We start from the raw sequence: 57671 nt of genomic DNA on the forward strand, positions 1-57671 counted from the left end.
CTTTAAAAAAAATCATCTAGGGGCAAGAAGAATTTTAAAGAAAACCACATTTTTAATTAAATTCTAAATTTTAACACAAAAAATGAAATTTCTCCTTATTAACACTTAAAAAAGAGGATTCCATTTGTTGTATTTGTGTTTTTTTAATAAAATCGACATTATAAAATATTTCTTAAAAAGTCGATTAAGATTACAAAACATCGATTAACGCGCTAAAAATAAACATTCTATAAGAATAATAAGCATTTTTTAGAAAAATTTTTAAATCTATAATTCCATCAAAATTATATTATTTCTGAATTTTTACAATAACCATTTTTCCATTATAAGGCTTCTTCCCTTTCTCGCCTAAAGCCTGTGTAGCTTCATCCAAATTATCGAACATCGCTTCATAAATAAAATACTTACTAGAACTTGCATCATAGAAGAAATTCACTTCTTTTTGACCGGCAGCCACTGTTTTAGTAACGAATGCATCTCGTTTTTGAGCATCAGTATGTACCGCCAAAATTACGTAATACCCACTTTCAACATTTTTATTGTTTTTAATAATCTGCATGTTGGACTGACTTTCACCAAAATCAAAATCTTCTGGTTTCAATGGGGTAGTGCTAACTTTTGTTGTTTCTTTTATACGTTTCAGAGTTGCCAAATCTTGCGTATAACGATCTTGGTCATTCAAGGAAGCTGCACGCTTGATTCTACGTTTCTTCTCAATCTCGGTTTCCACTTTAATTTGTTCAAGTTTGGCAGCCATCATAGCATTAGATTGCTCCGCTTTTGCCTGTTCTGCTTTTAAATTCTCAATAGTTTTTAAATAATTCTGATTGATTAAGTCATTTTTCGGAGTCTTTTTAAGTCTTTCAGCATAAAGTCTATTAAACTCATCCAAAGATTCAGCCTGAGCTCTATTTACCTCGGCAATTTGTGCCTTAATAGATTCCAACTCGGCATTTTCACCAGATGTACTTTTGAATTCTACTGTAGTTTTTACAATACCTTTATCACTTAAATCATTTTCTTCCCTCATTTCTCTCAATGCTTTTTGCTTATTGGCAACAGAAGCATCCAGACGACTTAACAATTGTTGTTGTTTACGCTTAGAATCTTCAAGTGTTTTGGTCAAATTATCCATTGATTTACCATACTCGTCTTTAGGCATAGCATCGGCCTTGGCTTTGGCAAGTGCCTCAACAGCCAATTTAGCGGCGGCGGCGGCTTCAATTTTATCTTGCTCAGCCTGAGCTGCGGCAGCGGCTTCAGCATCAGCTTTCGCTTTAGCATCTGCGGCAAGTTTCGCAGCGGCAGCATCCGCTTTGGCTTTATTCTCAGCAGCTAATTTAGCAGCAGCCTCGGCATCTGCTTTTGCTTTAGCATCAGCTGCAAGTTTTGCAGCGGCTGCATCAGCTTTAGCTTTGTTATCAGCAGCCAATTTAGCGGCGGCAGCATCGGCATCAGCTTTAGCTTTGGCATCAGCAGCCAATTTAGCTGTGGCTGCATCGGCAGCAGCTTTTGCTTTAGCATCAGCAATTAACTTAGCAGCAGCTTCAGCATCAGCCTTGGCTTTATTCTCTGCGGCCAACTTAGCAGCTTCAGCATCGGCTTTGGCTTTATTCTCAGCAGCCAACTTAAGAGCAGCAGCTTCGGCATCAGCCTTGGCTTTATTCTCAGCAGCCAACTTAGCAGTAGCAGCTTCAGCATCGGCTTTAGCTTTATTCTCAGCGGCCAACTTAGCAGCAGCAGCTTCAGCATCGGATTTAGCTTTATTCTCAGCAGCCAACTTAAGAGCAGAAGCTTCAGCATCGGCTTTGGATTTATTCTCAGCAGCTAATTTAAGAGCAGCAGCTTCGGCATCAGCCTTAGCTTTATTCTCTGCGGCCAACTTAGCAGCTTCAGCATCGGCTTTAGCTTTATTCTCAGCAGCTAATTTAGCAGTGGTAGATTCGGCATCGGCTTTGGCTTTATTCTCAGCAGCCAACTTAAGTGCAGCAGCTTCAGCATCGGCTTTAGCTTTATTTTCAGCAGCTAATTTAGCAGCGGTAGATTCGGCATCGGCTTTGGCTTTATTCTCAGCAGCCAACTTAAGAGCAGAAGCTTCAGCATCAGCCTTAGCTTTATTATCAGCGGCCAACTTAGCAGCAGCAGCTTCAGCATCGGCTTTAGCTTTATTATCAGCAGCCAACTTAAGAGCGTCGGCTTTGGCTTTGTTTTCGGCAGCAAGTTTTGCAGCAGCAGCATCAGCTTTGGCTTTATTGTCAGCAGCTAATTTAGCTTGAGCAGCTTCTTTTGCTTTCATTTCAGCAAGTACTTTTGCTGAAGCATCAGCATCAGCTTTCGCTTTAGCATCGGCAGCTAATTTAGCTTTGGAAACTGGCTCTGGCTTTTTATTTGCTAAAGCTAATGCAGCTGCATCAGCTTTAGCTTTCGCATCAGCAGCAATTTTCACCTTTTTAGCCTCTTCAACAGCATCTGCTTTCGCTTTAGCATCTGCAGCTAATTTCGCTCTGTTTTCGGCTATTTTTTGTTGTTGAGCTGCCTTAGCATCAGCAGTAACTTTGGCATCTGCCTTTGGTTTAGTCGTCGAAGTTTTTTGTATTGGTGCTGGCTCAATAAGAGCTCCTTCTTCTTCATCATCCCCATAATCAAAATTACTATTTTTGAACTTATAGGCTAACACAATTATATGTGAGCCACCTAGATCTGAGATATCACCCAATCCCATTCCATAAGAATATTCAAGAGCAATCTTTGGAGTAATATTAAGTCCTAAACCGGCGGTCATTCCTAAAACAGAATGATACCCCCCTTGCACCCAAATTCCTTTTGGAATGGTAAACATGGCCGAACCCGAGAAAATAGTTTCTTCTTTATTTATTTCAGTTTTGATTAAACCGGAGAATTTACTTTTGTCGAAAAACCCATAGGAATCAACGAAGCCAGTATACATGACATGCCCAACTATCCCTTTATTAGGATCATCTTTTAAAATCCCAGAACTAAAATTATAGGTAACCAGGTTATTGAAAGCTAAACCGAAATCAAAAAAAGCGGTTCCGTAGTTAATACCAGGATTAATAGTCATTACAGTATTTGAAGGTATATTATCCAAGGATGGATCAGGAAAATTTGAAACCACTTTTCCACTATTCACCCCACTTTTATAAGCACTCAAATTGATTCCAAAGGTTAAATTGCTATCTTCCTGCAATAAAATATTATGAGCAAAATTGGCAACCAATCCAGTCGTTTGAAGTACCCCTTGCGTTTGTTGAAAAACACCTAACGCTAAACCTTCATTCTCTTTGAAACGTCCGGAATAGCTTAACAAATAAGTTGTAGGAGCATTTTCAAAACCAGCCCATTGTGTCTTGTTAAACAAAGTGACATAGGCACTTTGCTGCCTTACAAAACTAAATGTTGGGTTAATTACAAACGAATTAAATTTCAAAGAATTTCCAGGTGGGATAACATAAGATACGACACCGTCTTCTTGTTGAGCATAGAAAACATGCAGAGAGCAGCAAAAAAAGAAAACGCTTAATAAAAATTTTTTCATACTATTTCACAAGAGTTATCGAACCCTTTTTGGCAGATCCGCCAGTTGGAGTAATTATATAATAATAAACGGGATTGAAATTATTAAACTCTATAGCTGTTTGTGGCCAGCCATTATAATTATCATAACTATCAGTTTCAAAAACAATTTCCCCCAATGAACTCAAAATCACAATATGGGTATTTGTTCCCGCTAAATAATTGTCAGGTATAACCCATGTATCATTTGCACCATCACCATTTGGCGTAACAATATTTGGAATTTTCGGAACATTAAAATTCACTTTAAAAGAAACTTCGAAAGGAAACTCATCGGAAATATTACATCCCGTATTTTGTGTGACAACCCCCTTATACTTTCCTTGAGCAGTAATATCTATAAAATTTTTATCCGCACCAGGTATAGCTACACCCTCCAGAAACCATTGATAAGAAGGAGCTGTTGCATTAGAAGTAATGGTTGCATTTATTGTTTCTCCCTCGACAATATTATTAACTTTATCAAGATCTACACCAGATATTGTACTGTTTGTTGTTAACACCTTTAAGTCTATTGTACCTGTTGACTTACATCCACCAAAATCAACATCACAAGTATACACCCCTGGCAAACTCGTTTGATAATTTTGAGTGATTGCACCCGCAATTACTGTATTATCTTTTTTCCAAACATAGGAATTACCGGCAGTTACTGATAAAGTTGTGTTCCCTAAACTGGAACAAAAAGGATTTCCTGCACTGGAAACAATTGCTGCAGAAGCCCCACTTGAACTAGTGACAGTTACACCTTGTGAACGAAAATTATCATCAGAACAAAGACCATAATCTAATTTGGCATAATAAACCCCTGGTGTACTTACAACCAAAGAACTTGAAGTTTGCCCAGAAATTAAAGCATCATCTTTGTACCAATTATATTGCAATTGAGGATAATTCGCAGGAGAAGAATTTGGTATGGAAGGTGTTGGATTATATATAGTAAGAGTAACACTCCCTCCAATACAAAAACTAACAGAAGGCAGGTTGTTATTGATTGCAAAAGAATCATTATAGGCTTTATAATAAGCCGAGAATGATTTGGTACTGACAGTACCCTTAATAGTAAAAGGTGTACTGGAGACACCAGTAGAACTTGTCACTCTCAATCTGTAGGCGTTAGATCCAACCAAATTTGTTGGGATGCCAAAAACCAATGTTTTATCTGTTGCACTATCAGGAGGCGTTGTCGTAAGAGGAGGTAAATTCGTCGTAGAAATTGGTGTTGTAAACGAACCCGTTGCATCCGAAAGTTCAACTTTGAATGTGACATCTGAAGCAAAACCCGAAATGGAAAATGAAGCTTGATATTCATTAAAAACTTCACCTGGTTTAGTAGGATGCGGCCCGCCAGCACAAATCTGATTGAATTCTAATATTTTAGGATTTATTTGCTGAGAAAATAAGCTCTGGGTAGAAGATACTACAACAAACAACATCCAAAAAAACATAAATGCGCTAGAAGAAAAAAAGGGAGTAGGTTTGCTTTTCATATGTTGATATTTATTGCTATTCATAGGGGCATATGCAATTCGCAAATAATCATTTTACTCTCAACCAATCCAAGGTTAAGGACATTCTTATTAAACTGAATGTAAAACTACTTTAATTAATAAAATGAAAGCTAAACCTTCTTATTATTAGGTCCAACTTTCATTTTATAAATTTAAAATATAGTTATAAATTTTATTTAGTAGCTGCTGTAAATTTTGAAAGTGCCAACCTAAAATCTGGTCGTCTTGGATTTGCAAAATCATTAAAGGTTTCTAAATTTGTTGTTTTAGAATACAAATTAAAGAATACACTATTACCGTAATAACTCTCTAAATCTTCATTTTCAGTAGAACCTTCGGTAAAAATATTTCCATTACAGAAATTCAAATACATTTCTTCGATTCTAATTTTCTTAAGATTCTTGTCGTTGATTTCAATTTTATTATCAAATACAACTGCTGGACTAAATCCAGAAATCACACTTTTTCTTAAAACCAAAGAGCAATTCTCAGCCACATAGACACCTTCTTTAACTAAACCTGCTTTAATATCCTGATCTATATTATCACTATCATTTGCAAGAGTTAAATTAGTGGCAGTAACAAGAGTTTGTTTTTTGGTAAAATCTACGTCATCTTTCTTAATATAAGAAGAAACGTCCAAACAGCGTGATCCACTTACACTTGATAAATAAGATGATCTAACTGCTAATGAATTATCAATTTTAGCTTGTGCACCTAAAGTAAATTTAAAATCAATTCCGCTAGATTTATAAGAAACCATTTTAGTCATTACTGGCTCACCTCCTAGAACTTCAAAAGAGTCTCCTAAGGCATAACTTACCATAATATTTTCTAAGATAGTTTTGTTTCCAATTCCTCCAAGTAAAAGAGCATTAAAACTTTCCGAAGAACCTCTCTCTTTTTTACCCGCATATTCAATTCGAACAAACTTCAAAACACCAGAAGAGCTTGCTGGATTTAAACCTCCATATGTTGTCAAGCTTGGGTCTAAATCAAAATTCACTGAAGAATAATTTCCAAACTTATTAATTGGGGCATCACCAAGAATAACAATACCTCCCCAATCACCAGCTTTTTTAGTAGATTTATTAGATGTGAAAACGATTGGATCAGTTTCTAAACCTTCTGCAATTATTTGTGCACCTTTAGTAATAATCAAAGTCCCTTTTGATTCACCATCTCCAATAATCACTGTACCTGGTTCAATGGTAAGAACTGCATTATTAGTTACATATACATTACCTTGGATAATATACACATCCTTTTTTACAAGTTTAGTATTCTCTGTAATATTACCAGCCAGAATTTGTGTTGGTTCACCGTATTCAGCTTTACCAGGTTTAAATTCAGTCCAGTTATTCAACCAATTGCTTGATCCAATTATTCCTTTCTCTTGTTGTGCATTTACATTGCAAACAGTCAAAAGGAAAACCCATATAATAAATATATTTTTCATAGGTTTGGGGTATTAAATTATTATTCGTAATCTCTGTAGGTCAAGAGTTTATTATCTCATAAAGAGTAAAAGATCAAACTTAGCTTAAGATTGTAACATCTTTTCTAAAAAACATTTTTTATTGATGCTCAACTTCATGAAGTGATTTCAAAGTTTGCTCATAGAACAAAACCATAGTCACAAGTTGATTTTTATCTGCATAAGGAAGCATTTTTCTTAAGAAATTTACAGTAATTTCTAAATAGGTTGTTGTTGCTTCAGTTTCTAAATCCAATGCTTTTCTGTTATCAGCATCGTCTGGAATACCTAAATCTGTCATAGTTACTCCTGGTTTAGTAGCCAACGCAATATTTGGTAATATTTTGACAATTACTTTCATACGCTCAATGTACAATTCTACCAACTCCCCTTTAGACATTGCTCTAAGTTGCTTGTCATCATAGTAAGTACGGATTGCAGCACTAGTGCTAATAATACTTTTTGGCATATTTGGTTTTGCTTGCGCGAAGCCTTTCGATGTTAAAGCTAACATAACAATACTGAAAAAAATAATTTTCCCTTTCATATCTTGGATTTATTAATTAATAAAACAAAAATATACAATTAAATTGAATTTGCAAGTCCTGCACAAAAAATTAAAGACATTTTAAATTACACTTAACTTAAAAAAACTGTCTTACACCGAGTAAACACATCATTTTATCGAGATAAATTGGATTTAAAAAAAATAAATGTTAATTAATATTTGGTAATATAAATGCGTTTTTTCTTGTAAATTTTTGTAATAATAAACTTCATAAAACAAAAAGCAGAAAAATAATACAGAAGTTATTAACAGTCGTTGGTTAAAAAGAATTCTAATAGTACATCAATTCGTGTTTCATATTACAACTCAAAAAAATTGCAAGAAACAAACTTTCTAAAGGAAAATTTTTGAAACTATCATTTTCTCCTATCTTTGCTTCATGGAATTTTCAAAAATTTTAGGGCAAGAATATATTAAAAATCACTTAATCCAAAGCGCTAATTTAGGCAGAATACCCCATGCTCAATTGTTCGTCGGACCTGAAGGCAGTGGAACTCTAGCCATGGCAATTGCTTATACTCATCATATTCTATGCAACAGTAATGGAATTTTAAACGAATCCTGCAGTCTTAAATTCCAAAAATTATCCCATCCCGATTTACATTTTATCTACCCAACAGTAACTACCGAGGAAGTCAAAGCAAAACCAAAAAGTATCGATTTTATTGCAGATTGGAGACAGTTTGTTTTAGAAAATCCTTATGGCGGATTATTTGATTGGTATGCCAAATTGGGTGTGCAAAATAAACAAGGTGAGATTCGTGTAGATGATGCTCAAGAAATTTTAAAATCACTTTCCTTAAAATCATATGAAGGCGGATACAAAATAATGATTATTTGGATGGCCGACAAAATGAACATTGCCGCTTCCAATAAACTACTCAAATTACTTGAAGAACCACCCGAAAAAACAGTTTTCATTCTCATCTCCGAAAATGAAGAAGATATCATCCAAACCATTCGCTCACGTTGTCAAATCACCCATTTCAGTAGTTTGAGCGAACAAGTTATTGCTGACGGACTCATTGAAAGGGAAAAGATTGAACTTAAAGAGGCTTTAAAAATTGCTCATCAATCGCAAGGGAATTATAACAAAGCCTTACATCTATTATATGACGACCACGAATCCTTGCCATTTGAACAATGGTTTGTCACATGGGTACGTGCAGCATTTAAAGCTAAAGGAAACGCAGCGGCCATACAAGATTTAATTGAATGGAGTGAACAAATTGCAACATTAGGAAGAGAAACTCAAAAAAAATTCCTTCAGTTTTGTATCGAAATGTTCCGTCAGGCCATGTTGCTTAATTATGAAACCAAAACTCTTGTTTACATAGAACCCAAAGTTGAGAAATTCAAACTGGAAAATTTTGCCCCTTTTGTAAACGGAAACAACATTACTGAAATATTTAAAGAATTATCAGATGCGATGTATCATATCGAACGCAATGGTAACGCAAAAATTATCTTAACCGATTTATCCATAAAATTGACCCGTTTAATTCATAAAAAATAAAACCCCATGAATAATATTGCCTCCATCTTAATCTTAGTTTTTTTAGCAATTACCTTTTTACAATCATCTCAGGATAAATTATTTCACTGGAAAGACAATATCGATTGGCTTAAAGAACACTTTGCCGAAACCCCTTTGCGTAATCAAGTGCCATTGGCTCTGGTAAATGTATTAATCCTAGAATTAATTTCAGGGATCTTGTGCGTGGTTGGTGCCATTGAAATAGCGGTAAACAGTGGCAGAATCTACGGTTTATATGGCGCTATTTTTTCTTGCATAACGCTTATCATGCTATTATTTGGACAACGTTTGGCCAAAGACTATGACGGAGCCAGAACCATTGTATTGTATTTCATTCCTTCGGTGATGGCTGTATATTGGCTTAACTAAAGAGTCAAATTCAACTTAAATTAAAATTAATAATTCTCATATAAAAAGTATGACACCTAAACATCCTTCTGAATCCTTAACTATATTGACCGATTTGGTTTTACCGAGCGAAACCAACCCTTTGAATAACTTATTTGGAGGTGAATTGTTGGCCAGAATGGATCGTGCGGCAAGTATTGCCGCTGGAAGACATTCACGCCGAATTGGTGTTACAGCATCAGTAAATCATGTGGCTTTCAACAAATCAATTCCACTAGGTAGTGTTGTAATTATAGAAGCCAAAGTATCCAGGGCATTTAAAAGTTCTATGGAAATTTATCTGGACGTTTGGGTAGAAGACCGTCAGTCCGGAAACAGAACCAAGGCCAACGAAGCAATTTACACTTTTGTGGCTGTTGATGATACTGGAAGACCAGTAGATGTTCCACCACTCGAACCCGAAACTGAATTGGAAAAACAACGCTACGACGCCGCTCTAAGAAGAAAACAATTAAGCTTGGTTCTAGCTGGTAAAATGAATCCACATGAAGCTACCGAATTGAAAGCTTTGTTTGCCTAAAAGACAAAAATACCTTAATACCCCTTTAAGATGTGGTGTTCCGCGTAAAGGATGGAAGCAAGTTACCGAAGTAACGCGGACAGCCTGACAGCATAAAGGAAAGGGATCGAATCACCGTAATAGTGAGTTGATCCCTTTTCTTTATGGTGGCACGCCCAAGAGATTTTTATCCCTTAATTTGTTTCAGAGAGGTTTTAATTCCTTTGATTAAAGAAGAACTGAAACCGTGTAATTCCATTTCGTTTAATCCTGCAATCGTGCAGCCTTGCGGCGTAGTTACACGATCGATCAATTGTTCTGGATGTGCTTTTTCCTCAAGAAGCATTTCGGCGGCGCCTTTGACGGTTTGTGCTGATATCGCCAAGGCAGTCTGCCAGTCAAATCCAATTTCGATTCCAGCCTGCATCGATGCACGGATGTAGCGCAAAGCAAAGGCAGTTCCGCTTGCAGCAAGAACTGTCGCTGCATCCATCAGTTTTTCATCAATAATAGGAGCGGTTCCCAATCCTTGAAAAAGAGTTACGGTTGGCTGGGCTTTTTCTTTGTTTTTTTCGTGATAGGCAATACAAGTAGCCGATGCGCCAAATTGTGCAGCAATATTTGGCATAATACGCACAGCGCTGTGGGTGTCGCCTATCTTATTCTGTAGATTCTCGATAGAAAGTCCACTTACCGCCGAAGCGATTACTTTGTTTGAAATAGTAGGCAGTATCTCAGCCAAAACGGTATCTACCTGATACGGTTTTATGGTCAGAATAATAACATCTGCTTCTTGAATGTTGCTCGTATTGTCTGTATCAACAGTAATTCCCAATTCTTTTAAATGTGAAATAGGCGCTAGATTGCGTCTGGTTACGGTGACTTGATTATTTTTAGTAAACTTTGCTATTCCTATTGCGACAGAAGCGCCAAGGTTTCCTCCACCTATGATGTGTACTTTCATTCTGGTATATTTTATCTTTGGTTAATATGTTGAATCCTGAAAAAATTGAACCACAAAGTACACGAATTATCCCGAATTTATTATTTTTAAATTTAAATAAATTCGGGTAATTTGTTATTTTATAATTATGGGTTTAAGTTAAAATCCTAAGATTAATTTGGCAATAGAAAAATAAATAAGAATGCCGCAAATATCATTACTTGTTGTAATAAACGGGCCTGTTGCCAATGCAGGATCTATACCAAATTTATGGAGCAATAAAGGCACAAAAGTACCAATAAGCGAAGCTATAATAATTACCGAAACCAAAGCAATGGTTACAATAACCCCTATAATTATCTCAACATTGAGCAGAAAATGACTGCCCAGAAATAAAATCAAGGCTAATATGAGTCCGTTTAATAAGCTTAGTGAAACTTCTTTTATCAATCGGTTAAAAAGAGACCCGCTCAAGGTATCGTTAGCCAAACCCTGAACAATAATTGCCGATGACTGTACCCCAACATTACCTGCCATTGCAGCAATAAGCGGGGTAAAGAAAAACAATTTCCCGTGTTCAAGCATTGCACCTTCAAATAAACCAAGAACTTTTACGGTGATGAACCCACCCAAAAGTGCCAAAACCAACCAAGGCAAACGCGCTTTTGTTAAATCTAAAATACTATCATCCGCTTCTACGTCTTGGGAAATACCAGCTGCTAATTGGTAATCTTGATCCGCTTCATCTTTAATTACATCAATAATATCATCAATGGTGATTCTGCCGACCAAACGTCCCAATTCATCTACAACAGGGATCGCTTCCAAATCGTACTTTTGCATAATTCTGGCCACCTCAACATCCTCAGTATCGACATTTACAGAATTAAGTTTCCGTATGTAGACATCATTAATATTAGTTCGGGTCGAAGTTGTCAATAAGTCTTTGAGAGACAGTCTCCCCTTTAATCTGTCTTCATCATCAACCACATATATAGAATGTACTCTGGAGATATTTTCGGCCTGAATACGCATTTCTTTTACACAAGTAAGAACATTCCAATTTTCGTTGACTTTAACCAACTCCTTGTGCATGATTCCACCTGCTGTATCCTCGGCATATCGAAGCAGCTCAACAATGTCTTTGGCGTGCTCTACGTCCTGAAGCTCGGAGATAACCTCAGCTTTCTTCTCTTTGGAAAGTTCCCCGATAATATCGGCAGCATCATTGGTTTCTAATTCATCAAGCTCTTCGGCAATCTCTTTTGGCGAAAGCCTGCTTAAAATATTTTCTCTTAAATCGTCTTCAAGTTCTAATAATATTTCGGCCGTTTTTTCACTGTCTAAAACCTTGAAAATATAGGTAGCCTCATCAAAGTCCAGTTCATCCAAGACTTCGGCAATATCAGCATGGTGCATATCATTCAATAAAACTTCCAGTTGCTGGTCGTCCTTATTTAGAATGAGCTGCTCTAATTCTTTTATTAATTCTTTGCTGATTTTAAACTCCATCGGCTTCTATTTTTTGGGTCAATGCAATAAATTCTTTGTAATCCAATTGTTCAGGACGAAGATTAAAAACGGTATCTTCTCTCAAACTATCGGACAAATTTAAGGTTTTTAAACTGTTACGCAACGTCTTTCTGCGTTGCTGAAAAGCCGTTTTCACTACAGTAAAAAACAATTTTTCACCACAAGGCAGACTGAAGTCTTCTTTCCTGCGCAAACGCAAAACGCCCGACTTCACTTTGGGCGGCGGATTGAACACATTTTCATCTACGGTAAACAGATACTCTGCATCATAAAAAGCCTGGGCCAAAACCGAAAGGATTCCATAAGCCTTGGTTCCCTTTTTTTCACAAATGCGTTCTGCCACTTCTTTCTGAAACATTCCTGCAAATTCAGGAATCTGATTACGGTATTCCAATGTTTTGAAAACAATCTGCGTCGAAATATTATACGGGAAATTACCAATTATCGCGAATTGCTTTCCTGCAAAAACTTCGTTGATATCGTATTTCAGGAAATCCTTTGAAATGATTCGATCTTTCAATTTATCATAATGAACACCCAAATATGCAACCGATTCGGTATCAATTTCGATAACGTAGGTATTGATTGGTTTGTCCAATAAGTATTTGGTCAGCACTCCCATTCCTGGACCTATTTCCAATACATCTTCATACCCTTCTAAATTCAAAGTATCTGCGATGTCTTTCGCTACGCTTTCGTCTTTTAAGAAATGCTGTCCGAGGTGTTTTTTTGCTGTTACTTTTTCCATATTGTCATTGCGAGGCACGAAGCACTCTCGCCGTATTTTGGGTTTATTTTCTCGCAGTGACGCAAAGGCGCAAAGCAATCTTTTTAATCATTAATGCTCTGAAATGACTTGTAATTCGGTTCTAAAAGTCAGCATTTTATCGCCAAACAATTTCAAGCCTTCTTCTCTTAATCCAGGAGCATCTTCTTGGTAATATCTTTCTAATGTTTCCTTGCTGTCTGTCGTATATTGAACCGAATAGGTAACTCCTCCCATTTCTTCTTCTACCAAAACACGAACTAAACGCGCTGAAATAAATTTCCCGCAAGCCAACATTTCAGGAATGTGTTTGTGTTGCATCCAGATCATCCATTTGTCGTGAACACTTTCGTGTATGTTTGTAGTAACGTTGTATATTATCATTGTTTTAAGTATTAAGATTGGAGAATTAAGTATTAAGACTTTAAAAGAATTTATCAACTCTCATTATTCTCTTTATTCTCTATGCTTCTGCAATCTGTTTTCTATATTCTATTCTCTATATTCTGCCTTCTGAAATCTAAAATCACAAATTCGTGTCTCCTCGCAATTCTCTGAATTTCCTTCTTGCATCTACAAAATAAATACTATCCTGATGGCTGAAGATGATTTTCTCGTACAATGCCTTGGCCTTATCGGGTTGTTGCAATTGCTTATTGTAAATATCTGCCGAAAAATACAGAGCCTCATCTATGTAAATCCCATCATTATGATGGTCAATTATGTCTTGATATTGTGCCAAAGCTAAAGTAGTATCTCCTAACTTTTCATATATTCTTCCCAATCGCAATAAAGTTACTGACTCAATTTCCTGTCCTTTGAAACTTTTTAGAATAGACTGAAACTGAACAATAGCTTCTTGATTTCTATTTTGGTACAAAAGATAATCTCCTTTGGCAAATTGCTTCAACGCCGTTTGGGTCGAATCGGCAACGGTATTGTCATTAATCAGCAAAAAATACTCCAAAGCATCATTAGCAATCAACTGCGTACTGGCCGTTTTTAACTCCTTAAATTGTTTCAAAGCCCATTCAAAATCAGCTTTAAAATAACTTGTTTTAGCCGATTTCAAACTTGCTTCATGCGACAGCACATTGTTTTGCAGATTTTCTTGAATCTGCGAATAATAGAGCAATGCCTGATTGAATTTTTCTTCGGAAAGTAAAATGTCAGCCAATTCCATTTTACATTGTGCCTGATCAAACTGATTCAATTGCATTTCCATGGCACGCTTTATAATGGCTTTACCTCCAACAGGATTCTTCATTATAAAACTAACAAAATGCGCTTGTTTCAGCTGCAAAGATAAAGTAACCGGACTTATGCCGTACTGTTTTAACAAAAGATCAAATTGGGTCTTGATAGCAACAAAGTCCTTTTCTTGTGCTTTTTCCATTTTCATTTTCAACAAATAAGAATGAGCTTGCACAATCAAATCTACATCGGTAGTATTCTCTAACACATAATTCATAACCTCTATAGCGACTTCATTATCTCCCTCTTCGATAGACATTTGTCCTAAATTAAGGATGCCAAATAGTGATTCCGGATTGCGTTTATAGATAGCTTTTTCCTGAATAAAGGCTTTTCCAAACTCTTTTTGTTGCATATAAAACCAACTCAAAAACTGATTCCAGAAAATATCTTGGGTTTTTTGAACTCTAATAATCAAGGCTTTCCGGAGACTGTCATTAAATTTAGATTCTCCATCGGTGGACATATAACGAGTCAACTGGTTTTGAATCACCATAGCCGACTGTGGATTTTCGAACGCTTCATCCAAAAAATTGGCAATCATCTGGTCTGTATTTCCCAATTGCCCATACAACAGAGCGGTTTGATATTTAAAATCAAAAGTTGGCACCAATTCACTGGCAACCAAATAGGATTTTAAAGCATATTCCAGCAGTACTTTCTTCTCAAAAGTATTGGCAACACCATAAACATCATTTGGATTTTTTCGGATATTGTCTATCGCATCATCGTAATACTTTTTGGCTTTAGTTTCATTTTTCTGTAATTGAAAATTATAACCTAATTCGACCAAAAGTGTAGCTTGCTTGTATCTGTCCAATCGTTCCTGAATTGCTTTTTCAGCTGGTGCAAATTGGAGTAATTGTTGCATACAGTCAATTTTCCGTTGAAAATAAAAAGGATTGGTAGGCAATCCATCTGATAATTCCTGATAACTGACCAATGCTTTATCAAAATCACCTTTGTCATAATAATACTGCGCCAATTGCTCGTTTTGCGAAAAACAAACCAATGAAAAAAACAGGACAATATATAGAAAGAGTTTTTTCATTTTTAAGTGCAATTCGTTTCGTAAAACATCAATTTTTATGAACCATATAAGTCATCTAAGATTTGTAACAAACTTAAATAACTTATATGGTAACTTTTTAGTCTATAATATCAAACCCACAGTAAGAACGCAATACTTCTGGAATTACGATTCCTTCGGGAGTTTGGTAATTTTCTAAAATTCCGGCCAGCACTCTTGGCAAAGCCAATGAACTTCCGTTAAGTGTATGTGCCAATTGGTTTTTACCGTCTTTATCTTTGAAACGCAATTTCAAACGATTCGCTTGAAAAGTCTCAAAATTAGAAACAGATGAAATTTCCAACCAACGCTCCTGAGCAGTAGAATATACTTCAAAATCATAAGTCAAAGCCGATGTGAAACCCATATCTCCTCCGCAAAGGCGTAAAATTCGGTATGGCAATTTCAATTCTTGAAGAATTCCTTTTACGTGTTCAACCATATTATCAAGTGCTGCATACGAATTATCCGGATGCTCCACACGAACAATCTCCACTTTATCAAATTGGTGCAAACGGTTCAAACCACGTACATGCGCTCCATAAGAACCCGCTTCACGACGAAAACAAGGCGTATAACCCGTATATTTAACTGGTAATTCACTTTCATTTAAAATGACGTCTCTAAATATATTGGTTACCGGAACCTCAGCAGTTGGAATCAAATACAAGTCATCTGTAGCATCATGGTACATTTGACCTTCTTTGTCTGGCAATTGTCCCGTTCCATAAGCAGATGCTTCGTTTACCAAATGTGGCACTTGCATTTCTTTATACCCAGCTTCTGTGTTTTTATCCAAGAAATAATTGATCAAAGCGCGTTGCAAACGAGCTCCTTTTCCTTTATAAACAGGGAATCCTGCGCCGGTTATCTTTACTCCCAATTCAAAATCGATTATATCATATTTCTTAACCAATTCCCAGTGTGGTTGCGCACCTTCGTGTAATACGGGGATTTCACCTTCCTCAAACACGTTTAGATTATCTTCTGGTGTTTTTCCAACAGGAACAATATCGGCAGGAAGATTGGGTAAAGTATATAATTTCTCTGTTAATTCATTTGCCAAAACATCAGCGGTTTCGGCCAATGCTTTGCTTTTTTCTTTTAACAGAACCGTTTTTTCTTTAAGAATTGCCGCTTTAGATTTTTCGCCGGCTTTCATCAATTCGCCTATGTCTTTGGATAATTTATTAGATTCGGATAAAGTATTGTCCAACTCCACTTGTGTCGCGCGACGTTTTTCATCCAGTTGTACCACTTCTTCAACAATCCCTTTGGCATCCATATTTCTTTTGGCCAAAGCATTGATTACTTTCTCTTGATTCTCTCTAATAAATGCGATTTGTAACATATTTTGATTTTTATAACTAAATAATGACAGCAAATTTAAGGAAATGTTTGCTAACAATCAGACAAAGTTTCGGGCGGTTTTATTTTAGTTTTTGGGCTACTATTTGGAGTCAATCATCTGTTTGAATGACTTTTTACTATTATGTACTAACATTTTAAAGATTCTAAATTAAACCCAACTGTTTCTTTTTAGGAACAAAACGAACAACATTCAACAATTTTTTTTCTAATTTTACTAAAAACTAAAAATCATGTTACTAAAAAATATTGAATCAGCGCTGAACAAACAAATTCGTATAGAAGCAGAATCTTCTCAAACCTATCTATCCATGGCTTGTTGGGCAGAAGTAAATGGTCTTGAGGGAATCGCAAAATTTATGTACGCACAATCGGATGAGGAGCGTTTACACATGCTCAAATTAATCAAGTATGTGAACGAACGAGGCGGTCATGCTAAAGTTACCGACTTGAAAGCCCCAAAAACCACTTATGAAACTTTCAAAGGGATGTTTGAAGAGCTTTACAAACACGAAGTTTTTGTTTCGGAATCTATCAATGAGTTGGTGCATATTACATTTGAAGAAAAAGATTATGCTACCCATAATTTCTTGCAATGGTATGTAGCTGAACAAATTGAAGAAGAAGCAACAGCCAAATCAATTCTCGACAAAATCAACTTGATTGGTGATGACAAAGGCGGACTGTATCTTTTTGATCGTGACATTCAGCAAGTGGCCGCTGCCAATGCTGCCGCTCCAGTCAAATAATTAAGATACCTCTTACTAAATACTATTCCCAAAATGTTTGAATTGCATTTTGGGATTTTTTTTGCTTGAAAAAATGTTAAAATTTATTTAGAACAGATAAAAATAATATACTTTTGCTTCAGTTTTAATTCTTTACACATTGAGCAAGAAAGAAAAAGAGAAGAAAAAGAAAAAGGATAAAAAAACGGATATCCTTAAAAAGATAAAAGTGGCCGAAAACTGCAAGTCTAGTTGTTGCGAAAAATACATGAAAAGTGAGAAAAAACGTTGCAGCCGTTGCCCTATGTTTGACTTGCTAAAAAAAACAGCTTAGTTCTATATAGCAGATAGAATTGCATAAATAAACATTTTTTAATTGCCTGTTGGTTTAAAATGAACCCTCGTAATAGTTAATTTATATGTATTGAAAAAGAGTTCCGTTTTCACGGAGCTCTTTTTTTTTTGTGGTAACCGATAGCTCAAAGACAGCATTTGGTATTTAAGAAATTATCTGCTATCTCAATTCTGAAACCTACTTCCCAAGTAACATAATTTCGCTTACGACCACTTCGGTGATATATCGTTTTTCTCCGTTCTTGTCGTCGTAACTTCTGTGTGTTAATTTGCCGTCTATGGCAATTTGTTTGCCTTTGGTTACGAATTTTTCTATGATTTCTGCTGTTTTACCCCAGGCTACTACGGTATGCCATTCGGTTTGGTCTACTCGTTCTCCTTTGTCGTTTTTGTAGCTGTCATTGGTAGCGATGGTCAAATTGGCTAATTTTTTTCCTCCTTCAAAAGATTTGATGATTGGGTCATTTCCTGCGTTTCCGATTAATTGAACTCTGTTTTTCATGGCGTGTAAAATTTAAATGTTAGTGTGTATATGATTTTTTATTGAAATTGACATTTGCTATTGTTATTGATATTGCATTTGTTTCATTTCGACATGGCAAAGATGCGATGACTTCCAAAAGTTATTCGGTTGCTAACTACTTACTTTCGGTTGTAATTATTTGTAACCGTTTGTAAATGGGATTTTTTGATTATATTTGAGAATCGGCAAATAATAAAGATTGTATTGCTCCTGATTCAGCAACTGATATTAGGCCACGGATGACACAGATTAAACGGATTCTACACGGATAAAAATTAGTGCACATATTAAGATTTATCTTTTGATAGTTTGAAATTAAAAAATCTGTGACAATCAGTTTAATCCGTGTCATCTGTGGCCAATTTTAAAAGTGTTAATCACAAACAAACACAAAACCATAAATCCTAATTAGCCCTGATAGAGCCGATATCCTCGTAACGCAGTGAAGAGATAAAGGCGAAAGCAGGAATCCATGCCAAAAAATAAAACCTATTCTTTCGCTCCAAAAAATTGAAATAATGTTTCTTTAAAATAACTATTCATATAAAATTCTCCATTATGCAGGCCAAAATAAAAAAAGTAGAATTGCGGAATTTAGCTTTTGAGGATTACAAACAGCTCAAAAACTCGATGGTGGAATCGTATCCTGAAATGGCGGATTCCTATTGGCGTGCCGATGATATAGAGAGATTATTAGGTATTTTCCCCGAGGGACAATTGGTTATTCTCGTCGATGGAAAAGTGGTGGGCTCTGCCCTATCCTTGATCGTAGACGAAAGACTTGTTGACAAAAAGCATAATTACCTGCAAATAATAGGTGATTATACGTTTTCGACCCACAATCCAAATGGGGAAATATTGTACGGAATCGATGTTTTTATTCATCCTAATTATCGCGGTCTGCGTTTAGGCAGGCGTTTGTATGATGCCCGAAAAGAATTGTGCGAAAAATTAAACCTCAAGTCAATTGTTTTCGCGGGGCGCATTCCGAGTTATGGCCAGTATTCCGATAAAATGACTCCCAAAAAATACATTGAAAAAGTAAAAAGCAAACAATTGCACGACCCTGTGCTTTCGTTTCAGCTGAGTAATGACTTTCACGTACTACGAATCATAAAGAACTATTTGGCGGGCGATGAAGATTCCAAAGAATTTGCAGTTTTACTGGAATGGAACAACATCTATTTTGACGAAAGTCCGAGATTAATAAACACGGAGAAAAATGTAATTCGGCTAGGCTTAATTCAATGGCAAATGCGATCACTGGGTAATCTCGAAGCTTTATTCGAGCAATCAGAGTTTTTTATCGATGTGGTTTCGGGCTACAGTTGCGATTTTGCGGTTTTCCCCGAATTGTTCATAGCGCCCTTAATGGCCGATTACAATCACATGACCGAGGCCGAAGCGATTCGAGAACTGGCTAAGCATTCTGAACCTATTCGGAAACGGTTTCAAGAATTGGCCATTTCGTATAATATCAATATCATTTCGGGCAGTATGCCGTATCTGGAAAATGGCAATTTGTACAATGTGGGATTTCTGTGCAAAAGAGACGGAACTTCGGAGATGTATACCAAAATTCATATAACGCCCAATGAAAAGCAACATTGGGGAATGAAAGGCGGATCGGAAATTAAGACTTTTGATACCGATTGCGGCAAAATTGGAATTATGATTTGTTATGATGTGGAGTTTCCGGAAGTCTCGAGAATCATGGCGGATGAAGGAATGAATATACTATTTGTTCCCTTCCTGACCGATACTCAAAACGCCTACATCAGAGTAAAACACTGTGCCCAAGCTAGAGCGATTGAAAACGAGTGCTATGTTGCCATTGCGGGTTGTGTGGGGAATTTACCAAAAGTAAATAATATGGACATTCAATATGCGCAAGCGGCAGTTTTTACGCCTTCGGATTTTGCTTTTCCAAGTAATGGTATCAAAGCCGAAGCCACTCCGAATACAGAAATGACTTTGATTGTCGATGTCGATTTGCGCTTGCTAAAAGAATTACACGAACATGGAAGTGTGCGAATTTTGAAAGACAGACGAACCGATTTGTATGAAATAAAAAAGATTGAAAATTGAGATTATATTCGAAATCGATTATAACCATATAAGTCATATAAGCTCTTAATTTATGTATAAACAAAGTAAAATTAAAAGTTCATTTAAGGATAAGAACGGAACCTAACAGAGATGGTTTTCTACTTATATTCTCTTTTCCCAATCTATTAACGAGCTTATTTTTTATTCAAACTTATATGACTTATATGGTAAGCATTTTTTCCGGATTGATTTAAAAATAACAGCCTTAAAAAAGTAAAAATATGAAAACCTGCCTTGAATGTGGAGATCCCATTGTAGGTCGCGAAGACAAGAAATTCTGCAGCGATGGTTGCCGAAATGCCTACAACAACAAAATAAATAAGGATAGCACGAATTATATGCGCAATATCAATAACAAATTGCGCAAAAATTACCGAATTTTGTCGGAGCTGAATGTGAATGCCGATGGAAAATCCAAAACAACTCGAGCCAAATTGATGAGCAAGGGTTTTGATTTTGAGTTTTTTACCAATGTTTTGAATACCAAATCGGGTAATACCTACTATTTCCTGTACGACCAAGGCTATATGGTTTTGGATAATGATTTTTATATGCTAGTTAAAAAAGATATTTAATACCCCCAATTATGAAAAAGAATTACTCATCCATAATAACTGTTGTCATCATCCTCGGGATTTTGGGTTTTTTATTTGGATTCCTAATGCCTTCGTGGTCACCTAATGAAGAGAATAAAGTAACGGAGTTTTCTACTAGCCGAGCTTTGGAACATGTTAGTGCGATTGCCAAACAACCGCATTATGTGGGCACCAAAAACCACGAAGTAGTGGCCAATTATATCATAAAAGAACTGCAAAAACTGGGCTTGGAAACTACTGTTCAGGAAGGTTTTACGCTGAGTGATTGGGGGAATCTTGTAAAATCCAAAAATATCATGTGCCGTATTGAAGGAAGTGCAAACGGTAAAGCTTTACTCCTACTATCACACTATGATAGTGCACCACATTCGTTTTCTCATGGTGCGAGTGATGATGCATCAGGTGTGGCGACAATTCTAGAGGGAGTTCGGGCTTTTTTGAATGCTAAAACAAAAAACAAAAACGACATCATAATTTTGTTTACCGATGCGGAAGAATTGGGATTGAACGGTGCTGCACTTTTTGTAACCGAACATCAATGGGCTAAGGAAGTAGGATTGGTATTGAATTTTGAGGCACGCGGTTCTTCTGGACCAAGTTATATGTTGATGGAAACCAACAAAGGAAATGGTGGCTTGGTAAAGGAATTTGCCAAAGCGGGCGCAACTTATCCAGTATCAAATTCACTGATGTACAGTATTTACAAAATGCTGCCGAATGATACTGACTTAACAGTCTTTAGAGAACAAGGCGATATTCAGGGGTTTAATTTTGCTTTTATCGACGATCATTTTAATTACCATACCCAACAGGATGATGTGGCTCATTTGGACAAAAATACTTTGAAACATCAGGGTTCTTATTTGATGCCACTGTTGAATTATTTCTCAAATGCCGATTTGAATGCTACGGTTTCTACAACCGATGATGTTTATTTCACGATTCCGTTTACGTTTATCAGTTATCCTTTTGACTGGGTATTTCCGATGACACTGATTGCGGCTGGTCTTCTCATTATACTAGTGTTTTTGGGTAAAGTCAAAAGAATGCTGAAACTGAATGATATCATGAAAGGCTTTTTCCCTTTTTTGGGCGCTTTGATTTTCACTGGATTGATTACATATTACGGCTGGAAAGGATTACTGCTATTGAATCCGCAGTACAATGATTTGCTCAACGGATTTACATACAATGGACACGATTATATTACTGCCTTCATATTACTGAGTCTTTCGATTTGTTTTTTCTTTTATCAGATAGCCTCAAAGCCAAAAGTGACGATGAACCATTATGTGATTCCGCTTATATTTTGGATTGTACTGAATGGGTTCCTTGCCAATAGTTTGCGTGGTGCAGGATTCTTGATTATCCCAGTATATTTTGGACTGATATCTTTTGCCGTTTTTATATTTAGTCAAAGATCCAATTGGATTGTCAACCTTATTTGCGGTATTCCGGCCCTGTTGATTATTGCTCCGTTTATCCAAATGTTCCCTGTAGGTTTGGGATTAAAAGTATTATTCGGAAGTGCAATTTTAACTGTTTTGGCATTTGCATTACTATTGCCGGTTTTTGGGGCTTTCACCAAAAAAGGCAGCTGGTCATTATTCTTCTTTTTAACGGCTGTACTATTTTTAGCGAAAGCGCAATATCACTCAGGTTATGAATTGGGCGAAGCCAAATCCAACAGTTTAATTTATCTCTACAATGCTGATAACCAAAAAGCCTATTGGTTAACATACGACACCAACCTAGATTCTTGGACGAAAGGTTATCTAGGCGAAAAACCAAAAGGCGCAAAAATATTCAATGATTTAAAGCTGTTCAGCAAATACGATTCGGAGTTCACTCATGCCGCCGAAGCACCAAACAAAGGAATTGCAAAACCAACAATTACTTTTCTTAAAGACAGCACAGTAGGCTTTAAAAGATATCTAAAAATACAAATCACTCCAAATCGAAAAGTCAATCGCTATGATGTTTTTGCAAATGAAATCATGACTTTTTACAATTTCAAAGCCAATGGAGTTAGTACATTGGGGCAAAAAGGAACAGAGTTAGAACGAAAAGGTAAAAAACTGTTGAGTTATTATGTGGTCAATAACGAACCTTTGGTATTGCAATTTAGCATCAACAGAGCCACTGTTCTTGATATGAATGTGATGGAAAGTTCATTTGATTTGATGGTCAATCCAATGTTTGGGATGACTCCAAGAGAAAACTGGATGATGCCGATGCCTTTTGTGTTGAATGATGCAATAATCATTACCCAAAAAATAAAACGAACTCCAAAATTCATTGCGCCTGTTGTAAATCCTAGATTAGTACAACCGGAATTAACAGATAGTTTGAAGGTGGCGAAAGATAGTCTGCGATAGTCGTTATAATAAAAAAAGCAAAAGAGGCTTTTCACTAGTTGAAAAGCCTCTTTTCTGTAAATGAAATTGACGTGTTATTAGTTTGGTAAATCAGAGGTGCTCATGTCTCTAAGGCAAACATACTTACCATCTCTTTTTACAAATAAACTCATGTAGTTTCCTGAATTCACAACTGCTTCCGTAGAATCAACCACTTTATAAGTGCCAACTTCCACAACCTGGTTTGCGTCATTTGAAACAAACACCTCTTCGGTTTTAAAGGAGATTTTTCTACCTTTCGAAATGGTATCCCTGTGTGTTTTTAAAAACTCAACTATTGCAGTTTTACCTACTATTGGTTCACTATTTTGCGGATACGTTATGGCATCATCAGCATGATATCCAATGTCTTTGACTATTCCAGCATTATAAGTATCTGCAAATTCATTTTCCTTGGCTTGGATTTCTTCTTTGATTTGGTTCGTGTCAATTACAGCTGCAACTGGTTCTTCTTTTTTACAGGAAATTAATAATAACAATGCACTTGATACAACTAATCCTTTAATAAACGTTTTTTTCATAATAGTAAGTTTTTTTAAATAAATGCATTAAGCAATTGATAATTAATGACATAAATTTAAGATAAAAAATGATATGAAATGCTTTTTATATCAGAAATTCGGGCGTTTTTACATTGTTTTGCTTTAGAATACATACTACTCATATCTTTTTTTAACAAAAAAAGTAGTTTAAATATAGCATGAAGTAAATGCTTCTAAGATTTGTATAAAAGTATTTGATTGACAAGGAATACGTTCCTTTTGCAAAAAATTGAAAGTTTTTTATGAATTTAAAATTCAGTTAACTGCAGCCACAATCGCCATTCCCGCAATTTTTATTCGATTTTTTTTTGAAGAAAAATTTTCGAATCAAAAAAGCAAGTGCGATTCCAAGTACGGCAAAAGCTATTATTTCCTGAATCATAATGCTTTATTTTAGGATTTGAAAAGCGATTAATGCAACGACATATGCCAAAGCACTCATAAAAATAAGCTGACCTGCAGGCCATTTCCAGGAGTTAGTTTCTTTTTTGGTTATCGCAAGTGTGCTGGCACATTGCATGGCAAAAGCATAAAACATTAGCAGCGATATCCCAGAGGCAAAATTAAATACTTTTTCGCCATTTACCGGATTCACTTCTGCGGCCATTTTGTTTTTTATAGTGTTTTCGTTATCACTTCCGCCAACACTATAAATAGTTGCCAAAGTACCCACAAACACTTCTCTGGCTGCAAATGAACTGATGATGGCAATACCTATTTTCCAATCATAACCCAAAGGAGAAATGACAGGCTCAATGGTTTTTCCCATTAATCCAATATAAGAATTTTCCAGTTTTTGCGAAGCGACAGCATTGTTGAATTCAGCTTCAGATAATGGCTGTGTTTTGGTATTCTCCATTATTATCTTTTCGGCATTTTTAAACTCTTTTCCCGGGCCGTAAGAAGCCAAAAACCACAAGATGATCGATATTGCCAAAATGATTTTTCCCGCGCCAAAAACAAACGCTTTTGTTTTCTCGATTACATTGATGGCTACATTTTTGAACATAGGCAATTTATAATTGGGCATTTCTACCACAAAGAAGGTTTTGCCTTTTACCTTTAGAATACTATTCAAGATATAAGCTGATAAGATCGCCATTCCAAAACCAATAACATACAAAAGCATTAGAGTCAATCCTTGCACATTCAACACGCCCAAAACATAAGTATCCGGAATAACCAAGCCAATGATAATGGCGTAAACAGGAAGCCGGGCCGAACAAGTGGTAAAAGGAGTTACCAGAATTGTAATTAAACGTTCCTTCCAATTTTCGATGTTTCGGGTTGCCATAATTGCTGGAATAGCACAAGCCGTTCCTGAAATCAGTGGCACTACGCTTTTACCGGATAATCCAAATCGGCGCATGATTTTATCCATCAGGAAAACCACGCGACTCATATAGCCACTTTCCTCAAGTATGGAGATAAATAAAAACAAAAAGGCTATCTGGGGAATAAAAATTAATATCCCGCCAATTCCAGGGATTATTCCTTGCGAAATCAAATCGGTCAGCATTCCCGAAGGCAAATGTTCGCTAGCCAATGCACTTAAAGTGGCAAAAGTACTGTCAATAAAATCCATCGGAATTTCGGACCATTGAAAAATAGACTGAAAAATCACAAACAAAATGATGAAAAATATTGCGTAGCCCCATATTTTGTGAGTAAGTACGCGGTCGAGCTTGCTTCGAAAATCTTTAGCAACGCTGGAATCAACTTTTAAGCCTTCTTTCAAAACATCATTGATGAACTGATATCTCTTGATGGTTTCTTTTTGCTGCAGTCGTTTCAAATCCGAATGTGATTTTGTAAAAGAGCTACGAATTTCATTTCGCTCCAAATTCAAAAAGTTGACATCCTGCGTAATCACCAGCCACAATTTATACAACAATTGATTTGGAAAAGCTTGGCGAAGGCTGTTGAAGTATTCCACGTCAATTACCGATGCATTCAAGCAAGGTTCCGAAGAAATGGTTTTGTAACTTACGATTAAGTTCTTTAATTCCTCGATTCCATGTCCTTTTCTGGAGCTAATCAGTGCAATTTTTGTCTTTAAGTGCTCTTCGAGATAAGGTATGTCAAGAGTAATGCCTTTGTGTTCCATTCTGTCGGCCATGTTAATGACCAAAATGGTTGGAATTTCGAGGTCTTTTATTTGGGTATAAAGAAGTAAATTTCGTTTTAGATTCTCAACATCGGTAACCACAAGAGCTACGTCTGGATAGAGACGGTCGTTTTTGTTAAGCAAAAGTTCAATAACGACGCTTTCATCAATGGAACTGGCATTTAAACTATAGGTTCCTGGTAAATCAAGAATATTGGCTTTGATATTGTTGGGTAGTTTGCAAAAACCCATTTTTTTCTCGACAGTAATTCCTGGATAGTTTCCCACCTGTTGGTTCAAGCCTGTAAGCTGATTGAAAACTGAAGTTTTCCCTACGTTTGGGTTTCCAATTAAAGCGACGTTGATATTTTTTAAACTCATTTGTCAGTGTTGTTAATGAGTTCTACTTCAATAAGTTTGGCGGTTTCAACACGAATGGCAAGGTGTGAGCCATTTATATCCAAATACAAAGGATCTCCAAACGGAGCTACTTGGAGCAATTCGACATCATTACCAGGCAAACAGCCCATTTCCAGAAGTTTTAACGGGATTAAATCGATATCAAAATCTAGGATAGTGGCTTTTTGGCCTTTTTTGAGAGAATGTATCGTTGTTTGCAAAGCTTATTTAGATTGAATTTAGATTGCAAAAATACATTTTTTATTATAATTACAGTTGATAATTATCAGTTTTACTCGTTTTTTTCATTGGCGCAAAGCCAATTAATATCCTCTATTAATTTTTGTATCTCTTCTTTCTTTGTACCGTCATAAAAACCGCGAACCCTTCTTTTTTGATCTACCAGAACAAAATTTTCAGTATGCACCATATCATACAATTGTTCGGGTTTTCCAATTTTTACGGCCAAATAGGATTTTCTGGCCATCGTATAAATTTCTTTTTTGTCGCCAGTAACCAGATTCCACTTTCCGTCAATGACACCATACTTTTTGGCATAAGCCTTTAATGCGGGAACACTGTCAGTTTCTGGGAAAACAGTATGGGAAAGCAACATTACATTTGGATTGTTCTTAATGGCCTTTTGCACATCGACCATATTACTAGTCATTTTTGGACAAATTGAACCACAAGTTGTAAAGAAAAAATCGGCTACATATACTTTTCCTTCATACTCTTTCTGGGTAATAGTTTTTCCGTTTTGATTGGTAAAGGAAAAATCAGCAATTGTGTGGTATTTACTGATGTATTGTACGGTACTGTCCACCAATTCAGGATTTACATCCGAAGGATTATAGATTGGTAATGATTTACCAGGCTTCAAAGCGCCATAAAACAAGTAAAGTGTTACGATGGAGAAAATCAATACGACTCCAATATAGATTCTGTACTTTTTTAGAATAGATAGCATAAAAATAATTTGGTGCAAAAATAAAGAAAAATACAACTATTTAAGTAATATGAGATTTAGTTATTCTAAATGAGTTTAGACCGCATTAAAACCTTACAATTGTTTGATTTTTAATCTTTCTGTTTAATTGACCTAGATTATGGCTTCATTACTGTTTTTCTTTTTCCGCATTGCATAGTTTATCAGATACAATCCTATTAAAGTTATGCTTCCGCCAAAGATGATTGCCGTTGTTAACGGTTCTCCAAAAATAAAGGCTCCCAATATCACCGCAACTATTGGATTTACATAAGCATAGACACTGCTTAATTCGGTTGGAAGCTTTTGCAAAGCATAAATAAAAGCGACAAAGGTCAAAACGGAACCAATAATCACCAAATAGGCAATTGAAAACCATGAATTAATATGAATTTCAGAAAGTGGAATACTAGCTCCTGTAGCCCCTACAAAGGCAAACAGCAAAATACTCGAAATAAACATCTGCAATCCTAAGCTAAAATAGGGATTGAAACTGGCGGCTTTTTTCTTGGTATACAAAGTTCCAAAAGCCCAAGTAATCGTTGCAGCTATCGAAAGAATGATTCCAAATTGAAAATCAGGCTGTAAAAAATCAAGCAAATGTTCATAAAAAATAACACAAACTCCGCCGAAACAAACCAAAATCCCCAAAATAGCCAGTCTGGTAACTCTTTCACCTTTAAAAATACTGATGAACACAATCCATAAAGGAACCATTGCACCAATGATAGCACCCAATCCACTACTGATATATTTCACACCCCAAGTGCTGAGTCCGTTGCTTAAAACAAAATTGAGCAGACTCAGAATTATGATGGTTTTCCATTGTTTTCCTTTTGGCCAGGGCGTTTTCTTGAACAAAAAAAAGGCAAGATATAAAGAACCCGCTATAAATTGTCGAATGCCGGCGAGTTGCAAAGCGGGCATGTATTTGACTCCTTCTTTTGAAGCCAACCAAGTAGTTCCCCAAAAAAAACTCACCCAACACAATGCCAAAATGGGCAACCCAATAGCATTGATTCTAGACTTAAAAGCCGCTTGTATTTTTGTTCTCAACTTATAAATTGTTTTTGATGAAAGAATAACCCAAAACTTTTTCCACTTTCTCACTCAAGACAACTTTTCCTTTAGAAGGTTTGGAGTGGTCAAAATGAGGCAAAGGCAAAGCTAATTCGACTGCTCTTTGAGTATAATAGGCTTCTCTTGTGGGATGAAACGGACTAACACCATTGTAAATTTTACCCCAAGAGTCTATAAATATTATTTTTAAGATAATTCCAATACAATCCATTTGATGAATAAAATTGATGGGAGTTTCTGGATTTTCTAGATTAAATTTTCCTGCCAAAAACCGAACTGGATTTCGGTCTTCACCAATGAGGCCACCAAAACGCAGGATCGTGGTTTTGAAGTTGGGGTTATTCTGCAGAAGAATTTCAACTTCCAGTAATTGTTTACCACTTTCGGTATCTGGTTTTGGGATGGTTTCTTCTGTTATCGATCCATCGACTTCGCCATAAACGGAAGTTGAACTTACAAAAAGCACATTCTCTACAGTCGATTTTTCCAGATACGGAATCAAGTTTTTTATTTTTTCGACAAATATCTTTTCACCCGCAGCTGAAGAATCGCTGTTTTTTCCTCTTAACTGGGGCGGAATATCAATAACCAAAGTCTGACTTCCGCTAAGAAAATCTTCAATAGAACCTGTTCCATTTTTGCTATCAAGCGCACTTTCAACGGCACTTAGGGTGATTAAAAAGGGATTAATACCAAATGCTTCTAATGTAGAAAATTTGCTTTGGGTTGTAGTTGAGCCTTTCACGGAAAATCCATTTACTTTCAAGGCTTTCGCCAAAGGCAAACCTAACCAACCACAGCCCAAAATGCTTATTTGTTTCATTTATAAAAATCCTTAGTCAAACTTATATCTCCGATTCCCGTTTTTTTTTTGAGAATTTCATTTACAAAGGAACAAAATTTATACTTGGATTTAGACGAAAAAAAAACCTGATAAAAATATCAGGTTTCTTTGTATTCATAGTATTTTGAAACAATAAATTAACGTCTTCTTCCGCCGCCGCCGCTAAATCCGCCGCCGCCTCTGTAACCGCCGCCGCCGCCGCCGGATCTATAGCCACCACCACTACTTCCTCTGTTTAAACTTGAATTACTTGAACGAGAACTCATGGAGTTGCTAGCCGATGGTCTAGATGATGACGATCTATTTGAAGCAGAAGCCTTGCTTTTGTCACGGGTGGAAGCCGATGCCTTATTGCCGTCACGTGTAGTAGCAGAATTTCTACCAGACTCTCTGGTTGAAGCAGAATTTCTGTTACCATTATTTATATTGTTTCTGTTATTGCTGTTTATATTATTATGAGAAATCCTATTCGAAGTGTTTCTACTATTATTATTATAATTATTAAAACTATTATGATTAACATAAACATTCGTATTGTGATATCCATAACCTCCGCCATGATAATGATAATGATTTGAACGATAAATCCCCACAGCCATAACAGTTGCGAATCCAAACCATGGAGGGTAATAACCATAATAATACGGAGGATAATAAGGCACATAAGCAGGTGAATACACATACTGTACAATTGGCGCCTGTTCCACAACAACCGTAGTCGTAGATGCAGGAACATTCACAGTTACTGGATTCGTACCCGTATAAGCTGGATTAGCGGTAACTCCCGCATTTCCAGATGCACTTGGCTCAACAATATAATCCTTACCATACAAATCTTTGTCGCCAACAATTTGAAGTGATATTTTTTTATTTTTGTCTTTTGACACCATAATAACAGCCACGTCTTGAGTTTCTGTTTTGCTTATAGGGTCACGAAGTATAAATGTAAAATCTTCTCCGTCTTTCTTGGTTTCCACTTTGATAAAATCGATTTTTTTATCATCGTTTAAATCCAAATTATTGATTTTGTTTTTTTCATCATTCAATGATTTTTCAAAGTCTTCAATGGTCTTTGATTTTTGAAAAAGATCCAAAACCGCATATAGATCTAAGTTATCTCCAGGCAAACCCAATTCTCCTGTATCACTTGTTTGTGAAAAAGCTGTCAAACCTGACAAACTCATTGCTATTACTAAAATTGATAAAAATCTTATTTTCATATCTATATGATTTTAAAATAAACAATTTGATGTGTGCAAAAAAAATTAAGCTAAAAATTTTTATTGCTTCGTAATGTAAATATAGCAAACAAACCTAAATAATTCATAGCTCTGCTAAAATACTTACAGTTAACAATTCAAAAATTATGCCCAAAATTCTAAATTAAATAAAGATTAACAGCTCTTTAAGTTAAAACAAAGAATAAATTAAAACTATTTGGGACAATTAAACCCGTATACAATTGAAAACCAACAAAAAAACAAACAACAAATCTAAAGTACTTTTACAAATAAATTACTTGCAATTTTATTGGAAATAGTAAATTCTGTTCCATTTACTTTTATTTTTAGCGATAAGTCAAAGGTTTCTTTTGTCACCACTTCGATTTTTGTTCCCAACCCGATTTGCTGTTTATCAAGATATTTCAGGAAATCCGAAGAATTGTCTTTTACCCCAACACATATCCCAAATTGATTTGCCGATAACTCAGCCAATAATTGCTTTTCTACAGTAATCATTCTCCCTTGCGCATCTGGTATGGGGTCGCCATGAGGATCCTCAGTAGGATTCCCAAGAAAATCATCGAGTTTATTGATAAGTTTTTCAGATTTGATATGCTCAAGTTGTTCGGCAATATCGTGAACTTCATCCCAAGAAAAATCAAGTTTTTCCACTAAAAACACTTCCCATAAACGATGCTTTCTCACAATCATTTTGGCAGCATGTTTTCCGTTTTCAGTTAATGAAACTCCTTGGTATTTTTTATAATGAACCAAATCTTTATCGGCCAGTTTTTTCAGCATATCCGTTACAGAGGAAGCTTTGGTTTCCATCATTTCGGCAATAGCATTGGTACTTACTTCACTATCGAGACTAGCTGTAAGGTGATATATAGATTTAAGGTAATTTTCTTCAGAGAAAGTCATTTGATTGCAGATTTTAGATTGCAGATTAACGATTTTTGATTGTAGCTTTTAAAAACTTATCATTCAAAATCTTAATACTTGATACTTTTTACTTAATACTTTTTTAATTTTTCACAATCAGCAAAGGTATGGAAATCTTGTGTCTCAAACGATCGACGGTAGTACCAAAGAGCAAATCTTTCATACCTGTATGGCCATGAGTTCCCATAATTAAAATATCAAAATCACCTTTGTTCACTAATTTCGGGATAACTTTATTTGGTTTGCCAAATCCTAACAATGTATTGACTTGAAATCCTTTTTCCTGAAACATCGTTTTATATTCCAGTAACAAGGTCTCATCAATTGTCGTTTCATGATCGTCAATCTGCTTCCCGTATATCATGGCTCCAACCGATTCAACCACATGAATTAAAGTATATTTTGCATCCTTACCTCCCATTTTAAAGGCGTAGTTAATTGCATTTTCGTCTGCAAATGAAAAATCGACAGTAATGGCAATGTTCTTGTTATCCTGAACGGAAGTTTCTGCAAATTTCAAATTCATATCATGTGGAGAGTGATTCTCAATATTCAATCTTGCTTTAGAAAAGAAAGGTTTTATAACAATATAGAGCAATAAAACCAAAAAGCTGATAGCCAGTGGCACAACCGTTAACCAAAGAATCATTGGATTTTCTGAAGTTTCGAGCCAACCTTGAATTTCTGAATAAACCAGTTTGGCATTTAGCGAAACAATTATCACAGCAATTAACCACGCTGCGATTTGAGTCACTTTACCAATATGATAACCCTTCATTTTGGATTTATCACTTACAAAATGAATCAGCGGTATAATTGCAAAACCCAACTGCAAACTCAAAACAACTTGGCTAAGCACCAAAAGTTTCCCAGTAACACTTTCGCCATAAATAAGTATGACTATGACGGCTGGCACTATGGCAATCAAACGGGTAACTATACGACGCACCCATGGCTGAATACGTAAATTCAAATATCCCTCCATTACAATTTGACCCGCCAATGTTCCCGTTATAGTAGAGCTTTGTCCAGCGGCAATCAAAGCCACCGCAAATAAAATAGAAGCCCATTTGGTACCCAGCAAAGGCTGCAGAAAACGATAAGCATCTTGGATTTCGGCAACTTCATGCATCCCGTTTTTATAAAATGTAGCTGCCGCCAAAATTAAAATAGCTGCATTTACAAAAAAAGCCAGATTTAAAGCTATTGTAGAATCAATGAAATTATATTTTAAAGCCTGTTTAATTCCTGCATCGCTACGGCTGAATTTTCGGGTTTGTACCAATGACGAATGCAAATACAAATTATGAGGCATTACGGTAGCTCCAATAATTCCGATTGCAATATAAAGAGCAGATTCAGTAGGCAAAGATGGAATTAAACCATAAAGGACTTTATCCATTTCAGGCTGGGCAAATATCATTTCAAAAACAAAGGACAGACCAACAATCATTACCAAAACGATAATAAAAGCTTCCATCTTTCGTATTCCTTTGTTAATCAAAAAGAGTAATAGAAAAGTATCCAAAACAGTAATCATAACAGCTTCAATCAACGGAATTCCAAACAATAAATTGATTCCTATGGCCATCCCTAAAACTTCGGCAAGATCACAAGCCGCAATGGCAATTTCGGCAAGAAAATAAAGGATATAATTAATGAACTTCGAATAAGTCTCTCGTGAAGCTTGCGCCAAATCGCGCTGAGTAACGATTCCAAGTCTTGCGCTCAAACTTTGCAACAACAAGGCCATTAAATTGCTCATTAATAATACCCACAACAAGGCATATCCAAACTGGCTTCCGCCCGCAATATCTGTCGCCCAATTACCTGGATCCATATACCCGACACTAACTAAATAAGCTGGGCCAAAAAAGGCTAATATTCTTTTGAAAACTGTTTTTTTATTTTGGGTTGCCACCGATTGGTGAACTTCTTCAAGCGATTTGGACATTTTTAATAGTTTAAAAAACAAATATATAAAATAACTTTATGTTAATGAAATTATTTTTTTAGCTTTGTCTAAAATTTTATTTATAAAAATGAAACATTTATTTTCAGTAATTACACTATTTACAATTCTGCTGACGTACGCACAAGAAAACATAGCTATAAGAGGAACTATTATGCACAAATCAACCCCCATTGAAAATGCAACAGTTGAGATAATAGGCACCAATTATAGCACACAAACGGACAGCAAAGGAATTTACTCCTTTCAAAATATTCCTAAAGGCAATTATAAAATACTAGTAACCGCCGTTGGTTACAAAACCCAACGAAAAAATATAGCTATACAGACATCAGCACAAACCCAATTGGACTATGAACTACAAACAGACGAAAATGAACTTAATGAAGTGGTGGTTTCTGGAACTTTAAAAGCAGTAAAACGTCTGGAAAGCGCAGTCCCTGTTGAAGTATATACACCTGTATTTTTCAAGAAAAACCCAACACCAAGTATTTATGAAGCGTTACAAAATGTAAATGGAGTAAGGCCACAGCTCAACTGTGGAGTTTGCAATACTGGAGACATTCATATCAATGGGCTGGAAGGTCCGTATACATCTGTAATGATTGACGGAATGCCAATTGTCAGTAGTCTATCGACCGTTTATGGATTGTCCGGGATTCCGAACTCATTGGTAGAACGAATCGAAATTGTAAAAGGTCCAGCCTCCTCTTTATATGGAAGTGAAGCCGTAGGTGGCTTAATCAACATTATTACAAAAAATCCAATTAATGCACCAATATTTTCAGCTGATGTATTTACAACCACTTGGCTTGAAACCAATGTCGATTTGGGCATGAAATTTAACATCAATAAAAAAGCATCTTCACTATTAGGACTAAATTATTACCTCTACGATCAAACAATTGACAATGACAATGATGCATTTACGGATGTTACGGCACAAAACAGGATTTCTCTTTTTAATAAATGGAATTTCAATCGTGCTCAAAACCGATTATTCACTGTGGCAGTCCGAGGCATGTACGAAGACCGTTGGGGTGGTGATATCCGTTGGGAGAAAAAATACCGTGGAGGGGATGAAATCTACGGAGAGAGCATTTATACCAAAAGAGCGGAACTTATAGGAAGCTATCAATTGCCAACAACCGAGAAACTTATGCTTTCCTTCTCTGGAACAATGCATTTTCAAGACAGCCGTTATGGAACAACCTCTTATATAGCCAATCAAAAAATTGGATTCCTGCAACTAACTTGGGACAAAAAAATTGGAAAAAACGATTTGCTTACAGGAATTGCGTCTCGTTACACGTATTATGATGACAACACAACATCTACTGCTATTTTAAACGAAAACAATCCCGAAAAAACATGGCTTCCAGGGATTTTTGCTCAAGATGAAATTTCTTTTAGCGAAAAGCACAAAATGTTATTCGGCTTACGCTACGATTACAATTCCATCCACGGGAATATTTTTACGCCAAGATTTGCCTATAAATTAAAAATCAATGACGATAACATTCTCCGCTTTAATGCCGGAACCGGCTTTAGAGTTGTCAATTTATTCACAGAAGATCATGCGGCTTTAACAGGATCACGCCAAGTAGAGATTACCGAGAATTTAGACCCAGAAAAATCTGTAAATGCCAATTTGAATTATATCAAAAAAATCTATTTCTCAAATGGAACCTTTTTAGGCATTGAAACCACGGCTTTTTATACTCGTTTCAGCAACAAAATTGTATCAGATTATGAAACCGATCCTAACAAAATCATTTATAACAACATTAATGGTTATGCATTGAGCCAAGGGATAAGTTGTAATACAGACATCAATTTTACAAATGGTTTAAAATTCATACTAGGTGCAACTTATATGGATGTCTCCAATGTAGAAAACGGCATAAAAACAAGACCGTATTTAACCGAGAATTTCACTGGAACTTGGAGTGCTTCCTATAAAATTAATTCGATAGATTTAGCAATTGACTACACCGGAAATGTTTACAGTCCAATGAAATTGCCATTGTTGAGCGAGACAGATCCCCGCAATCCTTACTCTCCTTGGTACAGTTTGCAAAACATACAATTTACTTATACAGGCTGGAAAAATTTTGAATTGTATGCCGGTATCAAAAACCTGCTTAACTTTACTCCAAAACAAAATAATCCTTTCTTGATTTCCAGAATCGAAGATCCGTTTGACAAAAATGTACAATATGATACAAATGGAAAAGTGTTGGTAACTCCAGACAATCCTTATGGCTTGACTTTTGACACCACTTATGTTTATGGCCCAAATCAGGGAATCAGGGGATTCTTTGGACTGCGTTATAATTTATTTTAAAATGAAAAAAAGGCTTTACATACTATTGATTTTCTTTTGGGTGATTCCATCTGGTTTTGCCCAATTGAAAACCTATTCTTTTGTAGAAGCAGAAAAATTATCCAAAGAAAATCCGAAACCATTTGTCGTTTTTATACATACGACTTGGTGCAATTACTGCAAAATGATGGAGAATTCGACTTTCAAAAACCCTGAAATCATTACCCTTTTAAACGATAATTACTACTTCATTTCATTGGATGCCGAAAACAAAGAAGACATTTATTTCAATAATCATAAGTTCTCATTTAAGCCAAATGGGCAAAACACTGGAATTCATGAACTGGCAACGGCATTGGCAACCATTAATTCCCAAGTGGTTTATCCAACGATTACTATTCTACAATCTGATCTTTCAATCGTATTCCAAAAGCATTCTTTTCTAAACAGCAAGCAGTTACTAACTATTCTTGAAAAGAGAAAATAAGTCAGTTAGTTGTTGAAACATTCCCCTAAAACAACAATCAAACTATAACAAAACTTTATAATTCAAATTAAGTTCTTGCAACTAAACTTTGTAACTTTGCAGTTCTAAAAGTTGAACTTAAAATAAAAAATATGTATCCAGAAGAAATGGTAAAACCAATGCAAGCTGAATTAACATCTGCTGGTTTTCAAGAATTACATACTGCCGATGCTGTAGAAAGCGCAATAAAATCTGCAGGAACAACACTTGTAGTAGTAAACTCTGTTTGTGGTTGCGCTGCAAGAAATGCACGGCCGGGAGCCAAAATGAGTTTGGACAATGCAAAAAAACCATCTAATCTAGTAACTGTTTTTGCAGGTGTAGATCGCGAAGCGGTAGAAGCTGCAAGAGGATTTATGTTTCCATTCCCTCCATCTTCTCCAAGTATTGCCTTGTTCAAAGACGGTGAATTGGTTCACATGTTAGAGCGTCACCACATTGAAGGACGTCCAGCAGAAACTATTGCAGAAAACTTAAAAGATGCTTTCAACGAGTATTGTTAAGCTTTAAAACGCATTAAAAATAGAAAACCATTCGCCTAGTGAATGGTTTTCTGTTTTTAATTCAGATTCAACAATAGGAATAAATTACACGAAGATTCCCAAAGAAGACGCTAAGGTTCGCAAAGAAGAAAATCTTTTATTTGAGCTTAAAAATCTTCGTGAACCTTAGCGTCTTCTTCGCGTTTCTCTGTGAAATAAAGACTAAAGCTTATGCCAAAAAAGCTGTCTTGTTCAACTTCATTTTTCGTGGAATTGTTTATAAAGCGTAATTATCGGTGTTTGATTCAATCGAATAAAGCCTTGTTCCGGTCGGTCAAGAGCCAGAATCAGCCACATCAGTGAGGCAAATATTATCGAAATGATAACTGCGATAATGTTATTTTTTTTGCCCGAAATTCCAAACTGATAGCCCAATAAAAACATTGAAAATAAAGTAATAATGCCCAAAATACATAAAATTGCGAATGGAATACGGTACTCAAAAGTATAAGTAATCCTTTGATTGTATATTTCATTCAAATCGTTTGTTGATCCTGTATAAAGCGAGAATGCTTCAGAACTTCGATCCATCTCTGCCAATGCTTCCGAATAATGCCAAAGCGAATCCAAAATTGCTTGAGAACGAATTTTTAAATGTTCAATTTTTTTGGGTGATAAATCATTAACGATAGCCGCACGCAAATCAGTATATTCGATCAAAAGCTTTCTCGTGCTCGTTTTATAAGGTTCCGGAATCAATCCGGCGCGTAAATAAGTAGTGCGGATAGTTGTTACCTCATCCAGTAAAAGTTTCTTGCGTTCGTTATAACGGTTGTCAACAATTTGGAAGGTAAAAGCCAACATAAAAGCCAACAAACCAAGCGCTGCACCTACAACAGATCCCACTGGAGCATCGCTGACTTTAACTGCCTTTTTCTTTAGATAAAAGCCATACTGCTGTCCCAAAAGTATTGGAACCAAAACACACAAAAACGGAATTAAATACATTGTCAAATTTAGAAGCACACTATTTCCCATCATACAAATAATTAAATTCAAAACCCCTTAAATAAAATTTTCACAACATATTGTTTGACATAAAGTTACAACTATATTTTATTCAAAAGCACACTAAGTATATTCTATTTCGGCACAACTACAACTAAACATAATAGCACTATAAACAAAAAACCACGCAAATTGCGTGGTTTTTTGTTTATAAAGAGAATGACTAATTCCAGCCACCACCCAAAGCCCTGTATAATTGGATAGTTGAACTCAATTGGTTTTGTGTCAACTCTGAAAGGCTTAATTCTGCATCAAACAAAGCTATTTCTACTTGTATAACTTCCAAGTAAGAAACGTAACCATTATAATACCTTGCATTCGATAATTCCAAGTTTTTTCTGGCTGCAATAACTTGCTTGTTTCTAGCTGCCCATTCTTCTTTATACGTTTTCACGTTTTGCAAAGATTGTTCTACTTCGGCAACGGCAACAAGACAAGTTTTTTGGTAATTAAGTCTCGATTCTTCAGCAATTTGACGGTATATTTCTACTCTCCTTCTATTTTTTCCAAAATTAAAAATTGGCCCAACAACAGAAGCGCTTGCGTTTTGCAGATACGAAGATCCATCAAACAAAGCACTCACATCATTGTTTGCAAATCCTGCCAATGCTGCAATATTAAACGAAGGAAAACGCATCGCTTGTGCAACACCGATTCTTTCATTAGCTGCCATATAATTCCTTTCGGCTTGATTCACATCGGGTCTATTTCTCAATAAAATAGAAGGAATAGAAACAGGTAAATTATTTGCAACTTGAAGCTCTGTATTGGTCTTCCCACGTTCTATTGGAGTTGGAGCTTGGCCTATCAATATTGAAATAATATTTTCTTGAATGGTAATCTGCCTTTTAAAAGCAGGAATAGCTGCTTCTGCAATTGCTACTTGTTGTTCGATTTGAACCTTATCAACTTCGGAAACGTAACCAGCCAAAAACCTTTGATTTATAATATCAAAACCTTTTTGTCTAGATTCCAAAGTCTTTTGTGCCACAAGTAATCGATTGTCAAAATCACGTAACTGAAAATAAGCAACTGCAATATCACTCACCAAGTTAGAAAGAATCACTTTTCGTCCTTCTTCACTAGCAATTAATTCATTTTGAACGGCTCTGTTTTCGTGTCGAACTTTACCCCAGAAATCCAATTCCCAAGATAAAGTAGCCGCTGCATTAGAAGGCAAAAAGGTTTTCTCATTACTGTTTACCGTTCCACTGTATCCAATTGCAGGCAATAAGTCTGCTTTGGTATATCCTAATTCTGCTCTGGTGCGCTCAATACGAGCCATTGCAATTCTCAAATCATAATTATTTTCAAGTCCCTTAGTGATAAGCCCTTTTAAGACATCATCATTAAAAAGGTCAAACCATTTAACATTGACTACAGATGCTAATGTATCAGCATTAGCAGGACCATAATGAAAACTTTCTTTATTTTGATCTTCTGGTTTTTCATATTTAGGACCAACCAAACAACCTACTGGAAGTACTGCAAGAACTACAATAACAACAATTATTTTAAATCTATTCTTCATGATCTGTAGTTTTTGAATCCGTACTAATTTCAGTTGCTACAACCTCATCTTTCTTTTTACCAATGTTTTCAATCATTACAAATAAACCTGGAACAATTAATACCCCAAGAATTGTAGCAATAAGCATCCCACTGAATACCGCCATTCCCATTACGATACGAGCCTGTGAACCTGCCCCTGTAGCAGTAAGCAAAGGCACAACACCAAGTATAAAGGCAAAAGCAGTCATCAAAATCGGACGGAAACGAAGCTTAGCCGAAACCATTGCCGCTTCATATAATGGTGTCCCTTTTTCATATTCTTCTTTGGCAAATTCTACAATAAGAATCGCGTTTTTGGCTACCAGTCCAATTAATAAAACCAGTCCAATTTGAGCAAATACATTATTCACATAAGCATCACTTCCAATTCTTGCCAAAAACAACCCTAGAAACGCTCCAAATACTGCTAGAGGCGCTCCTAACAATACACTAAACGGTAATTTCCAACTTTCGTATTGTGCTGCCAAAATTAAAAACACAAATATCAATGCCATCAAAAACACTGTTCCTCCGCCTGGCGAATGCTTCTCTTGATAAGATAAATTTATATAATCATAACTCATATCAGCAGGCAAAGTTTCTGCAGCTACTTCTTCCAAAGCAGTCAAAGCTTGTGCACTACTATACCCATCATTTGGACTACCACCGATTTCTGCCGATCTAAATAAATTCAAACGATTGGTAAAATCAGGCCCTGTCACTTTTGAAGCTGTAACGATAGTCGATATTGGCAACATATCGCCTTTGTTATTTTTTACATAAATCAGATTTAAGTTTTCTGGTTTCACACGATCAACAGCTTCTCCTTGCAGATACACTTTATACTGACGACCAAAACGGTTAAAGTCATTTACATAAGTCCCTCCTAAAAAGGCTCCTAATGCTTCGGTAACTTTTGAAACTGGCACTCCCAATTTCATCGCTTTATCGTTATCAATTTCTAATTTAACCTGAGGTGTTCCCGCGTTGAAAGTGGTATAAATCCTTTTTATCTCAGGACGTTTCTGTGCCGCAGCAATAAAGTTCTGCGTTTGTTGTGCCAAATATTGTGGTGTATTTCCACCTCTGTCTTGCAACATCAAGCTAAAACCTGCTGACGCTCCTAAACCTTGAATCGCTGGAGGACCAAATGAAAAAGCAGTAGCATTAGTAATTTGAGTTGCCAATTTTTTATTCAATCGATCCACGAATTGTTTAGCCGTTTCTGTTCTTTCTTCCCAAGGTTTTAAAGAGATGAAAACAAAAGCATTGTTCGGTTGATACGAATTGGTAAGCATACTAAATCCGTTAATTACGGTATAAGACAAGATAGATTCTTCTTCTTTCAAAAAGCCATCTACTTTTTTAGAGATTTCATCGGTACGCTGAAGAGAGGAGGCTGGAGGTAATGCGATATTCACCAGCACATATCCTTGATCTTCTTCAGGAATAAATCCAGATGGAATTTTTTTCCCTAAAAACACAACTGCTAATAAAATCACCGCTAATAAAGCGACAATACGCATTGATTTTTTAGCAAAATAAGTAGCTCCTTTTAGATAACCGCCTGTTACTTTTTCAAAAATACGGTTGAAACCAGTGAAAAATTTAGCCAACCATCCTGTTTGTTCACTAACGGGTTTTGTGGGTTTTAACAGCATGGCACACAATGCAGGACTTAATGACAAAGCACTAAAAGCCGAGAAAGCCACCGAGACCGCAATGGTTATGGCAAACTGCTGATAAAAACGACCTGTTATACCTGGAGTCATTGCCACAGGAATAAATACAGCACACAGAATCAATGCAATTGCAATTACTGGCCCAGAAACTTCTTTCATTGCTTGAATAGTAGCTTCTTTTGGTGTTTTTCCGTGCTCAATATGGTGAATTACGGCTTCTACCACCACAATGGCATCATCTACGACAATACCAATGGCTAGCACCAATCCTAAAAGTGAAAGTGTATTTATGGAGAATCCTAACATTGGAAAAACAGCAATTGTACCAATTAAAGATACAGGAACTGTAATCAATGGGATTAATGTCGCTCTCCAGTTTTGAAGAAAGATAAATACCACAAGGATAACCAAAATGATTGCTTCAATAAGGGTGTGAACAATGTCATCAACCCCAGCGGTGATAGCAAGTGTAGTATCTAATGATTCTTGATAAACAATGTCCTGAGGAAACTTTTCAGACATTTCTTTCATTGCTTTCTTTGCTGTTTCAGCCACCTCAAGTGCATTACTTCCAGGCATTTGATACAAAGCAATTACAGCACTTGGAGAACCATTTCTTCGGGCTGTAGAACTATAGTTTTCTGTTCCTAATTCAATACGAGAGATGTCGCTAAGCAAAACTTGTGCACCATCATCTTTACTTCTAACAACGATTTTACCAAATTGTTCTTCTGTAACTAAACGATCTTGTAGTGTAACTCCGTAGGTAAACTCGGTTCCCATTGGCGCAGGTTCCGCTCCAAATTTACCACCGGGACTAATCATGTTTTGGGCGTTCAGTGCATTTTTCACTTCATCAACTGTAACCCCCAATTTAGTCATTACATCGGCCTTCAACCAAATACGCATAGAGTAATCGCTACCTCCAAAAAGGGCAACTTCTCCAACTCCTTTAATACGTGCCAATTGATCAACAATATTGATACTGGCATAATTATTTAAAAATTTAGCATCATATTTTGGATTAGTTGATGTCACTGTAAATAACATCATTGGAAACGATAGTGATTTTTTTACCACTACCCCTTGTTGTTTTACACTTGAAGGCATAAAAGGGGCTGCTTGATTCTGCCTGTTTTGGGTAAGCATATTGGCGTTATCCAAATTAGTCCCTACGTCAAAAGTTACTTCAATAGTCATTGCACCGTCAGAAGTATTGGTAGACTTCATGTACAACATATTTTCTACCCCATTTACTTTTTGCTCAATAGGAGTAGCAACAGCTTGTTCCACATTTAAAGCATTTGCCCCAGTAAAACTAGTCGTGATTTTTACAACTGGCGGGTTAATATCTGGGTATTGAGATACAGGTGTTTTTTGTAATGCCAATAATCCAAGTATCACCGTAATGATACTGATTACGATAGCCACAATAGGTCTTCGAACGAAAAATTCTCCCATAATACTTTATGTTATCTAAATTTATTTAGTTGGTACAATTTCTTCTTGACCTGGTGTCCATTCGATTTCTTTTGGAGTAATAACACTTCCGTTTTTCAATAATGAAGTGCCCCCCATAACAACTTTATCACCAGACTTTAAACCTTCTTCAACAACATAACCATTTTTATAAGCTGGTCCTGTTTTGATAATTTGCATTTTTACCTTACTACTGTCTCCTAAAACAAAAACTTGATAAATTCCTTGCATTTCAATTACAGAACGTTGCGGAATAACTAATGAATTTTTACGAATATCGGTAACAACACCAACCTTTACATATTGACCTGGGCGTAGTAATTTATCTGGATTTGTGAATGCAGCTTCAAATGTTATAGCTCCTGTTGATGGATCTATTTGTCTGTCTGCAAAACTTATTTTCCCTGTTTGAGGATAAACCGAACCATCTGATAATTTTAAAGTAATGTTTTGTCCCGTTCCTTTAAGTGAAGAATCTTCTTTATTTATTTCTCTGAACAAACGTAAAAATTCTTGCTCGCTAATTGTAAAACGCACTCTTATATCTCCCATATCCGAAATAGTATTCAAAACTGAAGCTGTACCCGGACGTACATAATCACCAACTCTTACTTTTGAAATTCCAATCAAACCTGATATTGGAGCGACAATTCTGCAATATCCTAATTCTATTTTAGCGTTTTCTAGCTTAGCTGTAGCTGCTTTTATGGCGGCTGAAGCTGCATTATATGATGATTTTGCTGCTATTAACTCTCTTTGGCTGACTGCATTCATCTTGGCTAAAGGGACCATCATATCGTAATCTGATTTAGTTTTGGCTAATCTGGCCTCTACTTCTGCCAAATCCGCTTGCGCTTGATTCACTTTTTCCTGAAAAGGCATCGGATCAATGGTATATAACAATTGTCCTTTGGATATGACACTTCCTTCTCTGAAATTAAGACTTTCGATAACTCCATCAACACGAGGATTAATTTGTATATCCGATTGCCCGAAAGTTTGCCCAGTATATTCTGACTCTAAACTTACATCTTGCTCTAACACTTTTGTAACAGCAACTTCTAAGGGTTTTGCTTGTGGCGCGACTTCTTTTTTGCAAGAAATCCAAAAAGCAGAAACAGTTATAAGAAAAAATAATATTTTAATCTTTTTCGGCGCATTCATAAAATGATTATTAAAATTAGTTAAAACAAAAATACAGATTTATATTTATTGATAAGATTAAATTACAAAAAACAAACGAATAATTCGCAATGATTAATAAAAAAATCAATTGTTGAGTATTGTTTTATATTATATATCCGAATTCCATAATCATTCTTCGTTAAAAAAATGTCAGTAATTGTTTTTTTACTAAATTAGTAGATTGTATCCTGTAATTCCCCCTATAGGAAAAACATTAATTGTTTTTTAATCTGCGTCACCTTTTACTAACATTAAATTTCAAGATTATGTCTAAGTCAAATAAAAAAGACCTAAATGAATTTGAGGAAAAACTAATTGACCTTACTTCTTTAAGCAAAAAAGAACTGGTACAACGTGCCAAAAAATTCTCAAAACAATATTGTGTAGGAGATGGCGATGGTTTTAAGCTTAAAGATTACGAGACCAAAGCCAGTTTCAATTTGGGTGATGAAGGAAAACCATTGGTGAATCAAACCCTGCAAATGGGTGTCGATGCCTTGGCAACTATGCAAGATGTATTATATGCACAGGACAAATGGTCACTGCTTCTTGTTTTTCAGGCGATGGATGCTGCCGGCAAAGATGGTGCTATCAAGCATGTGATGTCGGGTGTAAACCCACAAGGATGTCAGGTTTCTTCTTTCAAAGCCCCCAGTTCCGAGGACTTGGATCATGATTTTTTATGGCGATGTCAAAAGCATTTACCCGAGCGTGGACGCATTGGCATATTCAACCGTTCCTATTATGAAGAAGTTTTAGTTGTTCGTGTTCATGAAGCTATTTTAAAAAGCCAAAAACTTCCGAAAGAATTAATTACCAAAGACATTTGGGAAGAACGTTTTCAAGACATTCGAAACTTCGAAAAATACCTGAACAGAAACGGAACTATAGTAATCAAATTTTTCCTAAACGTTTCCAAAAAAGAACAAAAAAAACGATTCATTGAGCGCGTAGACGATCCGGACAAAAACTGGAAATTCAGCGCTACTGACGCCAAAGAAAGAGGCTATTGGGACGACTACATGCATGCCTATCAGGAATTGATAAAAAACACCTCAACCAAAAAATCCCCTTGGTATGTGATTCCCGCCGACAATAAATCCTATGCCCGTATTGCCATTGCATCGGCAATCATAACCGCACTAGATGAAATGGATTTGGAATACCCAAAAGTAAGCGCAGAAAAAATTGCAGAATTAAACGCTGTCAAACAAGCTTTATTGGACGAGGAAGACTAATGCACTTTATTTAAATTTGAACTATGATTTCCAAACTTTTTCCACCTGCGGAATGGATTGCAACATACAACACTAAAATCTTAAAAAGCGACTTTGTAGCTGGAATAACTTTGGCTGCCTACGGGATTCCTGTTTCGTTGGCCTATGCCACACTTGCTGGATTACCTCCGGAATACGGAATCTATGGTTATCTCATTGGCGGGTTATTTTATGCCCTGTTAGGAACCAGCAAGCAACTTGCCATAGGTCCAACATCAGCAATTTCTTTATTGATTGGAACCACAATAGCTGATATGGCAAACGGCGATGTTCAACGCTGGGCAGATATTGCCTCACTCACAGCCCTTGTATTTGCAGGAATGGCAATACTCGCCTATCTCTTACGATTGAGTAGCATCATCAATTTTATCAGCGAAACCGTTTTGGTAGGATTCAAGGCCGGTGCTGCCATAACCATCGGTTTAACCCAACTACCCAAATTATTTGGCGTAAAAGGTGGAGGTAATAACTTTTTGGAACGCATCATTACCCTTTTTCAACAACTGCCCGAGATGAATACCACAGTGTTTGTTTTTGGCATAGTCGCCATTATCATCCTGATTGTTGGCGAAAAAAAAGCGCCGGGACGACCTGTTGCAATCTTTATAGTGATTTTATCAATTGTCCTTATTTCGGCAACATCATTGGGACTTCATGGTTTCAACACAGTTGGTGTCATACCGACAGGCTTGCCAGAATTTCATTTGCCCTCACTGCGAATTAGTGATGTCGATGGAGTGCTCCCACTGGCTATGGCCTGTTTTTTATTATCTTATATCGAAAGTGTTTCGGCGGGAAGAACATTGGCACAAAAAAACGGATACCTCATTGACCCGCGTCAGGAACTGCTGGCACTTGGAGTGGCCAATGCAGCTGTTGCGCTTGGACAGGGCTATCCCGTTGCAGGCGGCTTGTCGCAGTCTGCTGTAAATGATACCGCTGGGGCAAAAACACCGTTATCCTTGGTATTTGCCTCGGTTACAATTGCGGTCTGTCTATTGTTTTTAACAGGACATCTTCAAAATTTGCCTACGGTAATTTTGGCATCCATTGTGCTGGTTGCCATCAGAGGACTTTTTGACCTAAAGGAACTCAAGCATCTCTATAAAATAAACAAACAGGAATTTGGAGTTGCCATGATTGCGCTTGTCTCAGTACTTATCTGGGGAATACTGACTGGCGTTTTGCTCGCCGCCATAGTAACTTTGCTTTTATTGATAAAAGCAACCTCAACCCCAAATGTCGCTTTCTTGGGAAGAATTCCAGGAACCAATCGCTATACGGACATAGAAAGGCATCCTGACAATGAAAGGATTGAAGGACTATTAATCGTTCGTATAGAATCGGCTATTTTGTATTTCAATGTTGAATACATCAAAGAACAGCTTTGGGAAAAAATCAACAACGAACCCGATCCCATAAAAACAGTAATATTTGATTTAAATTCCTCTCCCCGCATCGATATTGCAGGAGCGCGTTTTTTAAAACAACTTTTCAACGATTTGGAAGCCAAAAACATCTCCCTAAAAATTGCCGAAGCGCGTGCTGAAGTTCGTGACAGTCTCCGTGCCGAAGGGCTCGAAATGCTTTTGGGTCACATCAGCCGATCAGTATCGGTCGATGATTTGGTGGTTGAAGCGACTAAGAGATTTATGAATGCGGAATAGCAATATTTGATTTCAAAATCAAAAATCGTTAACCCTAAATCTTACATCATTATTTTTAAATCACAAAATTCCGCTAATTATCCTCTGAAAAACTGTAAAAATTCACTACTTTTGCGCCCGATTTCAAATACGTTAATTGTACGTAAATAAAAAATCAACATATATTTTTCTCAACTTAAACTGTTTATAGCATGCAACTGTACAACACCTTAAGCGCAGAAGAAAGAGCCATCATGATTGATGATGCCGGTAAACAACGTCTTACGTTGTCTTTCTATGCGTATGCCAAAATTCAAGATCCCAAACAATTTCGCGACGATTTATTTATTGCCTGGAATAAGCTCGATGCTTTAGGCCGAATTTATGTTGCAACCGAAGGAATTAATGCTCAAATGAGTATTCCAGAAGAAAATTTGGAAGCTTTTAGAACAACTCTTGAAGTTTATGATTTCATGAAAGGCATCCGTTTAAATGAAGCGGTAGAACATGATGACCATTCATTTTTGAAACTTACTATCAAAGTGCGTCACAAAATTGTTGCTGACGGTCTGAACGACGAAACATTTGATGTAACCAATATAGGTGTCCACTTGAAAGCCAAGGAATTCAATGAAATTCTGGATGATCCAAACACGATTGTAGTCGATTTTAGAAACCACTACGAAAGTGAAGTCGGCTATTTTAAAGACGCTATCACTCCGGATGTCGAAACTTTCAGAGAAAGTTTACCGATAATCAATAAACAGCTTCAAAACCATAAGGAAGATAAAAATCTGGTTATGTATTGCACCGGAGGAATTCGTTGTGAAAAAGCAAGTGCTTATTTTAAGCATCAGGGTTTTAAAAATGTTTTTCAATTGGAAGGTGGAATCATCAATTACGCGAAGCAAATCAAGGAAGAAGGCTTGGAAAGCAAGTTTATCGGAAAGAATTTTGTTTTCGATAATCGTCTTGGCGAAAGAATTACGGATGATATAGTTTCGCAATGCCACCAATGCGGAAAACCCTGTGACAACCATACCAATTGTGAGAATGACGGATGCCATTTATTATTCATTCAATGTGATGAATGTAAAAGCGCAATGGAAAACTGCTGTTCTACTGAATGTCTTGACATTATTCACCTGCCTTTGGTGGATCAGGTGCGATTAAGAACGGGACAACAAGTTGGGAACAAAGTTTTTAGAAAAGGAAAATCTGAAAACTTGAAATTCAAACATTCCGGTGACCTGAGCGTAAACGAACATGCGAAACAAAAACCTGCCGATATTCGCCAAAAAGTAAAAGTAAAAAAAGTACTTCTTGGAAAAGCGGAACATTATTATGTAAAAGCTCAAGTGGGACAATTTACTGTTGAAAATCAAGAAATAAATAGTGGTGATAAAATCTTAATTTCTGGACCAACAACGGGTAATCAGGAATTGGTTTTAGAAAAAATGATTGTTGACGGAGCCGAAACTGCAACAGCTAAGATTGGTGATAAAGTTACTTTTGAAGTTCCCTTTAGAATCAGATTGTCTGATAAAATATATAAGATTTTAGAATAATTTATCATGACAAAAAACAACAAAATCGAACTTATGGCTCCCGCAGGGAACTTTGAGTCGCTTCAGGCTGGGCTTGATAATGGTGCCGATTCAGTATATTTTGGCGTAGAGCAATTGAATATGCGCGCCCGTGCCACGGTAAATTTCACGATGGATGATTTACCGGAAATCGCCCGTCGCTGCGAAGCCAAAAACGTTAGAAGTTATTTGACATTAAACACCATCATTTACGACCACGACTTATCGGTTGTAAAAACATTGTTGAACAAAGCCAAAGAAGCCAACATCACCGCAGTTATCGCTTCCGATCAAGCTGTAATTTCGATGGCGAGAGGAATTGGAATGGAAGTTCATATTTCGACCCAGCTTAACGTTACCAATATCGAAACCATCAAATTCTACAGTTTATTTGCGGACACTATGGTTTTGAGCCGTGAATTGAGCTTACGTCAAGTAAAAAAAATCACCGAACAGATTGAAAAAGAACAAATCAAGGGGCCAAACGGTAAATTGGTAGAAATCGAAATCTTTGGTCACGGCGCATTGTGCATGGCGGTTTCGGGAAAATGCTATTTGAGTCTGCATTCGAATAATTCCTCGGCTAATCGTGGTGCGTGCAAACAAAATTGTCGCAAAAAATACACCGTTATCGACCAAGAAACTGGTTTTGAAATCGAATTAGACAACGAATACATGATGTCCCCAAAAGATTTATGCACGCTTGATTTTCTGGATCAAGTGATTGATTCTGGTATTCAAGTTTTGAAAATTGAAGGCCGAGGACGCGCACCGGAATATGTTGCCACTGTAATAAAAACGTATCGTGAAGCGATTGACAGTTATTACGAAGGCACTTTCACCAAAGAAAAAATCACCGTTTGGATGGAAACCTTAAATACCGTTTACAACCGCGGGTTTTGGTCAGGTTATTATCTTGGTCAGGAATTGGGAGAATGGAGCGATGTTTCGGGATCGATGGCGACGCAGAAAAAAGTCTATGTGGGGAAAGGAACCCATTTTTTCCCAAAAGCCGAAATTGGTCAATTCAAAATCGAAGCTTACGACATTAAAGTTGGTGACAAAATATTAGTGACCGGACCAAGCACAGGAGCGCAGGAAATGATTATCGAACAAATGTACGTGAATGATGTAGCCTCTGAAAAAGCCACAAAAGGTGACGATTGCACTTTGAAACTGCCTTTCAGAATTCGCATGTCCGACAAATTATATAAAATAGTGGAAACCTGATGGTTATTGTAACGCTGCAGAGAGACAAATGCATTGGCTGCAACTATTGTGTGGAAATGGCACCCGTTCATTTTCAGATGTCCAAAAAAGACGGAAAATCGGTATTGATCAAAAGTGTAAACGCCAAAGGTTTTTACACTTTGAAATCACCCGACCACACCATAGCCGAAAGCTGTGAACTGGCGGCAAAAGCCTGTCCGGTGAAAATTATTACGGTGAAGGAAACTTAGAAATTGTTTCATTTCACTTTATAAACAAAAAACCTATCCAGCATTGCAACTGAATAGGTTTTTTAAATTATAAAAGATTTACTTTATTCCTTACTGAAAGCTCTAGCAGCTTCTCTTTCCAAATCAAGATATTGTTCTTTTCCTGTATTCACCGTCACAAAAGAAATAGTTCCTCCTTCGAATTCACTTGTTGATGATGTATATTGTTTACTTACTGGATCTCCACTATCATAACCTACACAAAGACCATCTCCCACAAGAGTAAATTTACCTACCTGAGCTTTCATTGAACCTGTTGAAATCTGCTTGTCATTGATATACAATTTTGCAGTTCCAATTGATTCGTGGTGTTCACCGGCTTTTTCTTTGGTAAATTCCATTCCAAAAATATATTTTCCTGGTTTTAAAGGCTCAGCAGAAACCAATTGTTGTTCTGAAATACCAAGAAAATTATAAACATAATACAATTTATGATCTTTGATAAATAAACTGTGACCTCCAAAACGGGAACCATGAGCAAAAATTACTCCCGCAGCATTGGTATCAGTTATTTCGACATTAGCTACAATTTTATATGATTTCCCTCTAATATTAACAGCTACTGCTTCTGGAACCTGACTTGTATGAGGATAATAGGTGTAACTATCTTTTTTGGCTTCTTCCTCAGGGCGCTCAATAGTCAAAATTTGTGTTGCAGTACGGTCATCTAATGGGTAAGCATTATTTTTCTTAGCTTCTTCATCATATAATTTCTTTAAAGATTCTAATTTTTCAGGATTTTTCTTTGCCAAATCCACAGATTCCGAACGATCTGCATCTACGTGATACAATTCCCATCTATCTTGATCAAATTTTCCTTTGTCTGTAAGTGGGGCGTGTACAGCAACTGCTTTCCAACCATCCTGCCAAATGGCTCGGGTTCCTAACATGGTAAAATACTGTACATGTTTTTGAGTAGGGTCATTTGGTTTTGCATCAAATGAATATTTCATAGAAACTCCAGATAAAGGATATTGTTCAACTCCTTTGTAAACCTTTGGCATTTCAAGTCCACAAATTTCAAGAATAGTTGGAACAATATCTACCGCATGGTGGTACTGATTACGAACTTCTCCACGAGCTTTAATTCCTTTCGGCCAAGTGATGGTCAATGGACAATCCGTACCACCCGCATAATTTGAATAACGCTTGAACATTTTAAAAGGGGTAGAAAGAGCTGCAGCCCATCCTGTTGGATAATGCTCATAAGTATTTGGACCACCCAACTCATCTATCAACTTCATGTTTTCGGCTAAATCATCAGGGAAACCATTGAAGAATTTATTTTCATTTACCGAACCGTTTGGCGTTCCTTCTCCTGAAGCCCCGTTATCGGAAGCGTACATAATTACGGTATTTTCATATTGGCCTGTTTTTTTCAGATAATCAACTACACGTCCAATTTCAACATCGGTATATTCAGAGAATGCGGCATATACTTCGCACAAACGGGAGAATAATTTCTTTTCGTCGGCACTGAGTGATTCCCAAGGGCGCACTGCATCTGCTGGGTTTGCCTGATCTGCAGGCATTGGGTTCCATTCTGTAAGTTTTGTACCTTTTGGCATAATGCCTTTTTCAATCATACGAGGCAACACCCATTTGCGATACGCATCATACCCATCATCAAATTTACCTTTGTATTTAGCAATATACTCTTTTGGTGCTTGATGCGGTGCGTGATTGGCTCCAGGACAATACCACATAAACCAAGGTTTAGACGGATTAGCCGATTTTTGATCACCAATCATTTTGATGGCTTGATCCGCCAAATCTTTAGACAAATGGTATCCTTTTTCTGGACCATAAGGCGCTTCAATCGCGTGATTGTCTTCGGTTAAATCAGGGTAAAACTGGTTGGTTTCACCACCAATAAAACCATAAAAACGGTCATAACCCTGTTGCAGCGGCCATTGGCTTTTATTCGCTCCTGCCGAAAGATCGGTTTCTGGAACATTATGGTCTTTTCCTAACCAAAAGGTACTCCAACCGTTATCATTTAATATTTGGGCCATAGTAGCAGCTTGTGCAGGCAACTGACAACTGTAACCCGGAAATCCATTCGCCCCTTCTGTAATTGCTCCCATACCGTTAAGGTTATGATTACGTCCAGTATTAATACAAGAACGAGTTGGCGAACAAAGCGCAACAGTTTGCCATTGGGTATAGGTCAATCCGTCCGCGGCTAGTTTGTCCATTGTAGGCATATTTATTCTTCCTCCATAGGGAGACCAAGCAGCCAGACCCGTATCATCATAAAGAATGAATAGGATATTGGGTGAACCTTCAGGCGCTTTTTTACGAATGTAAGGAGCCCAATCTGCTTTGGAGTCCCGAACATCCAATTTGACATCGCCTTTAAAAGTGGGTTGCTGTCCATAACCATAGTATGAAAGTAACACTGTCACCAGAGATGATAAAACGATTTTTTTAATCATAACTAAATTTATTAATTTATAAAAGAGGATAACCACCTCGAAAAGAATACTATAAAGATAATTTTTTAAGTGTTAAATTATAAAATACATTGTGCTTTTTATCGTCATAAATAGCTTATTATCGGTTATTTAGAATATAAATGAACAACTTATCCTTCAAAAATCAAAAACTAAACTTTTATAACTAATTATTACAAATTCTTTCAATTTTGACCCATCAACCTTATAAAAACATCTACATAAAAACCGTATTTTTTTTCATATTATAATCATTGCATAGCTTTAGTATAACTTTATGATTTTTTGCCTTTTTTACCCCTTGTAACATAAACCAAAAAAATAGTATCTTTACCCATTAAACGTAATACGAACTTAAATTGCTTTTATAGCAATACTACATATAGCATTATGGCATGTACAAGTTGTTCAACTTCAGACGGTGGTGCACCAAAGGGTTGTAAAAATAATGGGACTTGCGGCACCGATAGCTGCAATAAATTAACGGTTTTTGATTGGCTTTCAAACATGAGTTTGCCCAATGGTGAAGCTCCTTTTGACTGTGTGGAAGTCCGTTTTAAAAACGGTAGAAAAGAATTTTACCGCAATACCGAGAATTTAACTTTGAGTATGGGTGATATAGTGGCTACTGTCGCTTCGCCAGGACATGATATTGGAATTGTGACACTTACAGGAGAATTGGTAAAAATTCAAATGAAGAAAAAAGGGGTCAATCCAACAAGCAATGAAGTGCCAAAAGTGTACAGAAAAGCTACCCAAAAAGATATCGATATTTGGACTACAGCCCGAAACAAAGAAGAACCTATGAAAGTTCGTGCACGTGAATTGGCGATTGCACAAAAACTGGAAATGAAAATTTCGGACATTGAATTTCAAGGTGACGGTTCCAAAGCCACTTTCTATTACACAGCCAATGACAGAGTCGATTTTAGACTTTTAATCAAAGACTTTGCTAAAGAATTTAGCACAAGAGTTGAGATGAAACAAGTTGGTTTCCGTCAAGAAGCTGCTCGTTTGGGAGGAATTGGATCTTGCGGTAGAGAATTGTGTTGTTCTACTTGGCTAACGGATTTTAGAAGTGTAAACACTTCGGCAGCTCGTTACCAACAACTGTCTTTAAATCCACAAAAACTGGCTGGTCAATGCGGAAAACTAAAGTGCTGTTTGAATTACGAACTGGACACTTACATGGATGCCTTAAAAGATTTTCCTGAGTTTGACACCAAGTTGGTTACAGAAAAAGGAGATGCTATTTGTCAAAAACAAGATATTTTCAAAGGATTGATGTGGTTTGCCTACACCAATAATTTTGCCAACTGGCATATCCTAAAAATTGACCAGGTCAAAGAAATTATTGCCGAAAACAAACTAAAAAATAAAGTTTCTTCATTGGAAGATTATGCTGTTGAAGTAGTTGCAGAACCAGAACAAAATTTCAACAATGCAATGGGGCAAGAAAGTTTAACGCGATTTGACCAACCTAAAAGAAAGAAAAAACCAAACAAAAAACCTAGAGTTGCCGGTGAAAATGTGATTGTACCTAACAATGCCAACAAACCAGCAGCTATTCAAAAAAATAATCCGCCAAGTAACGCAAACCCAAACGTTGCTAACAAAGAAAATCCAACTAAGGAAAACCCTAACGGAAATAGAAATCGCAAGAAAAACAATCGTAAGAAACCCAACACCAATCGACCTGCTTCTGCCGAAAACACCCCAGAACAGCCGAGAAAACCAATAATTATTAAAAAAAATGAGAATAAAGAATAGTCTTTTACTGTTTTTTGCAGCAGTACTCTTTTTTTCATGTGATAAAAAAAGGGTTTTTGATGAGTATAAATCCGTGGGAAGCGCTTGGCACAAAGACAGCATCGTCACTTTTGACTTACCTGTTTTGGATTCCACAAAAAGATATAATTTGTTCGTAAATTTAAGAGACAACGACAATTACAAATACAATAATCTCTTTCTGATTGTGTCTTTGGAAAGCCCAAATGGCTATACCAAAGTTGATACTTTGGAATACCAGATGGCGGAACCTGACGGAACATTATTGGGTGATGGCTTTACGGATATCAAAGAAAGTAAACTCTATTACAAGGAAAATGTCCGTTTTAGAGGAAAATACAAAGTACATATCAAACAAGCAGTAAGAGAAAACGGAAAAGTACCTGGCGTTACTTTTTTGGATGGAATTACCGAAGTGGGTTTTAGAATAGAAAACAAAGAATAGAATACGATTATGGCTATTAAAAAAAGTAACACTCAGGCAAAAGGCGTCGTTAAAGATGTTAAATATTATTCCAAACAATTTTGGAAATTTTACTTTTATGGATTGGGAATCATTGCTTTATTTTTCCTGTTTGCCTCATGGGGTTTATTTGGATCCATGCCTTCCTTTGAAGATCTTGAAAATCCGGACTCCAATCTCGCGACCGAAATTATCTCCTCTGACGGCGTAGTTATAGGTAAATATTTTAAAGAAAACCGATCTGCATTAAAATATTCAGATTTGCCAAAGAATCTTGTACAAGCCTTGATAGCTACCGAAGATGCCCGTTTTTACGAGCATTCCGGAATCGACGGTAGAGGAACCCTGAGAGCCATTGCCAGTTTGGGAACCAGCGGAGGAGCCAGTACATTGACCCAACAACTTGCCAAACAATTATTTCACGGAGAAGGTTCGAAATTTTTGCCTTTCCGTATAGTGCAAAAAATGAAAGAATGGATTATCGCCATTCGTTTGGAAAGACAATATACCAAAAACGAAATCATTGCAATGTACTGCAATGTGTATGACTTTGGTAATTATTCTGTGGGGGTTAGTTCTGCTGCAAAAACTTATTTCTCTAAAGAACCAAAAGATTTAACCATTGACGAGTCTGCTATTTTAGTAGGGATGTTCAAAAACTCCGGACTTTATAATCCTGTTAAAAATCCAGTTGGAGTAAAAAATCGAAGAAATGTGGTGCTTTTGCAAATGGAAAAAGCAAATCTCATTACTGAAGACCAAAAAACACACTTACAAAGTTTGCCTATTACTCTTAATTTCAAATTGGAAAGTCATAGAGAAGGAACTGCCACTTATTTTAGAGAATACCTCCGTGATTACATGAAGAAATGGGTGGAAGAAAACAAAAAGCCCGATGGTTCCGATTATGACATTTACAAAGATGGTCTTAAAATCTACACCACAATTGATTCAAGAATGCAGGCTTATGCCGAGGAAGCTGTAGCTGCCCACATGGCCAATATGCAAGAAGAGTTTTTTATTCAAAACAAAGACAATAAAAATGCTCCTTTCATAAACATTTCAGAAGCAGAAACGCAACGTATTATCAATCAGGCCATGAAATCGTCCAGTAGATGGGCTATTTTGAAAGATCAGGACAAAAGTGACGAAGAGATCATAAAATCCTTTAATGAAAAAACAAAAATGACGGTTTTCACCTGGAAAGGAGAAAGAGACACCATCATGACACCAATGGATTCCATCCGTTATTACAAACACTTTTTACAAGCGGGAGTGATGTCCATGGAACCTCAAACGGGTAATATAAAAGTTTGGGTTGGTGGTATCAATTACAAATATTTCCAGTACGATCACGTAGGACAAGGAGCCAGACAGGTCGGTTCTACCTTCAAGCCTTTTGTGTATGCAACAGCGATAGAACAATTAAATATGTCTCCTTGTGATTCCATATTAGACGGCCCGTTTATTATTCGCAAAGGACGTCATCACGTAACCGAAGATTGGGAACCTAGAAATTCAGACAATAACTACCGCGGAATGGTAACTTTAAAACAGGCATTGGCCTATTCCATCAATACGGTATCAGCTAAATTAATCGACAAGGTAAGCCCGGAAGCAGTAATTGAACTGACTCATAAATTGGGTGTAAAATCCGAAATCGTTACTCAACCTTCCATCGCTTTGGGAGCTGTGGAAATTACCGTAGAAGATATGGTAGCTGCTTTCAGCACATTTGCTAATCAAGGCGTATATACCAAACCACAGTTCTTGTCCAAAATCGAAAACAAAAGTGGTGAAGTAATCTACGAACCGATTCCGGAGTCCCATGATGTTTTGAACAAAGACATCGCATTTGCCATCATTAAATTGTTGGAAGGAGTAACCGAAAGTGGTTCTGGAGCCAGATTGAGAACTCAAGGTGGCGGTAATGGAGACAAGCGCTGGACAGGATATCCATATATGTTTACCAATCCGATTGCCGGAAAAACGGGAACTTCACAAAATCAATCCGATGGTTGGTTTATGGGAATGGTACCCAACCTAGTAACGGGTGTTTGGGTAGGATGCGAGGATCGTTCGGCGCATTTCAAAAGCCTTACGTATGGACAGGGAGCTGCAATGGCATTACCTATCTGGGGGTATTTTATGAATAAATGTTATGACGACAAAGCCTTAACCATATCCAAAGAATCCTTCGAAAGACCAAAAAACCTTTCCATCAAAGTGGATTGTTATGTTCCAAGGGCAGCAGTTGTACAAGACACCACTGCAACTCCGGAACAAGATACCGAAGAATTTTCATTGTAAAAAGAAGCATAACAGACACATAATACTGTTCAAAGAACCATTTTAGACAATCTAAAATGGTTCTTTTTGTTTATCCATATTATATAAAATTTTTGAAACCAAATTAATGCGATTATTTTATTAGATTTGCTTTATAAATTCGTTTTCTTCAATTGAGGTTCATTTTTTAATCCATTAAATAATAATACTTCACAGAAAACCGAAATGTTGTAATTTTAAAAAATAAAAAACGAAATCGATATAGTTATAAAAGAATTATTATGATTAACAAAAAAGTAAATACCGTTCAAGAAGCACTGCAAGGAATAGAAAACGGAATGACCCTTATGCTTGGTGGTTTCGGATTGTGTGGCATACCCGAAAACTCTATTGCCGAATTGGTTCAAAAAGAAACAACAAACCTAACCTGCATTTCGAATAATGCGGGAGTAGATGATTTTGGACTTGGTTTGCTTTTGCAAAAAAAACAAATCAAAAAGATGATTTCTTCCTACGTGGGTGAAAATGCCGAATTCGAGCGTCAAATGCTTTCCGGTGAATTGGAGGTAGACCTCATCCCACAAGGAACTTTGGCAGAAAGATGTCGCGCGGCACAAGCTGGTATTCCAGCCTTTTTTACACCCGCCGGTTATGGAACCGAAGTAGCCGAAGGAAAAGAAGTTCGTGAATTCAATGGTAAAATGCACATTATGGAACACGCCTTCAAAGCCGATTTTGCGATCGTTAAAGCTTGGAAAGGCGATACTGCTGGAAACCTAATCTTCAAAGGAACAGCCAGAAACTTCAACCCGTGCATGTGCGGTGCTGCCAAAATCACCGTAGCCGAAGTAGAAGAATTGGTCGAAGCCGGAACATTAGACCCCAACCAAATTCATATTTCAGGGATTTTAGTGCAACGAATTTTTCAAGGAGAAAAGTACGAGAAAAGAATTGAGCAACGTACAACCAGAAAAAGAGAATAGATCTTAGATTGCAAAACGCAGATTGCAGAAA

At 36.6% G+C, this 57671-nt stretch carries 45 protein-coding genes; 19 read left to right on the forward strand and 26 right to left on the reverse strand.

The window, feature by feature from the left end; genetic code table 11:
• Nucleotides 1–289 precede the first annotated feature (289 nt).
• From B0E44_RS07730 to B0E44_RS07745, 4 genes are all read right to left on the reverse strand, one after another.
• Nucleotides 290–3556, reverse strand: coding sequence for a type IX secretion system membrane protein PorP/SprF (locus B0E44_RS07730; RefSeq protein WP_077372547.1), 3267 nt, complete (start codon nt 3554–3556; stop codon nt 290–292).
• Nucleotide 3557: 1 nt separating this feature from the next.
• Nucleotides 3558–5084, reverse strand: a complete 1527-nt coding sequence (locus B0E44_RS07735; RefSeq protein ID WP_165688779.1) for a gliding motility-associated C-terminal domain-containing protein — start codon at nt 5082–5084, stop codon at nt 3558–3560.
• 193 nt (nt 5085–5277) lie between these two features.
• Nucleotides 5278–6564: a hypothetical protein gene (locus B0E44_RS07740; RefSeq protein WP_077372553.1), complete on the reverse strand. Its 1287-nt coding sequence runs from the start codon at nt 6562–6564 to the stop codon at nt 5278–5280.
• A gap of 118 nt (nt 6565–6682) precedes the next feature.
• Nucleotides 6683–7129, reverse strand: a complete 447-nt coding sequence (locus B0E44_RS07745) for a hypothetical protein (protein WP_077372556.1) — start codon at nt 7127–7129, stop codon at nt 6683–6685.
• Nucleotides 7130–7529: 400 nt separating this feature from the next.
• Between B0E44_RS07745 and B0E44_RS07750 the strand changes: the two genes are divergently transcribed.
• Genes B0E44_RS07750 through B0E44_RS07760 form a run of 3 tightly spaced genes read left to right on the forward strand, consistent with a single transcriptional unit; the run spans nt 7530 to nt 9615 of the window.
• On the forward strand, nt 7530–8666 hold the full coding sequence (locus B0E44_RS07750) for a DNA polymerase III subunit delta' (RefSeq protein ID WP_077372559.1): 1137 nt from the start codon (nt 7530–7532) through the stop codon (nt 8664–8666).
• A gap of 6 nt (nt 8667–8672) precedes the next feature.
• Entirely contained in the window at nt 8673–9056 is a 384-nt protein-coding gene (locus B0E44_RS07755) for a DoxX family protein (protein WP_077372563.1), read from the forward strand.
• A 49-nt stretch (nt 9057–9105) separates the two neighbouring features.
• A complete protein-coding gene (locus B0E44_RS07760) occupies nt 9106–9615 on the forward strand; it encodes an acyl-CoA thioesterase (protein WP_077372566.1) in 510 nt (169 codons plus the stop codon).
• Between the two features lie 166 nt (nt 9616–9781).
• Here the strand turns inward: B0E44_RS07760 and proC are convergent, their stop codons facing one another.
• The 6 genes from proC to serS form a co-directional block, all read right to left on the reverse strand.
• On the reverse strand, nt 9782–10558 hold the full coding sequence (gene proC / locus B0E44_RS07765) for a pyrroline-5-carboxylate reductase (protein ID WP_077372569.1): 777 nt from the start codon (nt 10556–10558) through the stop codon (nt 9782–9784).
• A gap of 138 nt (nt 10559–10696) precedes the next feature.
• Nucleotides 10697–12049 (reverse strand): magnesium transporter, encoded by a 1353-nt coding sequence (gene mgtE / locus B0E44_RS07770; RefSeq protein WP_077372572.1) that lies wholly within the window; start codon nt 12047–12049, stop codon nt 10697–10699.
• Complete coding sequence (rsmA, locus tag B0E44_RS07775; protein ID WP_077372575.1) at nt 12039–12818, reverse strand: 16S rRNA (adenine(1518)-N(6)/adenine(1519)-N(6))-dimethyltransferase RsmA; 780 nt, start codon at nt 12816–12818, stop codon at nt 12039–12041. The genes mgtE and rsmA overlap by 11 nt, the downstream gene beginning before the upstream one ends.
• A 90-nt stretch (nt 12819–12908) precedes the next feature.
• Nucleotides 12909–13220, reverse strand: coding sequence for a DUF4286 family protein (locus B0E44_RS07780; RefSeq protein WP_077372578.1), 312 nt, complete (start codon nt 13218–13220; stop codon nt 12909–12911).
• 142 nt (nt 13221–13362) lie between these two features.
• Nucleotides 13363–15141 (reverse strand): tetratricopeptide repeat protein, encoded by a 1779-nt coding sequence (locus tag B0E44_RS07785; protein ID WP_077372580.1) that lies wholly within the window; start codon nt 15139–15141, stop codon nt 13363–13365.
• Nucleotides 15142–15238: 97 nt separating this feature from the next.
• Nucleotides 15239–16510, reverse strand: a complete 1272-nt coding sequence (serS, locus tag B0E44_RS07790) for a serine--tRNA ligase (RefSeq protein ID WP_077372583.1) — start codon at nt 16508–16510, stop codon at nt 15239–15241.
• Between the two features lie 250 nt (nt 16511–16760).
• Between serS and B0E44_RS07795 the strand changes: the two genes are divergently transcribed.
• The gene (locus tag B0E44_RS07795) at nt 16761–17276 is read left to right on the forward strand and encodes a ferritin (protein WP_077372586.1); all 516 of its coding nucleotides are present in this window, start codon (nt 16761–16763) and stop codon (nt 17274–17276) included.
• A 511-nt stretch (nt 17277–17787) separates the two neighbouring features.
• Here the strand turns inward: B0E44_RS07795 and B0E44_RS07800 are convergent.
• A complete protein-coding gene (locus B0E44_RS07800) occupies nt 17788–18111 on the reverse strand; it encodes a single-stranded DNA-binding protein (protein ID WP_077372589.1) in 324 nt (107 codons plus the stop codon).
• 579 nt (nt 18112–18690) lie between these two features.
• Here B0E44_RS07800 and B0E44_RS07805 point away from each other — a divergent pair.
• The 3 genes from B0E44_RS07805 to B0E44_RS07815 all read left to right on the forward strand — a co-directional run bounded on the left by B0E44_RS07805 (nt 18691) and on the right by B0E44_RS07815 (nt 23215).
• Nucleotides 18691–20220, forward strand: coding sequence for a bifunctional GNAT family N-acetyltransferase/carbon-nitrogen hydrolase family protein (locus B0E44_RS07805; RefSeq protein WP_077372592.1), 1530 nt, complete (start codon nt 18691–18693; stop codon nt 20218–20220).
• 242 nt (nt 20221–20462) lie between these two features.
• Nucleotides 20463–20816 (forward strand): DUF2116 family Zn-ribbon domain-containing protein, encoded by a 354-nt coding sequence (locus B0E44_RS07810; RefSeq protein ID WP_077372595.1) that lies wholly within the window; start codon nt 20463–20465, stop codon nt 20814–20816.
• An 11-nt stretch (nt 20817–20827) separates the two neighbouring features.
• A complete protein-coding gene (locus B0E44_RS07815) occupies nt 20828–23215 on the forward strand; it encodes a M28 family peptidase (protein WP_077372598.1) in 2388 nt (795 codons plus the stop codon).
• 77 nt (nt 23216–23292) lie between these two features.
• Here B0E44_RS07815 and B0E44_RS07820 read toward each other — a convergent pair whose 3' ends face one another.
• From B0E44_RS07820 to B0E44_RS07865, 10 genes are all read right to left on the reverse strand, one after another.
• Entirely contained in the window at nt 23293–23775 is a 483-nt protein-coding gene (locus tag B0E44_RS07820; RefSeq protein ID WP_077372600.1) for a DUF4440 domain-containing protein, read from the reverse strand.
• Between the two features lie 280 nt (nt 23776–24055).
• Entirely contained in the window at nt 24056–24178 is a 123-nt protein-coding gene (locus B0E44_RS07825) for a FeoB-associated Cys-rich membrane protein (RefSeq protein ID WP_077372603.1), read from the reverse strand.
• Between the two features lie 6 nt (nt 24179–24184).
• Complete coding sequence (gene feoB / locus B0E44_RS07830) at nt 24185–26284, reverse strand: ferrous iron transport protein B (protein ID WP_077372606.1); 2100 nt, start codon at nt 26282–26284, stop codon at nt 24185–24187.
• Nucleotides 26281–26523 (reverse strand): FeoA family protein, encoded by a 243-nt coding sequence (locus B0E44_RS07835; protein WP_077372609.1) that lies wholly within the window; start codon nt 26521–26523, stop codon nt 26281–26283. Before B0E44_RS07835 ends, feoB begins: the two co-directional genes overlap by 4 nt.
• A gap of 71 nt (nt 26524–26594) precedes the next feature.
• Nucleotides 26595–27272, reverse strand: a complete 678-nt coding sequence (locus B0E44_RS07840) for an SCO family protein (RefSeq protein WP_077372613.1) — start codon at nt 27270–27272, stop codon at nt 26595–26597.
• Nucleotides 27273–27404: 132 nt separating this feature from the next.
• Nucleotides 27405–28346, reverse strand: a complete 942-nt coding sequence (locus tag B0E44_RS07845) for a DMT family transporter (protein WP_254423265.1) — start codon at nt 28344–28346, stop codon at nt 27405–27407.
• 1 nt (nt 28347) lies between these two features.
• Nucleotides 28348–29193 carry an NAD(P)-dependent oxidoreductase gene (locus B0E44_RS07850; RefSeq protein ID WP_077372616.1) on the reverse strand — a complete coding sequence of 282 codons (846 nt, stop codon included), beginning with the start codon at nt 29191–29193 and terminating at the stop codon, nt 28348–28350.
• A gap of 158 nt (nt 29194–29351) precedes the next feature.
• The gene (locus B0E44_RS07855; protein WP_077372619.1) at nt 29352–30434 is read right to left on the reverse strand and encodes a hypothetical protein; all 1083 of its coding nucleotides are present in this window, start codon (nt 30432–30434) and stop codon (nt 29352–29354) included.
• Nucleotides 30435–30707: 273 nt separating this feature from the next.
• Nucleotides 30708–31361, reverse strand: coding sequence for a metal-dependent transcriptional regulator (locus B0E44_RS07860; protein ID WP_077372622.1), 654 nt, complete (start codon nt 31359–31361; stop codon nt 30708–30710).
• 103 nt (nt 31362–31464) lie between these two features.
• The gene (locus B0E44_RS07865) at nt 31465–33336 is read right to left on the reverse strand and encodes an Nramp family divalent metal transporter (protein ID WP_077372625.1); all 1872 of its coding nucleotides are present in this window, start codon (nt 33334–33336) and stop codon (nt 31465–31467) included.
• A gap of 88 nt (nt 33337–33424) precedes the next feature.
• Between B0E44_RS07865 and B0E44_RS07870 the strand changes: the two genes are divergently transcribed.
• The 3 genes from B0E44_RS07870 (at nt 33425) to B0E44_RS07880 (ending at nt 36709) form a co-directional block, all read left to right on the forward strand.
• Nucleotides 33425–35701, forward strand: a complete 2277-nt coding sequence (locus B0E44_RS07870) for a TonB-dependent receptor (RefSeq protein WP_077372628.1) — start codon at nt 33425–33427, stop codon at nt 35699–35701.
• Between the two features lies 1 nt (nt 35702).
• Nucleotides 35703–36167 carry a DUF255 domain-containing protein gene (locus B0E44_RS07875; protein WP_077372631.1) on the forward strand — a complete coding sequence of 155 codons (465 nt, stop codon included), beginning with the start codon at nt 35703–35705 and terminating at the stop codon, nt 36165–36167.
• A 131-nt stretch (nt 36168–36298) separates the two neighbouring features.
• A complete protein-coding gene (locus tag B0E44_RS07880; RefSeq protein WP_077372634.1) occupies nt 36299–36709 on the forward strand; it encodes a BrxA/BrxB family bacilliredoxin in 411 nt (136 codons plus the stop codon).
• A 237-nt stretch (nt 36710–36946) separates the two neighbouring features.
• Here B0E44_RS07880 and B0E44_RS07885 read toward each other — a convergent pair whose 3' ends face one another.
• The 4 genes from B0E44_RS07885 to B0E44_RS07900 form a co-directional block, all read right to left on the reverse strand.
• On the reverse strand, nt 36947–37729 hold the full coding sequence (locus B0E44_RS07885; RefSeq protein ID WP_077372637.1) for a DUF4239 domain-containing protein: 783 nt from the start codon (nt 37727–37729) through the stop codon (nt 36947–36949).
• 190 nt (nt 37730–37919) lie between these two features.
• Entirely contained in the window at nt 37920–39287 is a 1368-nt protein-coding gene (locus B0E44_RS07890) for an efflux transporter outer membrane subunit (protein WP_077372640.1), read from the reverse strand.
• Nucleotides 39277–42450 (reverse strand): efflux RND transporter permease subunit, encoded by a 3174-nt coding sequence (locus B0E44_RS07895; protein ID WP_077372643.1) that lies wholly within the window; start codon nt 42448–42450, stop codon nt 39277–39279. Before B0E44_RS07895 ends, B0E44_RS07890 begins: the two co-directional genes overlap by 11 nt.
• Nucleotides 42451–42471: 21 nt before the next feature.
• Complete coding sequence (locus tag B0E44_RS07900; protein WP_077372646.1) at nt 42472–43632, reverse strand: efflux RND transporter periplasmic adaptor subunit; 1161 nt, start codon at nt 43630–43632, stop codon at nt 42472–42474.
• A gap of 287 nt (nt 43633–43919) precedes the next feature.
• Here B0E44_RS07900 and B0E44_RS07905 point away from each other — a divergent pair, with 287 nt between their 5' ends.
• From B0E44_RS07905 to B0E44_RS07925, 5 genes are all read left to right on the forward strand, one after another.
• Nucleotides 43920–44891: a polyphosphate kinase 2 family protein gene (locus tag B0E44_RS07905; protein ID WP_077372649.1), complete on the forward strand. Its 972-nt coding sequence runs from the start codon at nt 43920–43922 to the stop codon at nt 44889–44891.
• A 23-nt stretch (nt 44892–44914) separates the two neighbouring features.
• The gene (locus B0E44_RS07910) at nt 44915–46597 is read left to right on the forward strand and encodes a SulP family inorganic anion transporter (protein ID WP_077372652.1); all 1683 of its coding nucleotides are present in this window, start codon (nt 44915–44917) and stop codon (nt 46595–46597) included.
• A 191-nt stretch (nt 46598–46788) separates the two neighbouring features.
• Nucleotides 46789–48144, forward strand: a complete 1356-nt coding sequence (locus tag B0E44_RS07915) for a rhodanese-related sulfurtransferase (protein WP_077372655.1) — start codon at nt 46789–46791, stop codon at nt 48142–48144.
• A 6-nt stretch (nt 48145–48150) separates the two neighbouring features.
• Complete coding sequence (locus tag B0E44_RS07920; protein WP_077372658.1) at nt 48151–49392, forward strand: peptidase U32 family protein; 1242 nt, start codon at nt 48151–48153, stop codon at nt 49390–49392.
• Nucleotides 49392–49622, forward strand: coding sequence for a ferredoxin (locus B0E44_RS07925; protein WP_077372661.1), 231 nt, complete (start codon nt 49392–49394; stop codon nt 49620–49622). Before B0E44_RS07920 ends, B0E44_RS07925 begins: the two co-directional genes overlap by 1 nt.
• Nucleotides 49623–49705: 83 nt before the next feature.
• Here the strand turns inward: B0E44_RS07925 and B0E44_RS07930 are convergent, their stop codons facing one another.
• Nucleotides 49706–52099, reverse strand: coding sequence for an arylsulfatase (locus B0E44_RS07930; RefSeq protein WP_077372664.1), 2394 nt, complete (start codon nt 52097–52099; stop codon nt 49706–49708).
• 408 nt (nt 52100–52507) lie between these two features.
• Between B0E44_RS07930 and B0E44_RS07935 the strand changes: the two genes are divergently transcribed.
• The 4 genes from B0E44_RS07935 to B0E44_RS07950 all read left to right on the forward strand — a co-directional run bounded on the left by B0E44_RS07935 (nt 52508) and on the right by B0E44_RS07950 (nt 57640).
• Nucleotides 52508–53887, forward strand: a complete 1380-nt coding sequence (locus B0E44_RS07935; protein WP_077372667.1) for a regulatory iron-sulfur-containing complex subunit RicT — start codon at nt 52508–52510, stop codon at nt 53885–53887.
• The gene (locus B0E44_RS07940) at nt 53871–54350 is read left to right on the forward strand and encodes a gliding motility lipoprotein GldH (RefSeq protein ID WP_077372670.1); all 480 of its coding nucleotides are present in this window, start codon (nt 53871–53873) and stop codon (nt 54348–54350) included. Before B0E44_RS07935 ends, B0E44_RS07940 begins: the two co-directional genes overlap by 17 nt.
• A 9-nt stretch (nt 54351–54359) precedes the next feature.
• Nucleotides 54360–56678 (forward strand): penicillin-binding protein 1A, encoded by a 2319-nt coding sequence (locus tag B0E44_RS07945; protein WP_077372673.1) that lies wholly within the window; start codon nt 54360–54362, stop codon nt 56676–56678.
• A 260-nt stretch (nt 56679–56938) separates the two neighbouring features.
• A complete protein-coding gene (locus tag B0E44_RS07950; RefSeq protein ID WP_077372678.1) occupies nt 56939–57640 on the forward strand; it encodes a CoA transferase subunit A in 702 nt (233 codons plus the stop codon).
• Nucleotides 57641–57671: the final 31 nt, after the last annotated feature.

It is taken from the genome of Flavobacterium sp. A45 (genome assembly GCF_002001005.1).
Lineage (GTDB): Bacteria > Bacteroidota > Bacteroidia > Flavobacteriales > Flavobacteriaceae > Flavobacterium.

Excerpts from the sequence above, each read along its gene's own strand:
- B0E44_RS07730 (WP_077372547.1), bottom strand. The coding sequence starts at position 3,556 with ATGAAAAAATTTTTATTAAGCGTTTTCTTTTTTTGCTGCTCTCTGCAT.
- B0E44_RS07735 (WP_165688779.1), bottom strand. The coding sequence starts at position 5,084 with ATGAAAAGCAAACCTACTCCCTTTTTTTCTTCTAGCGCATTTATGTTT.
- B0E44_RS07740 (WP_077372553.1), bottom strand. The coding sequence starts at position 6,564 with ATGAAAAATATATTTATTATATGGGTTTTCCTTTTGACTGTTTGCAAT.
- B0E44_RS07745 (WP_077372556.1), bottom strand. The coding sequence starts at position 7,129 with ATGAAAGGGAAAATTATTTTTTTCAGTATTGTTATGTTAGCTTTAACA.
- B0E44_RS07750 (WP_077372559.1), top strand. The coding sequence starts at position 7,530 with ATGGAATTTTCAAAAATTTTAGGGCAAGAATATATTAAAAATCACTTA.
- B0E44_RS07755 (WP_077372563.1), top strand. The coding sequence starts at position 8,673 with ATGAATAATATTGCCTCCATCTTAATCTTAGTTTTTTTAGCAATTACC.
- B0E44_RS07760 (WP_077372566.1), top strand. The coding sequence starts at position 9,106 with ATGACACCTAAACATCCTTCTGAATCCTTAACTATATTGACCGATTTG.
- proC (WP_077372569.1), bottom strand. The coding sequence starts at position 10,558 with ATGAAAGTACACATCATAGGTGGAGGAAACCTTGGCGCTTCTGTCGCA.
- mgtE (WP_077372572.1), bottom strand. The coding sequence starts at position 12,049 with ATGGAGTTTAAAATCAGCAAAGAATTAATAAAAGAATTAGAGCAGCTC.
- rsmA (WP_077372575.1), bottom strand. The coding sequence starts at position 12,818 with ATGGAAAAAGTAACAGCAAAAAAACACCTCGGACAGCATTTCTTAAAA.
- B0E44_RS07780 (WP_077372578.1), bottom strand. The coding sequence starts at position 13,220 with ATGATAATATACAACGTTACTACAAACATACACGAAAGTGTTCACGAC.
- B0E44_RS07785 (WP_077372580.1), bottom strand. The coding sequence starts at position 15,141 with ATGAAAAAACTCTTTCTATATATTGTCCTGTTTTTTTCATTGGTTTGT.
- serS (WP_077372583.1), bottom strand. The coding sequence starts at position 16,510 with ATGTTACAAATCGCATTTATTAGAGAGAATCAAGAGAAAGTAATCAAT.
- B0E44_RS07795 (WP_077372586.1), top strand. The coding sequence starts at position 16,761 with ATGTTACTAAAAAATATTGAATCAGCGCTGAACAAACAAATTCGTATA.
- B0E44_RS07800 (WP_077372589.1), bottom strand. The coding sequence starts at position 18,111 with ATGAAAAACAGAGTTCAATTAATCGGAAACGCAGGAAATGACCCAATC.
- B0E44_RS07805 (WP_077372592.1), top strand. The coding sequence starts at position 18,691 with ATGCAGGCCAAAATAAAAAAAGTAGAATTGCGGAATTTAGCTTTTGAG.
- B0E44_RS07810 (WP_077372595.1), top strand. The coding sequence starts at position 20,463 with ATGAAAACCTGCCTTGAATGTGGAGATCCCATTGTAGGTCGCGAAGAC.
- B0E44_RS07815 (WP_077372598.1), top strand. The coding sequence starts at position 20,828 with ATGAAAAAGAATTACTCATCCATAATAACTGTTGTCATCATCCTCGGG.
- B0E44_RS07820 (WP_077372600.1), bottom strand. The coding sequence starts at position 23,775 with ATGAAAAAAACGTTTATTAAAGGATTAGTTGTATCAAGTGCATTGTTA.
- B0E44_RS07825 (WP_077372603.1), bottom strand. The coding sequence starts at position 24,178 with ATGATTCAGGAAATAATAGCTTTTGCCGTACTTGGAATCGCACTTGCT.
- feoB (WP_077372606.1), bottom strand. The coding sequence starts at position 26,284 with ATGAGTTTAAAAAATATCAACGTCGCTTTAATTGGAAACCCAAACGTA.
- B0E44_RS07840 (WP_077372613.1), bottom strand. The coding sequence starts at position 27,272 with ATGCTATCTATTCTAAAAAAGTACAGAATCTATATTGGAGTCGTATTG.
- B0E44_RS07850 (WP_077372616.1), bottom strand. The coding sequence starts at position 29,193 with ATGAAACAAATAAGCATTTTGGGCTGTGGTTGGTTAGGTTTGCCTTTG.
- B0E44_RS07855 (WP_077372619.1), bottom strand. The coding sequence starts at position 30,434 with ATGAAAATAAGATTTTTATCAATTTTAGTAATAGCAATGAGTTTGTCA.
- B0E44_RS07860 (WP_077372622.1), bottom strand. The coding sequence starts at position 31,361 with ATGACTTTCTCTGAAGAAAATTACCTTAAATCTATATATCACCTTACA.
- B0E44_RS07865 (WP_077372625.1), bottom strand. The coding sequence starts at position 33,336 with ATGTCCAAATCGCTTGAAGAAGTTCACCAATCGGTGGCAACCCAAAAT.
- B0E44_RS07870 (WP_077372628.1), top strand. The coding sequence starts at position 33,425 with ATGAAACATTTATTTTCAGTAATTACACTATTTACAATTCTGCTGACG.
- B0E44_RS07875 (WP_077372631.1), top strand. The coding sequence starts at position 35,703 with ATGAAAAAAAGGCTTTACATACTATTGATTTTCTTTTGGGTGATTCCA.
- B0E44_RS07880 (WP_077372634.1), top strand. The coding sequence starts at position 36,299 with ATGTATCCAGAAGAAATGGTAAAACCAATGCAAGCTGAATTAACATCT.
- B0E44_RS07885 (WP_077372637.1), bottom strand. The coding sequence starts at position 37,729 with ATGATGGGAAATAGTGTGCTTCTAAATTTGACAATGTATTTAATTCCG.
- B0E44_RS07890 (WP_077372640.1), bottom strand. The coding sequence starts at position 39,287 with ATGAAGAATAGATTTAAAATAATTGTTGTTATTGTAGTTCTTGCAGTA.
- B0E44_RS07895 (WP_077372643.1), bottom strand. The coding sequence starts at position 42,450 with ATGGGAGAATTTTTCGTTCGAAGACCTATTGTGGCTATCGTAATCAGT.
- B0E44_RS07900 (WP_077372646.1), bottom strand. The coding sequence starts at position 43,632 with ATGAATGCGCCGAAAAAGATTAAAATATTATTTTTTCTTATAACTGTT.
- B0E44_RS07905 (WP_077372649.1), top strand. The coding sequence starts at position 43,920 with ATGTCTAAGTCAAATAAAAAAGACCTAAATGAATTTGAGGAAAAACTA.
- B0E44_RS07910 (WP_077372652.1), top strand. The coding sequence starts at position 44,915 with ATGATTTCCAAACTTTTTCCACCTGCGGAATGGATTGCAACATACAAC.
- B0E44_RS07915 (WP_077372655.1), top strand. The coding sequence starts at position 46,789 with ATGCAACTGTACAACACCTTAAGCGCAGAAGAAAGAGCCATCATGATT.
- B0E44_RS07920 (WP_077372658.1), top strand. The coding sequence starts at position 48,151 with ATGACAAAAAACAACAAAATCGAACTTATGGCTCCCGCAGGGAACTTT.
- B0E44_RS07925 (WP_077372661.1), top strand. The coding sequence starts at position 49,392 with ATGGTTATTGTAACGCTGCAGAGAGACAAATGCATTGGCTGCAACTAT.
- B0E44_RS07930 (WP_077372664.1), bottom strand. The coding sequence starts at position 52,099 with ATGATTAAAAAAATCGTTTTATCATCTCTGGTGACAGTGTTACTTTCA.
- B0E44_RS07935 (WP_077372667.1), top strand. The coding sequence starts at position 52,508 with ATGGCATGTACAAGTTGTTCAACTTCAGACGGTGGTGCACCAAAGGGT.
- B0E44_RS07940 (WP_077372670.1), top strand. The coding sequence starts at position 53,871 with ATGAGAATAAAGAATAGTCTTTTACTGTTTTTTGCAGCAGTACTCTTT.
- B0E44_RS07945 (WP_077372673.1), top strand. The coding sequence starts at position 54,360 with ATGGCTATTAAAAAAAGTAACACTCAGGCAAAAGGCGTCGTTAAAGAT.
- B0E44_RS07950 (WP_077372678.1), top strand. The coding sequence starts at position 56,939 with ATGATTAACAAAAAAGTAAATACCGTTCAAGAAGCACTGCAAGGAATA.